Source organism: Bacillus sp. FJAT-26390 (assembly GCF_001682865.1).
GTDB lineage: Bacteria > Bacillota > Bacilli > Paenibacillales > Paenibacillaceae > Pristimantibacillus.
Genome location: NZ_MAQX01000002.1, coordinates 1 through 57,671, shown reverse-complemented (window position 1 = coordinate 57,671; position 57,671 = coordinate 1). Strand labels below are relative to the sequence as shown.

The following is a 57,671-nucleotide window of genomic DNA, read 5'->3' as shown; positions in this document are numbered from 1 at the left end:
GGTTAAAGTGAGTTTATATAACATGAAAATGACCTTGATGGTGATTTTAGCAGGCTGAATGAAAGAAGACAATGGTCTTGATGGACTATGAATATTTGTTTGAAAAAGGAATTTGCCCATTTTTATGCAGGATGAACTGACTATAAATACTTTTTTTATTGATACGTCAAAATATATAAAGAATATTTATGTTAGTTTTTCTTACATAATAATAGAGTGGGCTCTGTAGTCCGTGTTATCTTTTCGTTGTGAGATTTACAAAGCCGACGAATGGAGTGAGCGGAATGGAGTCGACGAAAACGCCTAGCGAGATGTCCAGGCGGCAGTTTCTGAGCACAGTGGGGAAGATAGGCGGAGGAGCAGCCGTATTTAGCGTAATGGGTACGCTTGGGCTGCTATCTCCGGAGACGCTAAAGGCAGCAGACTTTGAGCCGCCGGACGGGAACGAGCTGTCGATGAGTAAAAAAGGCGGCAAAAAGATTATAATTCTAGGCGCTGGTATTGCAGGGATGACTGCCGCTTACGAGCTTAGCCAAGCCGGCTACGATTGTACGATTCTGGAGGCGCGCGCCCGTTCGGGAGGACGCATCTGGTCTGTGCGGCGCGGAACGACGATAGCTGAAATAGGGACATCCAAGCAAGTGGCGCGATTCGCGGACGGCTTATATTTGAATGGCGGTCCTATGCGTATTCCGCAGTTCCATGTCACGATGGAGTATATCCGTAAGTTCGGCATTCCTATTGAACCATTCAACAATGTGAATGATCACGCTTATTACTATAACGAGGAAGTTGGCGAGCTTTCCGGCAAAAAAGTCAGAAAGCGCGAAGCAAAAGCGGATGTTCGCGGATACGTTAACGAATTAATGGCCAAAGCGGTTAACCAAAATGCGCTCGATCTGCCGATTACTGCCGAAGAGAAGGAAAAGCTGGTTGCCTACCTGCGCTCGGAAGGCGGCTTGGATGCCGATTTGTTCTACAAGGCTTCCTCGCGCGGCGGTTATAAGGACGAGCCGGGCGCAAGGCTTGATGCCGGCGTCATTCGGGATCCGTTCAGCATGAAGGCTATTTTGAATTCAGGCTTCGGCAATTATTTCAGCAGCGAATACGGCTATGATCAGCAAATGATGATGTTCCATCCGGTTGGCGGCATGGACGCGATCTCTAATGCTTTCGAGAAAAGGCTAAAAGGTAAAATTAAGTTCCACTCCGAGGTCATTGAAATCAAGCAAAGCGGCAGTGGCGTAACCGTCCTTTATAAAGATCTTGCTTCAGGTGAGGAGCGTAAGATCGAAGGCGAATATTGCATATGCACGATTCCTCTATCTGTGCTGAAATCGGTCAAAGCCGACTTCTCTCCGGAGATGAAAAAGGCGATTGATAGTATCAGCTACGCGTCAGCAGGCAAGATCGGCTTGCAATTCAAGCGCCGATTCTGGGAAGAGGATGAGCAAATTTACGGTGGCAATACGCTGACCAACATGGATATCTCATCGATCTATTACCCGCCGACAGGGTATATGCAGAAGAAAGGGCTGCTGCTCGGCTATTACGCGTTCGGCGGAAGCGCGGATAAGCTAGGCGAGATGTCGTATATTCAGAGGGAAGCGCATGCGCTTCAGCAGGGCGCGAAGATACATCCACAATATCATAAAGAGTTCGAGGCCTCATTCTCTATAGACTGGAAGCGAATCAAGTACAATCTTGGCGGCTGGGTATCTTACACAGGCGACCAGCGTACGACCGTTTATCCGACGTTGTGCAAGCCGGACCGCAGAGTCTATCTTGCGGGTGAGCATATGAGCTATATTACGGCATGGATGGCAGGCGGCATCGAATCTGCACGCGCAGTCGTAACCGATATTCATCAGCGCGTGATGAAAGAGTAGCAAGCTGATTCATGCCGGTTCATGAAACTTTAGGAGGAATGCTAAAGATGGAGATAAAGTTGAAGCGCAACGCGAAAATCGCAGTCGGAGCAGCCATATTGTCATGCTTCCTGGGTGCATCCGCCTATGCAAGCGCATTATTGCCTAATAAATTGCCGTTAACGCCGGTAAACGAGCCTGAATTTTACGGAAGCCCAACCTCGTCAATTGCCAGCGCGGTGGCTTTGCCTTCCGGAGCAGCGACGTTCTCGACGAGCGGTACGGTTCCGCCGCTTCTGAACAAGGATGGCAAGACGGTGTATGAGCGTTACGGAGACACGGAAAAGCAAGGGGAAGGTATCCTTTTGAACATCGAAAAGCAGCTTAAGGAACAAGGCCTTAGCATGAAGGATGTAATTTATCTCAGGGTATACGTGACGGCTGACGAAGCGAAGAAGGGCGAATTCGATTATCAAGGCTGGTTCAATGCCTATGCGAAGTTCTTCAATACGAAGGAGAACCCTACCAAAGTGGCACGCTCAACAGTAGGCGTAGCGGGCTTAGTCAACAAGGATTGGCTAATTGAGATCGAAGCAGTGGCTGCTTATCCGATCGCTCACAACCAAAATTAATAGCAGTAGCTTAGTCCTATATAAAGAAGAAATGGAGATGATGGTTGATGCTGCAAAGTATTGGTTTGCCGGGACTTATTATGATTCTTGTAGTGGTATTGATCATATTTGGGCCATCCAAGCTGCCGGAACTGGGCAGAGCGGTAGGAAGAACGCTTCATGAGTTTAAGTCTTCCGCGAAGGAGCTTGTCGCGGAGACGAAGGACGATGTCATTGAGAAGCAGGAAGCAGCCAAATAAGGTTGGCCTAATCAAACAAAGAGTTGCCTCGATTGCAGTGCATTTGCAATCAAGGCAACTCTTTGTTTCTATGATGGCTGAGCGTATTAAATAGTATGCCTTACGAAAACCTAAGCTTTATCGCCAAGCTTGCGTCCGATCCATTGCTCATAGGCTTGAGCTACGCTGCACATATCAAGCTCGCCAAGTCCCATGGTGTCTCCGATCTGGAATTGGTTCTTCGCTGCTTCGAGCAATGGCGTTGGCACTTTCAAGCCGTCCGATAGGACGGAGCTCAGCTTCAAGTCCTTCAGCATCAGCTCAAGCGAGAATTGCACGTCATAATTGCCTTCCAGCAGCTTGGCGCCCTTGAGCTCCGCTGCCTTGCTTGCTGCGCCGCCCGATTGGACGAGCTCGATGAACGAAGCGCCGTCGATGCCGCCGCTTGCGGCAATCGCCATGCCTTCGGCCAATGCGACAACATTGATGCCAACGATCGTGTTATGCGCAAGCTTCGCCACGGAGCCGCTGCCGTTAGCGCCCATCGGAATGACCTTGCGGCCCATTGCAAGCAAAACATCAGTGGCTCCGCTAAGCGTGTCTGTAGAACCTCCTACCATGAATACAAGCGTACCGCCTTCTGCTGCCGGCTTGCTGCCAGTCACCGGAGCGTCGAGGAACGAGGCGCCAAGATCCGCCGCCGCCGCCGCAAGCTCCTTCGCCAAAGTCGGCGAGATTGTGCTGCTGTCAATGAGCGTATGACCGCTGCGTGTTCCAGCAAAGATGCCGTTCTCTCCCCAATAAACCTCGCGAATTGCGGAATCGTTGCTAATCATCGTAATAACAATTTCCGATTCTTGCGCTACGGCAGAGGGGCTGTCCAATTCTTTTGCGCCAAGGGCGGTAAGGGAGTCTGCTTTGCCTGGCGTGCGGTTATATACCGTCACCTCGAAGCCTTTGTTTAGTAAATTCGTTGCCATTCCAAGTCCCATAACGCCTAACCCGATAAATCCGATCTTTTTCATGAAGATTTCCTCCGCTCTTAATCTTTTTTTAATTAAGTATACCGCTAATTCATCAATTATTCATTGTTTGTTGCTTGTTTTTATTAGGTAAATCCGATATTGTAGATGCTAAGTTGAAAAGCATTATCAGGGTTGTATATCGAGAAATTTTTAGGAGGCATACATTAACATGAGCAAAACAGTTCAGTTTGACTACAGCAAAGCGCTGACTTTTGTCGGCAAGCATGAAATTGATTACTTGGCAGAATCCGTTCGCCTTGCGCATGAGCAATTACATAACGGAACGGGAGCAGGCTCGGACTATTTGGGCTGGATCGACCTTCCGACTAATTATGATAAAGAAGAGTTCGCTCGCATTCAGAAGGCTGCTGAGAAGATCAAATCGGACTCAGAAGTGCTGATCGTAATCGGCATCGGCGGTTCCTATTTGGGAGCACGCGCGGCAATCGAAGCGCTGTCGCACTCTTTCTATAATATTTTGCCAAAAGAGCAGCGCAAAACGCCGCAAGTTTTGTTCGCTGGCAACAACATCAGCTCGACTTACGTTACTCACCTTCTGCAATTGGTTGAAGGCCGCGACTGGTCGATCAACGTTATCTCGAAATCCGGCACGACGACTGAGCCTGCCATCGCATTCCGCGTATTCCGCGCAGCGCTTGAGAAGAAATACGGCAAAGAAGAAGCCCGCAAACGCATTTACGCGACAACGGACAGCGAGAAGGGCGCGCTTAAAAAGCTTTCTTCGGAAGAAGGCTACGAGTCGTTCATCATTCCTGACGATGTTGGCGGACGCTACTCCGTGCTTACAGCGGTAGGCTTGCTTCCAATCGCTGCTGCCGGAATCAACATCGAATCGATCATGCAGGGCGCAGCGGATGCATCCAAAGAATACAGCAACCCTAACCTTGCTGAGAACGAGGCTTACCAATATGCGGCAGCACGCAACGCGCTATACCGCAAAGGCAAAGCGACTGAAATTCTCGTGAACTACGAGCCGTCGCTGCACTTCGTATCCGAGTGGTGGAAACAGCTCTTCGGCGAAAGCGAAGGCAAAGACTATAAAGGTATTTTCCCGGCAGCCGTTGACTTCTCGACTGACCTTCACTCGATGGGGCAATTTATCCAAGAGGGCAACCGGAACATTTTCGAAACGGTTATTCAAGTGAATGAAGTATCTGAGCATATTACAATCGAGCATGATGCAGCGGATCTTGACGGCTTGAACTTCTTGACTGGCAAGACGATGGATTTCGTTAACAAAAAAGCGTTCGAAGGCACGCTTCTTGCGCATACGGATGGACAAGTTCCAAACCTAATCGTTAACATTGCGGACATGACGCCTTACACGTTTGGTTACCTTGTGTATTTCTTTGAAAAAGCATGCGGAATCAGCGGTTACCTGCTTGGCGTTAATCCATTCGACCAACCGGGCGTTGAAGCTTACAAAAAGAACATGTTCGCATTGCTCGGCAAACCGGGCTTCGAGAAGGAAAAAGCCGAGCTGGAAGCAAGGCTGTAATCAACCGGCTTGATCGGTATACGGGAGTTTTAGCCTATGCTCGAGAAGTATAAGACGGTCAGGCAGCAGGCCAGCGCTGAGATCGTCATCAAGAAGTCCCGTTTCATCGGTTATGCGAAGCCTGTGGAGACGGAAGAGGAAGCCGTTGCTTTCATTAATGAGATCAAGCAGCTGCACAAGCAGGCGACGCATAACTGCTCGGCTTATATGGTGGGGGAGCGGGATCAGTTCCAAAAGGCTTCCGACGATGGCGAGCCAAGCGGTACGGCGGGCAAGCCGATTCTTGAAGTCATCAAGCATAAGGGTCTGAAAAATGTCGCCGTCGTCGTGACGCGCTACTTTGGCGGCATTATGCTTGGCGCAGGCGGGCTCGTCAGAGCCTACACGGACGGTGCTGTTGCCGGCATCGAAGCGGCAGAAGAGATCGTAAATGTGCTTCACCGCGAAGTGTTCGTTGACGTGGACTATACGTGGTACGGCAAGCTGGAGAATGAGCTGCACGGCAAGGGAACGCGGGTAGGCGGAACGGATTTTACGGACCGCGTTATCGTACGCTGCCTGCCGGAAGTGCCTGAGGCAGAGGCGTTTATCGCTTGGATAACCGATCTGACGCAAGGGCAAGCGGCCATAACTGAAGGCGAAAATGTTTATTATATTGAAGGCGAATAGGATGAAGAGGAGTATCGGCATATGCTGATCTCCTCTTTTTTTTGTTCTTGGGAATGCTTGTCTTTGAATCAGCCATAAGAAAAGGCTATAAAAGCGATTAGATTTCTAAATTTATTATTGACTTAATCCCAGTTTGGATGCTACATTATCAATACCTAGTAAATTAATAGGAATTATGTTTTTACTTGTTATGCTACACCTACGGCACGAGCCGATGGTCTGGAGGTAAAGTCACAGTGAATGCTATGTTTCGTGGGAAAGGGTGGAGCTTCGGCTTTCGAAGCGCCATATTGCTTTATTTTGTCATCCTAATCGTTCTACCAATCGTCGGCATTTACACGCAATCGTTTTCGCTTGGATGGACCCCTTTCTGGGAAAGCATTTCTGATCCATTAGCTTGGAAAGCTGTGCTGCTTACGGTAAAATTGGCGGTCGTCGCAACGGTTCTTAACATGTTTCTTGGTACGATGATCGGCTGGGTGCTTATTCGTTATCGCTTTCCCGGACGGCGCTTGCTCAACAGTCTCGTTGACTTGCCATTCGCACTGCCTACGGCGGTCGGCGGCCTTATGATTTTGCTGCTGCTTGGACCTAATAGTCTAGTAGGAGGCTTGGCTGAGAAGATCGGGATCGAGATCGTATTCCATGAGCCAGCGATTATTGTAGCGATGCTGTTCGTTACGTTTCCTTTCGTCATTCGGGCTATTCAGCCGCTGCTGGAGGAAATGGACAAATCAGAGGAGGAAGCGGCTTATACGCTGGGTGCTACGCGCACAAAGACGTTTTTTAGCGTTATTTTGCCAACGATGCTTCCAGGAATATTAAGCGGTGCCATGCTGGCCTTCTCGCGCGGAATTGCCGAGTTTGGCGCAGTCGTGCTCGTAGCCGGCAATATCCCGGGCAAAACGTTGATCGCATCGGTTTATATTTTCGGAGAAATTGAAAGCAGTAATCCGCAGGGAGCGGCCGCCGTATCGGTGCTGCTGCTCACGCTATCGTTCCTCATCCTTTGGACGGTTAACCTCATTCAAGGCAGGAGGAGCGGACAATGATGAGAAGATTATGGATTACGCTAACTTATATCGTTTTTGGTTTATTGCTTATCGCGCCGTTGGTCAAGATTTTTACAGGCTCATGGGCTGATGGCTGGAGCGGCTTCGTAGAGGGGATTACGAGACCTCAGTCGCTGCATGCGCTAATGATGACAGGAATTATTGTCGTAGTTGTAACCGCTTTGAATACGGTGTTTGGCATTATGCTCGCGATGTATCTCGTGCGCGCCGAATGGATCGGACGGCGGGTGAAGCGGCTGCTCAATAGCTTGGTCGACTTGCCATTCGCGGTGTCGCCGGTAATAGGCGGTTTGATGATCGTCCTTATACTCGGCCCGAATACGATTATCGGCACCATGTTCGAGGACGCGGGCTTTAAAATCGTATACGCGCTGCCTGGGATGATTCTCGCGACCTTGTTCGTGACGTTTCCGCTCATGGTGCGCGAGGTGATGCCCGTGCTTCAGGAGATCGGAGCGCAGCAGGAGGAAGCGGCGTCTACGCTTGGCGCATACTCCTGGTACACGTTCTGGAAGGTAACGTGGCCTTCGATCCGTTGGGGCGTCATCTACGGCGTAGTGTTGACGGTAGCGCGGTCGCTTGGTGAATTCGGGGCGGTGCTCGTTGTATCAGGCAATATTATGAATAAGACGCAAACGGCGACAACGCTCGTATATCAGGATGTCGAAAATTTTAACGTAGTTGCCGCCAATGGCGTTGCACTGGTTCTAGCGGCATTTTCCGTCGGACTGCTGCTGCTCATGGAATGGGCGAAAAAACGAAAGGAAGTGCATTAAGCCATGCATATTGAAGTACGGAACTTAAACAAGAGCTTTGGCGATTTTCATGCAGTGAAGGATGTCAGCTTTGAAATCGAAAAAGGCCATTTGATCGGCTTGCTCGGACCGAGCGGCGGCGGTAAAACGTCCATACTTCGTATGCTGGCGGGACTTGAGTCTCCTTCCTCGGGCGATATCATTTTCCACGGAAAACGGGTCAACGACCTGCCGCCTCAAGAGCGCGGAATCGGCTTCGTGTTCCAAAACTACGCGTTGTTCAAGCATATGACCGTATATGACAACATCGCTTTTGGCCTCAAGGTGAAGAAGCAGTCGAAGGAGCAAATTCGCGAGCGCGTCATGTACTTGGTGGAGCTGACCGGCCTGAAAGGGTTCGAGCATCGTTATGCGCATCAGCTATCCGGCGGCCAACGCCAGCGCGTTGCCTTCGCAAGGGCACTGGCGCCAGAGCCGCAGCTGCTTCTGCTGGATGAGCCGTTTGCTGCGATCGACGCGAAGATTCGCACGGAGCTTCGGACATGGCTGAAGGAAATGATCGAGCGTGTCGGCATTACATCCATCTTCGTAACGCATGACCAAGAGGAAGCGATCGAAGTAGCCGATGAGATTATGATTATAAGCAAGGGCAAGCTAGAGCAAAAGGGCAGCCCGTGGGATATTTATAAAAATCCGGAAACGCCTTTTGTCGCGAGCTTTATCGGCGAATCCACGATTGTGGACAATATCGCGCAGCTCAAAGGTTTTGAGGATGCGGCAAGCCGTCCCGGCACCAAAGCACTTATTCGTCCGGAATATATCGAAATCGGCAAGCCCGGAGAAATCAAGCTGGCTTCCGCTACGCTCTCTGGCAAGGTGAAGCATTTGCATTTCCGCGGCAGCGAGTGGATGGTCGAGCTGCTCGTCGGAGATACGAAGCTTATCACATACCGTTCGCTGGAGAAGGAAGTGCTGCATCCTGGCGATCAAGTCAGCGTGCTTGTGCACCGTGCCTATTTGTTCAATGATAACGACAGCTGGATTGCGGAAAATAAATTGAAGGTTGATCCGATGCCTATTCATATTTAACCAATAAGCGATGTAGAAAGAGTTGTATGCGAACATGAAAATCAATCGAGCAACAAGTCAGCGCATGTTCGTGCTGCTCCTTGCTGCGGTTATGCTGCTCGTTGCAGCAGGCTGCGGCAAGGAAGAGCAGACGAGCGATCATGCGGCTGGGTCTACCGTACAAGACGGCGATGTAACACTTGTAATCGGTGCATATTCCGTAGTGAAGGACGCTTTCGCGGACATTTTGCCTGCATTCCAAGCCTATTGGCTGAAGGAGACCGGGCAGAAGGTAGCTTTTCAGGAATCCTATGAGGCTTCAGGCACGCAAGCACGCGCGATAGCCGGCGGCTTCGAGGCGGATGTCGCGATTCTCGCGATGGAAGGCGATCTGGACAAGATCGCTGATGCCGGCTTCATCACGCATGACTGGAAGGCTCAGAGCAATGGCGGAATGATTACGAACTCCATTGTCGTATTGGGAACAAGAGCCGGCAACCCGCTAGGAATCAAGGACTGGAATGATTTGACGAACGAGGGCGTTAAGGTGCTGTATCCGAATCCGAAAACCTCCGGCGGTGCGCAGTGGGACATCAACGCTATTTATGGCGCTGGACTGAAGCAATCCGAGGAGAAGAACGGCAAGAAGGATGCGGATTATGCGAAAAGCTTTCTAAAAGCGGTTCACGCTAACGTAGAATCGCTCGACAAGAGCGGACGCGCATCAATGGCGGCCTTCGAATACGGCGTTGGCGATGTGATCGTAACCTACGAGAACGAGCTGCTCGCTCGGATAAAGAAGGGCGTCGAATATGACATTGTCGTTCCGGAAAGCACGATTCTTATCGAGAATCCGGCAGCGGTAGTCGATAAGAATACAGATAAGCATGGCACCCGCAAGGTAGCCGAAGCTTTTATCGCCTATCTGCATAGCGAGGAAGCGCAGCGTCTATTCGTAGACAACGGCTTCCGCGCGGTCGATGAGAAGGTAGCCGCTGACACGAAGGATCGTTATACCGTGCCGGATGAGCTGTTTGATATTTCGTACTTGGGCGGCTGGTCTGAGGTCAGGAAAAACCTTTATTCGAAGAAGGGCGTCTGGTATCAGGTTTTGGCAGATATCTAATTGCACCGCATAGGCTATTGAAACGAAACGAAGCGAGATCCTCTGATCCACGCAGCTCGAAAATCGAGTGCGTTTGAATCAGAGGTTTTTTTATGCGTAGAATAAGAAATGTGAGGTTGATTTTCACCGGATCAATAGAAATAATGTATGTTGTTATTTAAATCTTGTATAATGGTTATGCTCCATGCTATTTTTTTTAATGTTAATTAACTTTCGAATGACGAAGGAGAGCTGCAAAACTTATGTCTAAACAAAACGATTTCATTTCGGGATGGTTAAACCACCGAAGCGTGCTGCTTGCATTGCTGGATACGGTTCGTGATGAGCATCTTCAGTACAAGCCTTGGGAAAAAGCGATGTCGTTGTCTGGCCTAGTTCTCCATATGAACGGTGCGATGGGGATGTTCGCGAATACGGTGAAAAACGGGGAATTTACGCCTCCTTCAGCACCAAAGCCATTTGAGACGATTGAAGAGCTGAGAGCCATTATACAAGCTGATACAGAGGCTACAAAAGCCGTGCTGGAGGGTCTCTCCGATGAGCAATTAGAAAGCGTTGTTGATTTTAAAGGCATGAAAATGGCTGGGATTGCTTTGCTTGAAAATGCCAAAGATCATGAGATTCACCATAAAGGCCAATTGTTCACTTATCTTCGTTTGCTCGGAATTGAAGAGCTGCCGTTTTTCGTAAGCCGCTCTTAGGCTGTAGATCAATTATAGAATTGGAATGAAGCGATGATGGAAAAAATAAATAAAATCAAGCTGGACGCGGCATTTCAAGCTTTTCTCGCGCAAGAGGTCTTCATGCATAGTGAAGCGACCTCCTTCGTTTTTGTCCGGAATTTTAAGGTTAACCTGACGGATGCGTTATCTGCTGGAGATGGTCCATACCGGGTCGCTCTCCACTTTGACGGCATTGGCTGGCTGCGAATGGAAGGGCTTACCCATTTTGAAGCGATGGAGGATGGGAAGCTTCTGCTTGCCGGTTTTGACGATAGAGGCAGGATGAACGTAGCTCTGCATTTAGGAAAGGAGCCGTTTCCGGAATGAGTAAAGAAGCTGTGAAGGCAAAGCGTAAGCTTCTAGCCGTGTTTGCACACCCGGATGATGAATCGTTTATTTGCGGCGGAACGCTGGCAAAGTATGCGAGCATGGACGTTGAAATTACGCTCGTAAGTGCGACGCGTGGCGAGATGGGGCGCCGGATGGGCAACCCGCCTTATGTGAACAGAGAAACTATGCCGGACATTCGGGAGCAAGAGCTTCGGAAGGCATGTGAAGCACTCGGCATTAAACGGCTGATCTTCTTTGATATTCGAGATAAAATGGTCGAATTTTTTGATTCGGAGCAGTTAATTGAAAAAATAGCCGTTCTCATGGAAGAGATACAGCCTGATGTCGTTCTTACTTTTCATGAAATATTTGGCGGGCACCCCGACCATTGCGCGATCGGGAAAGCAACGGACGAAGCTTTCCATCGGACGCGCCAGCAGGGCTCTCTCTATTTCATCAGCTTTGGCGATACGATGGAGAGCCCCGAGCGGTATGGCTATACGAAGAAAGAAGTCGTCAAAATCGATGTTCGCCATCATTTGGAAGCCAAGCTTGCTGCTTTCCGTGCGCATCGCTGTCAAACGGAAATGGACGAGTGGGTGTGGAAAACCGATCGTGAAGCTTTGGCTAGGCTTGGAGCCCATGAATATTTTTTAGCGGGCAGCCGATTTAATAAGCCGGTTGTGCATCATGATTTGTTTCAACCGCCACGCACGCTTTAAAACATCAGCGCTGTTCGTTCAAAGCAGCCGCTGCGAGTGTATTCAGCACCGTATTGTCCATCGGCGGGTTGTGAAGGCCCGCCCTTACATCGCGGTAATACCGCTCCAGCGGCAAGGTTTTGGATAAGCTCGCTCCCCCCACGATCCGCATCGCAATATCCACCACTTTGATCGCGTTATTCACGGCTACGTATTTGGCTAACCCAAGCTCAGGCCTCAAAGAGGGCCGGTTCTCGGTTTCTTGATCCCAGCGGCCGGCTGCCTCGTACAGCAGGCTGCGGGCAGTGCGGAGCTCAACCTCCATTTGCCCAATGGACTGCTGCACGATGGGTAGCTCAGCGATCGGACCTTGAAGATGGTTGGGACGGTAAGTCCGGGCAAAATTAACGGCAAAATCACGTGCGGCTAGTGCAATGCCTATGTAGCAAGCAGGAATATGGAGCATCCAGCCGCCGCCGTCATCTATTCCTTTGCCGGTGATCCGGGAGTCATCGGAGGCGAAGACGTTGTCCAATACGACATCATGGCTGCCGGTACCTCGCATGCCAATTGTATCCCAGGTTTCAATGATGCTTACCTGCTCGTTTTTGTATACTAGAAAATCAGTGGTCGTCTCTTCTTCAGGAAGATAAGCTGTTACAACAAAACGATCGAGAATCGGAGATAACGTACTGAACGTTTTGCGCCCTGTTATCAGCCAGCCTCCGTCTACGCGAGCGGCAGTGGTTTCGGGCTTGCCGCCGCGACTTGGACTTCCGGAGGTCGCTTCGCTGGCGAAAGTATTGATCATAGCGCCATCGGCAACGATCGCTTGGCACAGCTCGCCAAACAAGCGGTCCGGCCATTTGCGAGTCGTTCGAAGATGCAGCACTTGTCCGATATGCCAGCCGACAGCCAGTGCAGTCGAGCCGTCTCCGTAAGCCAATCGTTCCTGCAGCGTAACTAATTCGTGCAAAGATACCTCATCGCCACCAAATTCACTCGGCACCGTAACCTTTAAGTAACCGGCTTCATGGAGGTCAGCAAAGTTTTCATGCGGAAAGGACCCTTCCCGGTCGTGCGCAGCCGCTCTTTCGGCAAAACGCGCAGCAAGCGCCTCTACCTTATCGGCACGTTCTCTCTCCTGTTCGCTTCGTATATATTGATCGATTATCCGCCCCAATGATTATGCACTCCTTCGATAAAAACGTAATTCCCTTATCCGATTTTACCATAACCTTGAATGCGGAATCATTTAAAATGTCCGCTCAGCTGATCTTCATTCCGCCAAACATAGAGCTAGAATCTAGATTTCTTCCTAGAAAACCTACCTCATTTTCGGAAATTAGGCTTTTCGAAAAAAACAAAAATAGGACGGACAGTGAATCGCACACTGCTTCGTCCTATTTTTTGATAACAAGCTGATCCTTCACTCTCGATTTACGATTAAAACATCGGGAATACGTATCGTACCAAGAAGTACAATGCTCCAAAGAAAATGATGATGTAGGCGGCATATTTGATGAACGTAGAAGCAACCAAGCTTGAGTCTGATTTTTTCTCTACATGGCGTTCTTCGATTTCTAAGTTTCGTTGTCCGGTTGACATTTGAACCACTCCTTAGTGTGATTTGGTTAATCTCCAATACCCTGAAAAATGAATGATGAAACACCATGATCTATGCATGGGAGCAAGTTTCGAGCTCTTTCGATTATTGCTCGGGAAATAGTCGAACTTATGTCAGGCCGTTATCTTTGCATGATTAACCCTTACGGGGATAGGGTAAAAGATAGTCAGATGATCGAGCAAATGAGGTGGAATTACAACTAGCGAGGAGGAGATGGGATTATGGTGAAATTAGCAATCGTCTATTACAGTGCAACAGGTACAAATTATAAAATGGCAAAGGCTGCCGAGGAGGCTGCCACAAATCAGGACGTGGAGGTTCGGCTGCTGCGGGTTGCAGAGCTGGCTCCGGAAAAAGTGATTGCTTCCAATACGGCATGGAATGATCATGTTGAAGCAACAAAGGATGTTAAAGTTGCGACAACAGATGATTTGGAATGGGCGGATGCCATCTTATTCGGTGCTCCGACAAGGTATGGCAATGCAGCATCGCCACTTCGGCAGTTCATAGATACAACGGGAAAATCGTGGGCAGAAGGGAAGCTGGCGAATAAGGCTGTATCTGCCTTCACTTCTGCTCAAAATGCTCATGGAGGCCAGGAAGCGACGATTCTCTCCCTGTATACGACCTTTTACCATTGGGGAGCGATCGTAGTCGCGCCAGGATACACCGATCCCATTTTGTTCAAGGCTGGCGGCAATCCTTACGGCGCAAGCGCAACCGTTGGTGAGAATGGAGATTTTGACCCCATTGTACTAGATGCGGTTAAGGTTCAAACCAAACGATTGTTAGATATTGCGGCACGTTTGACGAAGTAGAAACTTAGAGTCATTGAGAGAGCTCCGCAGCAATGCGGGGCTTTTTTTATATGTAAAAGGCGGAGTTGGACCGTTGATGTTATTCATGCTGTATAATACTGGTAGAGATAATTGCTTAGCGGAAACAGTGGAATATATTACTTTTATGATAGGTGCATGAGTAAGAGGGGAGGAGCGCTCAAATGAAAATGTACGCTAATAAAAGAATTCAAACAGCATTTACTCTTCTATATCCAGTAATCATCTTTTGGTTATTAAGCATAGGGCATGCATTGAATTCATGGCTCATTCCGGCTATTGTTACCCTCTTATTTTGTTTCCTTTGGGGTAATTTGCGCTACTTATTCTTCTCAAACATGTTAATGTGGTTCATAGCGGTACCGGTATGGTGGATTATCGAGAGTGGGAAGGAAGGACAGGGAGCTGCTATCTTTGCGGCGTCCTTGCCTTTTATTGTTTTGGTATTTGTGGTCATTGTTTTATTGCCGGAAATATTAATTGTCGTGATTAGAAATGAAATTGTAAAAAAATTTCGGTAACGGTTCAGTAGAGCTGCTGTGCACGATTAACGGCAGGCTTTACGCCATTAAGAAAGGACGGATACATAGCGATGAGTGTAGAGCAAATGGTTACGGAGAGGCTGCTTTTAGTGCCTTTTACATATGTGGTTGCTTCATCCCTATTGGAAGGCCGTTATGATGTCGTGCTTCATAAAGGCTTCTTTTTAGGAGAAGGATGGCATAATCGTACGATTATCGGCGACACGGGGTTTAAAGGCAGGCCAAACGCTGACGGGGAAGTAGATATAGGTTATGCGATCATGGAGAAGGAGCGCAAACAGGGCTACGGCGTTGAAGCGGCAAAAGGGCTGGCGAAATGGGCTTTGTCTGAGCCGGATGTGAGCCGGATGTAAAAGCCATTACAGCCAAGTGCTTGTTAAACAATATAGATTCTGCAAAGGTTTTAGTGAAAATGGGCTTCAAAGAGATAGGGAGAGACGATGAGCATATAAGCTGGTCCATAGTAAAATGATTCATTCATATACCATAACCCAATATTTTTCTTCGGGACTGCCTTCTTCAACGGCTTTTTTCCAACCATGTTTCTCATAAAATTGCATCGCGATTTGATTTTGAGAAACACATTTTAGCGTCATTGGTTTATTCATTTTTGCAATGGCGGCTTGAAGCAGCTTACTGCCAGCGCCCTTACGTGCAAACTGGGGATGAACGAATAAATGGTGAATAAAATTTTCAGGCAAGTACAAAGAAGCAAAGCCGAGCATGTGACCATCTTCTTCTGCTAAAATAATATACTCTTCAATAGTCTGCCTATCAAAGTCTTCTAAAGCCATTTCTTTATTATTCGCCCATACAAAGCTCTTGCGGCGTGATTCAAGAAAGATGTGCCTTAATGCAGGATAGTCGGTTTCAGTTGCTGCTCTAATTTTCAAATTTCTACACTCTCTTTCTCAAGCTGAAGCTTATCATCTTCTATTTTAATTGACATGGATTAAGAATGCCAATGCAATAATTTGCTTACTAAAGTTGAGAAACCATAAAAAAATGAGTAAACTATAGGTAATGAAGGGGGAGAGTTGAAATGACCGATTTGGCAACTAAGATGGAGATAGGAATCAGTACGTTTTTGGAGACTACGCCGGACCCGGTAACGGGCGAGGTCATCAGCCATGCTGAACGGCTGCGGCATGCGGTGGAAGAGATCGTACTTGCCGATCAGGCAGGTTTGGATGTTTATGGCATTGGGGAGCATCATCGAGCGGATTATGCAGGCACCTCGCCTGCTGTTGTGCTGGCAGCTGCGGCTGCCATGACGAAGCGGATTCGGCTTACGAGCGCCGTCACCGTGCTGTCTTCAGATGATCCGGTTCGCGTATATCAGGCTTTCTCTACGCTTGACGGCATCTCTAACGGACGAGCTGAAATTATGGCGGGCAGAGGTTCGTTTATTGAATCCTTTCCGCTCTTCGGATATAGCCTAGATGATTATGAAGAGTTATTTGACGAAAAGCTGGAGCTGCTCCTTGCGATTAGAGCATCGGAGAAAGTAACTTGGCGCGGCGGACACCGTCCGGCAATCGATAACCTTGCGGTTTATCCAAGGTCCGTTCAAAGCCCGCTGCCGGTCTGGATCGCAAGCGGCGGGAATGCGCAGTCCGCAGTACGGGCAGGTATGCTGGGACTTCCTATCGCGTTCGCGATTATTGGCGGAATGCCTGAGAGCTTCGCTCCGTTAGTTGATCTCTATAAGGAAGCTGCAATACGTGCCGGACATGATCCTAGCAAGCTGGAAATCGCGACGCATTCGCACGGATTTGTTGGCGAAACAACGGAACGGGCTGCCGATCTATTTTTCCCGCCAACGCAGGCCCAGATGAATGTCATCGGGCGCGAGCGCGGCTGGAGACAGCATTATGACCGTGCTGCTTTTGATTCCGCTCGCAGCCTTCGGGGCGCTCTATATGTCGGAGATCCTGAATATGTCGCGGAAAAAATTTTATTGCTGCGCAAAAACTTAGGCATAACGCGGTTCTTCCTGCATGTGAATGTCGGCACGATGCCGCATCGTGAGGTGCTCCGCGCAATTGAGCTGCTCGGTACCAAGGTAGCGCCAATCGTACGTAAGGAGCTTGCCCGAAATTCTCAATAGTTGAATAAGAAAAGTGCAGCCGCATGTGAACAGCACCCCGTCAAGTAGACAGTACAAATAATAAAAACAGTTAAGCGGCCTTACTCCTGAATTCCATAGGACTGAGGCCGTTTAATTTTGCTTGTAATCGTTCGTTATTGTAAAAATAGATGTAGGCTTCGATGTCTCTCTTAAGGTCCGCAAAGGTTTCGTACGTGTGTAAATAATACTTCTCACATTTTAGAGTTCCCCAGAAAGATTCCATTGGTCCGTTATCGATGCAACGACCAACTCGGGACATGCTCTGAGACAACTCGTTTTGGTCCAATAACTTCTTGAAGTCCAGTGAGGTGTATTGAAATCCACGATCGCTGTGAAGCATGGGTTTGCTTCCTGGAGCTGCTTGTAGGGCTTGCTTTAAAGTCTGGAATACTAGCGGATTGTTATTTGAATGCCCCAATACATAGGAGACGACGGCTTTATCATGGAGATCTAGAATAGCGCTCAAATACGCTTTCTGACCATGTCCATATTTGAATTCGGTCACATCCGTCACCCACTTCTCATTTGGTTCAGTGGCTTGAAATTCACGGTTTAACAGGTTTTCAGCCACTTGCTGTGGAGTGGAGCGTACATATTTCGTTTTCTTCCTGCGGATGACGGACTGCATACCTTTTAGTTTCATTAGCCGGTATATACGCTTATGGTTGAGCTTTTTCCCAGTTTGTTTACGCACATGTAAGGTTAATTGACGGTATCCAAAGGTACGTTCTACTTTCTCATAGATGTTTATCATCAACGATATCAACTGTTCATTCTCTAATTCACGAGAACTAGGTGTGCGATTTAACCACTTGTAATAGCTTGAGCGTGCAATTCCAGCAACTTCACAGAGAAGCTGAATACACATTGATGCCTCCTGTTGAAGCGCTTGAATAGCAAGGTAGGTTGTCTCCTGTCTTACTTGACTTAGCGTCGCCTTCTTTCGAGTTCCTCTAACTTTTTTAAGAATGCATTTTCCGCCCGAAGGCGCTCCATTTCGTACTCCATCTGCTTCATCTTAAGTTTCTGTTGTTCGGCTTCCGTTAGCTCTTCCGGGGCTTTCTTTCTTCCACGGCCATCTTTTAATGCATCCTGACCGCGATCCTCGAACTTCTTCACCCATTGGTATACTTGCTGGTAGGAGACCTGAAATTGTCCCGCTGTCTTTTGGTAGTCATGCTGATTAGTCATACAATATTGGACAATTTCTATCCGTTCCTGCCACGTCGTAGAGCGACCCTTTGTCATAGCTTTTGTTTCCCCTTTATAGGCTTTTAAGCTGCTATGACTATTATACTTCTTAATCCAGTTGGAGAGCTGGGTTGTACTTGCAATCTTATATTTATCGATGATCTGGTACTTAGACCATACACCCTCAAGGTAATCTTTCACCGCTTGGAGCTTAAGTTCTGCACTATAACTTCGATTATGTGTACGGTGCTCCAGTCCTTCATAGCCATACAGCTTGTAGCGACGCTGCCATTTCATCAACGTTGTTTTGTTGATCTCATACTTCTTAGTCGCAGCTAAAAAACCAATTTCCCCATTTGACACTTCTTCGAGAATCGTAAGTTTCTCTAGTGCATTATATTTTCCTTTAGCCATGAAAAAGCTCCCCTTACAGTAATCAGGTTTTATTATTTCACCTGTCTACTGTAGGGGGAGCATATCAATGCGGGCTGCGCTTTTTTTTTTGGTTACTTTCGATGATAATATAGAAAGATGAATATTATTTTGAAACAAGCGGTTAGATATTAGACTTCAATGGCATCTCACATAGATGAAAGTAAAAACACCAACATTGATAGGGAGCGATGTAGCAATCATGATCATTGAAACAAAAATCATTGAAAAACCTGCCTTTACCGTCGTTGGCGTTACGGAAACGATCCATTTTGATTCGTCTTTGCCTGCATCGGAGAATAAGATTGCCAAGCTGTGGGGCGAATTCGGCAAGCGCATTCCAGAAGTTCAAGGCCAGCTCGGCTGGCGCAGCTTTGGGCTTATGCTGCAAAATCCGGACAACCCGCCCGGAGCGCCTTTTGATTACACAGCGGCTGTGCAAATCCATCAAGACGGCGAGGTCCCGGAAGGCATGCTGCGTATCGAAGTACCCGCTGCACGTTATATCGTGCTGACTCTTCGTGGTCCGCTTGACGGCATAAGCGATGGCTTCAAACATTTCTGGGGAGAATGGCTGCCAAGCAGCTCCTTTGAATACGACGGAGGCACCCATACCGGCAAATATGAATTTGAGTTTTATGACCAGCGTTACACGGAGCCAAATGATCCGAATTCCGAGATTGATTTGTATTTCCCCATTCGCGCAAAAGCTTAAAACGATCTGTTGAGTTGAAGGGAGCCTCCTATCATGCAAGAGACGATTACGATTGAAGTCGTTCATATTGCGCCATTTAAGGCGCTGGCGGTGCGGACATGCATGACGCCAGACAAAAGCGGAACGCGTGTGGCGTGGAGCAAGCTGACGGAGCAGCTTCCGCTTGATGACGCAAGGCTGCTTGCGGGGCCGCATGTCTATGTGTTCATTCCGCAGGAGCAGTGGGGCAAGGAAGTGGATACGCTATGGGTCGGGCTAGCGGTTAGCGAGTTTGGCGATGTGCCAGATGGGTTGGAGACGCTTGAGTCAAGCGGTGGCCTATGCGCGAGCGCACGCGTATATGGAGATGAAAATCATATGTGGAGCGTATATGAAGCGATGTTCGGATGGCTGGAGCAGTCTCAGGATTACGAGCTGGATGCCAGCGCTCTCGGTATGGAGACCGTTCCGCTGGAGCCAATCAACGCGCTGACGATCCCATATGGAGACATCGAGACATTCAATTTCACGATGCTATATCCAGTACGCAAGAAAGCGGGAGGCTGACGCCAGCAGCTTGCAGCGATAAGTCATTCATTTTCATGCTCAGTACAAGGCTGTCGGTTCTACTGACAGCCTTGCTTGCGTTGGTATAGGTCTGGCTGAAGCATCCATTTTCCGAAAGTGGAGGTTCTATTTATTGGTGTCCTGAATATAGTAGTTAACGAAGCCCTATTTTTGCATGTCTGCCATAATGATTGCAAAACAATAGAATAGGGCAGCAGGAGGCAGATGAGTTGAACGAGGCATGGACGCAAATGCAGATGAACGAAGAGAAAAGCTATAGCAGCAGGGACGTATTGTATGAGATTGAGCAAACGATCGAGGAACTGGAAATTTATTTGGAGACGAATCCGGATGATGAGATCGCGCAGGTGCAGTATCAGCAGTTTTTAAACAAACGGGAGGATTTTACGCTTTTTTTGTCGGAAGCCGAAGAGGGACTTTATCATTCCGAAATGCAGGCATAACCATATAGCGTGGATGTTTACGATTCACCAAATAGGTCTAAAAGATGCTGGGGAGCAGGCGACTGTTTCCTGGCATTTTTTTGCGCATCTAAGCAGTTAATGAGTCCAACGTACTAAAAACGGAGTCCACTTACGAATGTTGTAGGCAGCAAGAAGCAAGAGCATGGGGGAGAATGAATGAAGAACAAGCAGGCTTTCCGTATCAAAAAGATAAAGATTAAACAAGTGCTGCTCATCATGGCAGCTTTGCTCGTTATCGCCATTGTTGGGAGCTGGGCGGCTTTTCGGTATTTTGTCAGCGTGCAGGATATTGGACAGCTTGAGGTGCCGCTGCCGGCGGCTACGATTTTGTATGATCAGAATGGAGCGGAGGCTACCCGGATTTCCTTCAATAAAATAGACGAAATCGGGTACTCGGATATTCCCAAATCGATGGTGGATGCCGTTGTTGCCGTAGAAGACAGGCGATATTTTGAACACGAGGGCATGGACCTGCGGGCGATCGGGCGTGCTTTTTGGACGAATATGGCGTCAGGCGGTACGGTGCAAGGCGGCAGTACGATTACGCAGCAGCTCGCCAAAAACGTCTTTTTGTCGCAAGAGCGGACCTGGTCACGGAAGTGGAACGAGGTGCTTCTCGCCAAGAAAATCGAGGAGAATTACAGCAAAGAGGAAATTATAGCGATGTACCTGAACCAGATTTATTATGGGGAAGGCGCTTGGGGAATCGATCGGGCGGCGAATACGTATTTCGGCAAGGAGCCGGGACAGCTTACAGTAGCGGAGGCTGCTCTGCTTGCCGGTCTTATAAAGGCGCCCTCCGCCCTAACGCCGTATAAGCATAAGGATAAGGCGCTTGAGCGAAGGAATGTCGTTCTTCAGCTCATGAAGGAGCAAGGGTTGATTAGCGAGGATAGTTACAGCAAATCGGTTCAAGAGCCTATCCAATTATTAAGCTCGAAGCCTAACCGCGTAGATGACATCAGCTATCCTTATTACGTCGATCAGATCATTCGCGAGGCGATGGCGAAATATGGATTGTCGGAAAATGAAGTACTGCAAGGCGGGCTGCGAATCTATACGGAATTGGATACAAAAATGCAGCAGTCGGCGGAGAAGGTATATGCGAATGAGTCGCTGTTTCCAGCCAGTGCGGCAGACCAGCTGATTCAAAGCGGCACGGTTCTCGTTGATCCGCGCAATGGCGGCATTCGGGCGCTGGTAGGCGGAAGAGGGGAGCAGCCGTTTCGCGGCTTCAACCGGGCTACGCAGCTAAAGCGCCAGCCGGGCTCAACGATCAAGCCAGTAGCGGTTTACACGCCTGCGCTAGAGCTTGGCTATAAGCCAAGCGACGAGCTGGTCGATGAGCCGATTAACATTAACGGCTACGAGCCTAAGAACGCAGACGGCTCCTTCCATGGGAAAGTATCGCTTTATGAAGCGTTGATCCATTCGTATAATATACCGGCTGTGAAGCTGCTGAACGAGATCGGAATTGCCAAGGGCACCGATGCCGCAGCGCGCTTCGGCATTCCATTAACGGAGCAGGACCGTACGCTGGGGCTTGCGCTTGGCGGCCTGCATGACGGTGTATCGCCGCTGCAAATGGCCGAAGCCTTCGGCGTATTCGCAAATGACGGCATTCGCCAGCATGCGCATGCCATTACGCGCATCGAATCGGCAGGCGGCGAAGTGCTGGCTTCATTCGAGCAAAGCACGGGCAGCGAGAAGGTAACGGACTCTGCCGTTGCACGAACGATGACAGCAATGCTGGAAGGCGTTATTAAGGAAGGGACGGGAGTTGCAGCGGAGCTCCAAAACCGACCGCTTGCGGGCAAGTCAGGCACGACTCAAATGCTCGGTACGACGGGTTATGGGGCCAAGGATAACTGGTTTGTCGGATACACGCCCCAGCTAGTAGGCGCGGTATGGTTGGGCTACGATCAGAGCGATAGCAGCCATTATTTATCGACAAGCTCGAAGGCTGCGGCCGTTGTATTCCAAGCGGTTTTCGCAGCGGCATTAAAGGATGAACCGGTCATTCCGTTCCCTAAGGCTCCCGATATTCTGCCTAAAAAGAAGGATAAGGACAAAGACAAGGAAGATAAATCGAAATCGGAATGGAATAAAGATGGTGATCGAAAAACAGAAAAGGAAGACAAGAAGGAACGGAAAAAACGGGAAAAGGAGCGGAAGGAAAGGGAAAAGGATCGAAAGAAGGATAAAGACAAAGATAGAGAGAATAGGCGTGACAACAGGGACAACAATAGAAATGGCAACGATTAAAAACCGATCCTGTTTTTAAAAAAGGGGAACAAGGGGGTTAAGCTTCAAATGGCTAAGATGAGCCATTCGGAGCTTAACCTCTCTTGTTATAACCCTCCGCGCAGCACTATTTCCCTTTGGCTACAACAAACCCGATTAGAACGATGGCAAGGCCTGCCCACGTGCGCCAGCTTGGCGATTCCCGCAGGAAGATAAACCCCATAAGCAGCGAAATGAACATTTCGAGCCCCTTCGAAGCAAGCAGCACATACCCCAAGCTTCCAACTGCTTTATACCCGAGTTTGATTCCATAGCCAATGCAAAGATTCGCCGTAAGGAACAAAGGCAAGGCAAGCAGCTGAAATTTTAGCGTAGACCAGAAATGCGGGTCGATGTGCTTGCTTTGATAAGAGAACACAGCATTTACAAGGAACAGGCCAGTTAAAAGCAGTGAAGAGCTGTAAATATAGTACAAGGCGACCTCCCGCTTATTTTGTCCTCTACAAATAATGTTTCCATCAGCCAACACTTTTATGAAAAAAAACAGCTGGCTCGGAAGCGCCGATCGCCGCTTTATTGACGGGAGGCATCTCCATTTTCTATGATAGGCTATAATGATTGAGGGAAAGTGAAGGGAGCATTTGGAGACAAGCCTATGGAGAAAATCAAAATTTTAATTATAGAAGACGAAGTGGCCATTGCTGATTTGCTCGCCTATGGACTGAGTAATGAGGGCTTTGAGACAGTTAAGGCGCATACGGGGGAAGACGGGCTTAGAGAAGTTGGGCGCTTCAAGCCGGATTTGCTACTGCTAGACTGGATGCTGCCTGATCAAAGCGGACTTGATATATGCAAGAAGGTAACGGCTACCCACAATATTCCGATTCTGATGCTTACTGCGAAATCCGATATTAAGGATAAAATTTTAGGGCTGGAATTTGGAGCGGACGATTATATTACGAAGCCCTTTGACCTTCGTGAGGTCATTGCCAGAATTCGGACGATTCTTCGGCGTCTTATGCAAGCCAGCCGGCAGGTGGATGAGACCTTGGAGGATGTCATTCGTTTCAAGGACATTGAAGTGGCAAAAAGCGAGAGGCAAGTCAAGAAAAACAAACAAATGGTCGAGCTGACGCCAAAGGAATTTGATCTCTTGATGACGCTGTACAGCTATAGGGGCAAAATATTCACCCGGGAGGAGCTGCTGGACTTCGTATGGGGCTATGATTATTTTGGCGATACAAGAACCATTGATACGCACATCCAGCGCTTGCGAAAGAAGCTGGATCTTAACGATATGATCACGACCGTGTTCGGCATTGGCTACAAATTCGAGAGACAGGCGGACCTCTAAAATGATCCGGACGATTAGAGCCAAATTTATTGTTGGCTTTTTCTTTATCTTTTGCATCTCCTTTCTGCTGCTTAATCAGCTGGTCTCGCAAAGCATCGAAACGAGCAATAAAAAAATTGTTGCAGAGGATTTGATCGGGCTTAAAAAAAACAGCAGCATCTATGTTCGCCAGGCTTTTTTGATCAACCATTTTACGAATGACCAGCTTTATTTCGGGCAAATGGCGGAGGAAATGGTGCAGGATCTGCGTCACTCCACCAGCAGCAGCGTAAGCGCGTATACGGTCGATGGGAAAATGCTATATGCATCCGATAAGCTGCCCTTCTCGGGCGCAGACGAGGATTTGAAGCAAGCGCTGCTTGGCAAAACGGCTTATACGATTTCGTATTCGTCGGGCAATACTTCTGTTCTTTATTCTTATCCGGTTGTCATTGACGGAACGAAGGTAGGCATTTTGCGTTTTGCCAAAGACTTCTCCCTGCTGTATGAGCAAAGCGACCATACGCTGGCGATTATCTTTTATATTGCGCTGGCGATCTTTGCGGTCGCTTTCCTATTCTCATACATTCTCTCCAGACATATTACGATTCCTCTAATCCAGCTCACCAAAGCTTCTACCGAGGTGATGAACGGGAATCTGGATATCCGAATCGGCTTTCGAAGAAGGGATGAGATCGGAAAGCTGGCTGCCAATTTCAGCAGCATGATCGAGAAGATTAAAGCTCAAATTACTAGAATCGAGAAGGATAGAGATCGGCTGGAGGAAGTAAATGTGGAGCGGAAGCAGTTTTACGACAACGTTACGCATGAGCTGAAAACGCCGCTCACAACCATTCTTGGTTATGCGGAGATGATTCGCGAGATAGGCGAGCGGGACGAGTCGTTGTTCAACAAAGGGATGGATCATATCGTCGATGAGAGCAAGCGTCTGCATGGGATGGTGCTTGCGCTGCTCGAGATGTCGAAGCAAACGATGAATAGGGACGATTTTGAACAAGTTGAAGCCGGACAAATTGTTCGGGATGTATGCGAAGCCATGCAGGTAAAAGCCAAACGCTACAGCAAAAAAATAGACTGCCATGCCGAGGACGGGCTCTTTGTCAACGGGGATGGAGATAAGCTGAGGCAGCTTTTTATTAATCTGATCGATAACGCCATTAAGTACAGCTTTGCCCATTCCGATATCCATGTCGAAGCGAAGCGGGAGGAGCAGCTTGTTCGGTTTGCTTTCATCAACAAAGGGGAGACGATCTCTGAGGCGTATTTGTCGCGGATTTTCGAGCCGTTCTACCGGGCTGACAATAAGCAGCATGAGGCAGAGAGCGTCGGACTGGGCCTAGGCATTTGCAAAAATATCGTTAATGAGCATCACGGCGTTATTCGGATTGAGAGCGAGCATCAGCAAACGACTGTATTTATCGATATGCCTTACGCGCAGGAAAGGAGGGAGCCGCTATGAGCAAACGTCCCGTTGCGCTGCTTATTTTGCTTGTTTTATTAGGCGCCCTCTTATCTGGCTGCATGACAAAACCCCGCTCGGAAACGATCATTATTCCTGATTTTGAAGAGAATATCGCGTCCGATCCTAAAAATGAAGCGATAGCGGTTAAAACGATCTACCGATTGCCTGTTCATGAAGCGGATAAAGGCAATTGGCTCGGCTGGATGGGCATTGATGCCGTCCTTGGCGTCTACGGCGGAGCAGGCGACCGTTCCAAAGGCTTTGAAAAAGTGGATTATCCATATAATGAGAGGACCAAGCTTTGGGATTTTGATAAAACGGCCGCTATCGACAGCTTATCGCCAGATGGCAGCTACGCTTCATTCGTTCAGGAAGGAGATGAGGCCGCTTCCCTGTCGCTCGTTTCAATTTCCGATCGAAAGCAAATCATGATCGAGCAGCTCGCTCCTCATTTGCATCTAAACAGCAGCACCACTTGGTCAAGCAACAGCCGCTACCTTTCGTATGTCACTCAACATACGCAAGATGCAAAGGTAACGATCAACGTGTACGATGCAATCGAGAAAAGCTTAAAGCAGTATGCTATCCCAAACTGGCAGAGAACGGACTATATCTCGTATGTGAAAATAGCGGATGACGGCCTTGGCGCATTGGTCGTCAAAACAAACGAGATGCAATCGGATGTTTTATTTGGCTCTCTAAAGGACAGCGAGTTTGCCACCCATTACATACATGCCATAAGCTATGATGGTGCAGTGGACTGGTTGACTAACGACCAAATCGCTTTTGTCGCCCCGGATGGATCCCTATTTGCATATGACCGGCGTAATGGGGCAGCCTCGACATTGCTGAAGCAGGTCGGCAGCTTCCAAGTTTCTCAGGATAGAAGGTATATTGCTTACTCGAAGGGCGATATGATTTATGCCGGCAAGCTGCAAGGCAATAATATTCTCTACGTGAAGTCTATTTATCAAGGGCTTGTACCTGCTCAAATGGCATGGAGTCCGGACAGCAGCAAGCTTTTGATCGACGGCTGGAAGCCATATGCACAGCAGTCAAGACCGGCAGTACGTCCTGCAAACAATCAGCCGTTTGTCATTACATTCAAATAACGAAGCGGGATATTAACCCGAAAGCTGTGCCTTGAAGAAGGCGACATGCTTTCGGTTTTTTTTATTGGAAGGGCTGCTCAACACAAACGGAAAGATTTGGAGACATTTTGTACACAAGTTAGTCAACTGGTCGTGACATCCCTGCAATACATTTAATGAGCCGGTTCTGAATGACGGCCATTGAAGAAAGGTGAGTGAATATGAAAATAAAAGGTTTATGGATAGCGTGCAGCCTGATCCTGCTGTTTCTTTCTGCCTGCAGCAGCCAGGGGACAAGCAATGCGCCGCAGGAGCAAACATCAACGAATGGCGGGTCGGTGACGGGGGAAGAGAAGGGCGATAATGAAGCTGCGACCGGGACGGGCGGTAAAAAGACAATCGTATTTTCGACTTTTTGGCCGGACGAGCGGTTTAAGGAAGCGAAGAAGAAATATGAAGCCAAGCATCCGAATATCGAGATCAAGCTTGAATATATCGAGACCGATGACCAAAATTTAGAAGCTGCCCTCGAGAAATTCGTCACCACTACGAATACGGCTATGTTAGCCGGAAAGGGAGCCGATCTGATTGAAATGGATTTGCTGCCCATCGACAAGTATGTAAACAATAATCTGCTTGTTGATCTGAATAAGATGATGGAACAGGATTCATCGTTCCGTAAGGATGATTTTTTCGTAAATGTTCTGAATCATGCAACGACTGGCGAAGGGCTTTACGGGATGCCGCTCTCGTTCTTCCTTTTTGGGCTCTTGGGGGATGAGGATGCCATTGGAAAAGCGGGCGTAAAAGTAGACGACAGCAGCTGGACATGGAATGAATTTGCCGAGACTGCAAAGGAATTAGCCAAAAAAGGCGAATATAAGCACGCATTCACCTCCCAAGCGGAGTATCTATTAGATCAAATGGTTACGGACAACTACTCTCTGTTCGTGGATGAGGCAAGCCGAAAGGCAAAGTTTGATACGAAGGCCTTTACCGATCTCATGCAGCAGGTGAAAAAGATGTTCGACGAAGAAGTGATTTCAGACGATGGCCGCGAGAAAGCCTATTTCATGCAAAGCCAAATTAATTCATCATGGGATTACTTAGTTGCACTTCGGGAATTTGCCGAGCATGCCAAGCTGTATGCGAAGCCGAATGCGTTGTCTACCGAGCCCGGGGGCTATTTCCGAACCTATAAAACGATAGGCCTTAATGCAAAATCAACGGTTAAAGCGGAAGCTTGGGATTTTATTAAATTTCTCACTTCGGAAGAGCTGCAGCACCCTCCTGAGTCAGCAGGCATTCCGATCCGTAAAAGCATCTTTGAAAAGCAGGTCAAGCAGCTGCAAGCGGCGGGAGAAGTTCAAGCCTATAAAGAAGGGCCTTTGCAGGGCATGACGTTTAAGGTCGACAATGAAATCCTTCAGCAGCTTGAAGCTTACGTAAACGGCGCGGTCCATGCTGTCGCGTTCAAAACAACGAAGCTTAATGAGATTATAACCAAAGAGTCGCAAGCGTTCTTTAGCGGCCAAAAATCGGCGGAGGAGGTCGCGAAGCTGGTTCAAAATAAAGCAACGACCTATCTCAATGAGTAGAAATCGTTTCGCTTTCTTGCTGCGCAAGGAGTGGATCGCCGCACTGCTGTTTTTGCTGCCCAGCTTAATTGGTTTTATGCTCTTTTATTTGCTTCCGTTTGGCATGGGAGTGTTTTATTCCTTTACGGATCGAACCCTTGGCGGCGCCTTCGTTGGCTTCGACAATTACAAGGAGCTGCTTGGCAGCAGCTCCTTCCGTAAAGCGGCGTCGAATACGCTGCTTTTTACGCTCATTAGCGTGCCGCTGCTTATCGCCATTTCCTTAAGCCTCGCTCTTTTGCTGAATCAGCGTTTATTTTTTCGCAGCTGGCTGCAAACCGCTTTTGTTTTGCCGCTCGTCATTCCCGTCGCCTCTATCGTCATGATTTGGCAAATTTTCATGGACTGGAATGGCAGCTTGAACGCGTGGCTGAATGGCTTGGGCGGCGGCAGAATCGATTGGCTGCAATCGGAATGGTCAATGGGCATGCTTGTCATGATGTACATTTGGAAGAACATGGGGTACAACATGATTTTATTTCTGGCGGGACTGCAATCGATACCGCAATCCTATTACGAGACGGCACGAATCGAAGGAGCGGGCAAGGTACGCCAGCTTTTTCATGTCACGCTTGTGTATTTAACGTCTACGATGTTTTTTGTCATTCTGATTTCGATCGTAAATTCGTTTAAAGTATTCCGGGAGTCCTATTTGCTGGCCGGAGATTATCCGTATGACCGTATCTACATGATGCAGCACTATATGAATAATATGTTTTTTTCGCTTGATATGCAGAAGCTGACATCAGCGGCAACGCTTATGGTCGGCTGCATCGTTATTTTGGTCATGCTGCTGTTTGCGGTAGAGCGCCGGTTTCGATCATTTTTGGAATAAACGCTTTGGAGGAAATGATGGAGAAGTCTGGACGGGTATCAAGGCTGGCAATAACACTCATCTTAGTGATGTTGGCGGCCATAGCTGTATTGCCGATTGTGCTTACGTTTACGAACTCGATCATGACGGAGAGCGAGATCGGCTTGAATTATCATTTAATTGGAAAAATGACGGATGCCGCTGCGGGAGAGAAGGCTGCTTTTGTTAACCTGAAGCTGCTTCCGGATTGGTTTTCGTTTGATCAATATGCACAGGTGCTGTATAAAAATCCGATGTTTCTGAAGCTATTTTGGAATTCGGCGGGATTGGTCGTACCGATCATCGCGGGGCAGGCGCTCGTGGCGGCTCTAGCGGCGTATGCATTTGCCAAACTGCGCTTTAAAGGCCGTGATAAGCTGTTTCTCATCTATTTGATGACGATGCTCATGCCCTTTCAAGTGACGCTTGTCCCGAATTATATGATCGTAGAGAAGCTTGGTTTAATGAATACGGCATCTGCTATTATTTTGCCGGGCATCTTCAGTGCATTCGGGGTGTTTATGCTGCGGCAATTCATGGCGCATATTCCTTATTCCTATATGGAAGCCGCGCAAATGGACGGTGCCGGACATGCTGTTATTTTTACGCGGATTATTATGCCGCTCGTTAAGCCGGGCCTAGCTTCATTGATGGTGCTGTTGTTCGTCGATTACTGGAATATGGTAGAGCAGCCGCTTATTTTTCTGCAGGATCCGTTCAAGCAGCCGTTATCGCTTTATTTGGCTTATATTAATCAAGAGGCGCGCGGCGTTGGTTTTGCTGCCTCTGTGCTTTATATGACGCCGATGGTGCTGCTGTTTTTGTACGCGGAATCTTATTTTGTAGCAGGGATCCAGCAATCGGGGATCAAGGGGTAGGAGTGATTGTTTTGGAAGTGGAAACGATGGAACATAACATAAGCGCCCGCAAGCGGAAGCTCAGACTTATAGGCGGCTTGTTTACGCTCATTCTTGTTGCTTTTACGTTGTTAGGCAACACGCTGTTTGCGCTAACGCTGCCTAAAGTGATAACGGGGGAGGCTGCCAAAGGGTCGCTGGATTATTTCTATAAAGGAAGTGCGGTAATCAAGCCCGTGCAAGAGGTGGAGCTAACTAACCCTGCTGGCTGGAAGGTCACGAAGGTGCTTGTGGGCAAAGGGGAAAATGTGCAAAAAGGCCAGTCGCTTATTACGTACGACAGCACCGAAGCGAAGCAGCAGATTGAAGACGAGCAGGCGGCGCTCCAGAAGCTGGAGCTGTCGATGAGCCTGCTCGAGAATGAATATATCGAAGCGGCTCACAAAGAGGACTACGCCGCGCTTCTTCAAGCTAAAGCCGCCTTGGAAGCTGCCAAAATCGATCGGGACATCCAAAAGAAGCATATTCAAGCGGCACAAAAAAAGCTATTGTCCAATCAGGAGCTCGTCGCCCCCTTTGCTGGCATCATAACGGATATCAAGGCGATGGAGGGAATGGCCGCAGGGGGAGCGGATATTCGCCTGTCCAACAGCAGCAAGGGGTATCAATTCGAGCTGAAAATTGCTGCAAGCATCGCTGCTATGTTTACGATTGGCGAGGGGATGGAGGCACAATTGCTGGAGAAAAAAAACCGTGTTATTCAAGGCAATATTTCTTTAATGGAAGACAGCGATCCGGGGAATTCCGGCAGCCTGTTACCGCAAGGGACAGCGGGCACAGATGAGCCTGCAACACGCATCGTCGTTACCGTTCAAGATAAGACGGTTAAAGGGGGCGAGAGCGTGCGGGTGAATATAGCCAAAAAAGGGAGCGAGGATACGCTGCTAATCGCTAGCACGGCTATTCGCAAGGATCATACAGGCACCTATGTTTATACGATAGAAACCAGGCAAGGACCGCTTGGCAATGCTTTTTATGCCGTTCGCAGGCCGATTACGATTTTGAATGCGAATGAGCATACAACGGCAGTGAGCGAAGGTTTGTTCGACAAGGAGCAGGTGATCACAGAAAGCAGCGAACCGCTTATGGATGGAGAGCGGATTCGGCAGTGATCTAGACCGTTCTAGGTGAATCGCGTATAGAAACAAGCCCGGATGCGGCTTGTTTTTTTTGCTGTATAATTTAGAAAAGGGTTTGATGAGTTCATTACGGGATCGCTTATGGTGTTTTTTTGGCAATTCGTATATGCTAGATTTAAACGAAGGGGTTGTTCCTATGATTCTAGAGGTTGCTGTCTTACAGGTTAAAGCAGGATTAGCAGACGAGTTCGAACGTAATTTCAAGAAAGCACAGGCGATCATTTCCAGCATGAACGGTTATATCAGCCATGAGCTTCAGAAATGTATAGAAGAAGATCAGAAATACATATTGTTAGTGAAATGGGAGACGCTCCAGGCTCATACGGAAGGTTTCCGGGGATCAGATGCGTATTTGGAGTGGAAAAGCCTGCTTCACCATTTCTACGATCCGTTCCCTACCGTAGAGCACTACGAGGCCGTGGATCTGAGCTAGCAAGCTCCAAACATGTAATTGAAACTAGTCATAGAGGGTGAATAGCATTCAAGATTTTATACCATTGCATCTCTGCTTCGATGGTGTTGGTCGTGAGGTTGAAGTATTAGATGTCATTCAATTGGATGAACATATTTATAGAATAGAAGAAAACCCTGTTTTTACGGAGAAGGTCGCATACGGCGATGTTATTCGTGTAAAAACAAACAACGATGTCTCCATTTATATGGAAACGATTGAAAAATCCAAGTTTACCAGACATAACTGGCTCTTAAGCAAAGAAGTGATTTACTCCTTGGAGCTGAAAATATTAAAAAATAAGATCCGGGATTGGGAAGGCAAAAGCCAGCAAGTGTTCGGAGGCATCTTTATCGTAAACCTGCCAACGAATACGAAAGTCGATATTAACGACGAGGTGCAGAGGGTTATAAAGATGGTTCAAAAATAAGCAAACGAGCGAAGCGGAGGCGAAGAATAAGATGGAGCTAGGGGTAAAAGGCAAGGTAGCGGTCATTACGGGCGGAAGCAAAGGGATTGGACTGGCAACGGCATTGCTGCTGGCCGCGGAAGGCGCTGAAGTAGCGATTGTCGCTAGGGAGATCGAATCGCTGCGCGTGGCAGCGGAGCAAATCAAGGAACAAACAGGCAAAGAAGCGTTAGTGATTAGCGCCGATGTATCAAAGCCGGAAGATGCAGATCGAGCGGTTGCTTTGACGGCAGCGCACTTTGGACGCGTCAACATTCTCGTTAACAATGCAGGAACGTCGGCAGCCCGTCCATTCGAGCAGGTAGGGGCTGAGGCTTGGACGGCAGATCTTGATTTGAAGCTGCTTGGCGCTGCTCAATTCTCACGCGCTGTGCTGCCTCATATGCGGGAATCAGGCGGCGGAGCTATCGTTAACGTAACGGCAATCGGAGGGAAAACGCCAGGCGCTTCCTCGCTGCCGACGTCTGTTAGCCGTGCAGCAGGTCTAGCGCTTACCAAGGCGATGAGCAAGGATTTGGCTGCTGACCGGATACGCGTTAATGCGGTATGCATCGGCCTAATCCGCAGCGCTCAGATCGAGCGCATGTGGCAGGCTAAGGCGCCGGAGCTAAGCTGGGATGAGTTCGCAAGCGACAAGCGCCATGGCATACCGCTTGGACGGATCGGCGATGCCAAGGAAGCGGCTAACGTTATTGGCTTCCTCGTATCCGATGCGGCATCCTTCGTGACAGGCACATCCGTTAATATTGACGGAGGCCTATCAGCCGTACTGTAAGCCGCTGAATAGTTAGGCAAGAAAAGCTCCTGGCAGCATGCCGTGTCATACACGGTAATCTGTCAGGAGCTTTTGCGGCTATTGGCTTACTTCTTCTGTTGAATACGCTGGTTAAAGCGGTCAACGCGTCCGCCTTTGTCCGTATTGCGTTGTTTGCCCGTATAGAACGGATGCGATGCGGAGCTTGTATCTACGCGGATCACGGGATAGCTGTTGCCATCCTCCCATTCCATTTTCTCATTGGACGACTTGGTGGAGCCTGTTAGAAATTTGTAGCCGCTGCTCACATCAAAAAACAAAACCTGATGGTATACCGGATGTATTCCGTCCTTCATTATATTCACCTGTCCTTTATTAGTAATACTTACGAAAAACTGTAGGCTAAGCATATCGATAATCGTTATCAATGTCAAGGCGCCTAATGAAATGTCGTATTAAAATATGGTATTTGCTAATTTCGAAAAAGTATACTACCATTAAATTATAATCATTCTAAAAGTAAGCCCTTGCATAATTGAAATGCTCTTTATATGCAGGCTTTTTAATAAAAGGAGGTATCCCTGCATGATAAACATCAAGGCAGAAATGGACCGAATCAATCGGCATTTGATGGCGAACGGATACAAACTGACTACGCAGCGTGAGATCATACTACGAGTCCTGCTTGAGAACGAAATGGATCATCTGAGCGCAGAAGGCGTCTTCATGCTCGTAAAGCAAACCTACTCCGAAATTGGTTTAGCTACGGTTTATCGGACGCTTGAGCTGCTTGCTGAGCTGCATGTCGTTGAGAAAATGAATTTTGGAGATGGCGTAGCCCGTTATGACCTTCGTGAAGAAGGGCATGAGCATATGCATCATCATCTTATATGCGAGGAATGCGGCTCGCTCAAGGAAATTAAAGAAGATTGGCTGCTTGAGATCGAGCAGCGGATTGAACGGGAGTTTGGCTTTAAGGTAACGGACCATCGGCTCGATTTTACAGGGACATACAAAACATGCGATAAAGGCGAGTGCAAACGGACACGAAAAGCCGTTTCATAATAGCTGCGTCGATGTGTAAACATGAGGAGTCTTTCCACTGCTGCGGAGAGGCTCTTTTCTTATTGATGATGATAGTTAAGGCTGGTGTTTGCAAAGCGGAAATGTTCTGTTATACTCAAATCGTAATTATTACGTTTAAACGACAAGCGAACCAAACGAGCAATAACCTTCTTTCACAGGGAAAAAGTTCGCTAATGGCTAGCGATTTGCGGGCATAATCAATATTCGCTTGCGGAATATAGTCCACATTTGAACGCGGACGTTTAGTTAGTTTATTCGAGTACATGCACGCCGTTCGTTAATCGTAATGATTACATACTAAGGAACTGATGGCAGACCCACCAATACAAATGGAGTAAAGAGGTGCATACTGAAATGGCAAACCAAACAGCGGATGCAAAAATACCGGTCACGGTATTAAGCGGTTATCTGGGAGCGGGCAAAACGACGATTTTGAACCATGTATTGAACAATCGAGAAGGACTTAGAGTGGCCGTTATTGTCAATGATTTAGGAGAGGTGAACATTGACGCGGATCTTATCCGTGACGGAGGCGGTCTTAGCCAGACGGAAGAGAAGCTCGTGGAGATGTCCAACGGCTGCATTTGCTGTACGCTGCGGGATGATTTGCTGCAAGAGGTAGAGCGTCTGGCGCTGGAGAAGCGCTTTGATTATATATTAATTGAGTCAACGGGGATCGGCGAGCCGATTCCGGTTGCTCAAACCTTTACCTACGTGGATGAGGAGCAGGCAATCGATTTATCCAGGCTGACTAGGCTTGATACGATGGTGACCGTCGTTGACGCGCTTAATTTCTGGAGCGATTACCATACGAGGGAAACGCTGCTTGATCGATCGCAGGAGGCGGGAGAAGGAGATACGCGGGGCGTGGTTCATCTTATGATCGAGCAGGTGGAATTTTGCGACGTGCTCGTTATGAACAAATGCGACTTGGTTAGCGGAGAAGAGCTGGAGAAGCTTGAAAGGACGCTGCGCGGACTCCAGCCAAGAGCGCGGATCGTAAGAGCTAGCAATGGCGGCGTGAAAGCTAGCGATATTTTGAACACGCATCTATTTGATTTTGAAGAGGCAAGCCAATCGGCAGGATGGATAAAGGAGCTTCAGAAGGAGGAGCATACGCCGGAAACCGAGGAATATGGCATCGCTTCTTTTGTCTATAAGCGGAAAATGCCTTTTCATCCAGAACGTTTGTTGAAATGGATGGCGAAGTGGCCCAAAACAATCGTTCGCTCGAAGGGGCTGATGTGGATCGCAACGCGCAATAATATGGCGGTCACGTTCAGCCAAGCGGGCGTATCGAGGCAGCTTTCGCCAGCGGGCTTATGGGTAGCCGCATTGTCCGAGGAAGAACGGTTTGCGTATTTTGGCGGCGAATATGAGAAAACGGCGGATTGGGACGACAAGTGGGGAGATCGCGTAACGAAGCTTGTATTTATCGGTGTCGATATGGACAGGGATGAAATAATGCGCTCGCTCGATTCGGCGCTGCTTACGCCAGAGGAAATGGCGGGCAATTGGCGTGAGCTGAATGATCCGATTCCGGACTTTTCTTAAGGGCGCAGAAGGGATGAAGACGATGCAAAGTTTCACGGCAAACGAGGATCAGGAGCTAGTGCTCAGCAGACAGGCGGATTCGCTATGGAAGCGGAGGACACTGGAGCTGAACGATTGGGCTGAGCGGGATAAGCGGAAAAAGCGGGACAAGGCTACTTTGATGCTTGGATCGAATGCGGTTGATGCTGAATTGTATCCTGCGCTGGCGAAGCTGAGCCTCTTGGATATCCCGACAGAGTTTTCATGCGCTGGAGTAAGCATGCTGGATGATCCGCTTGAACATTCTTTATATGCTTATATTACGTTCCAGGCATCGGAGCAGTTGGAGCCATTTGTTCATTTTGCGATTAAGTTCATGAGGCATCGCCTTTTGGTTATTTTTGAGCCGGCGCGCGGACGGTATGATCTTTCCTCGTTTTTTATCGGCCATAACCGGTCGTTTTGCTTCCTGATGCAGCGCTGCGCAGAAGCTTTTGAAGAGCAACATAGAGTCTGATTCATATAAAAAGAGCTGCCCTAGGCCGAAAACCTTGGAGCAGCTCTTTTTTATTGCGGAAACCGCTTATAAAACTAAACTATAACATATATTTTTCAAATTAATTTCAAAACAATCATGTATAATGGAAGAATGCTCTGACTTATAGTCATTTTACATAGAATAGAGGGGATGAAATGGAGCATATTCACGGTTCGTACGATAGTATATTAGTATTTTTCTCATATATTATTGCGGTGATGGCTTCGTATACGGCACTTGATTTAGCTGGAAGAGTTAGCACCTCCAAGGGGAAAACGCGACTCGGCTGGCTGTTTTTTGGTGCGGTAGCGATGGGGATGGGAATTTGGTCGATGCATTTTGTCGGCATGCTTGCCTTTAACCTGCCCATAGTTATCAAATATGATTTGATCATCGTGCTGTTATCCGTCATTGCGGCTATCGTTGCTTCATTTATTGCACTGTACGTCGTCGGCGGCAGAGAGCTGACCGGCATTCAACTGCTAGGCGGCGGCTTATTGCTTGCTACCGGCATTTCGATCATGCATTATGTCGGAATGGCGGCCATACTCATCCATATTACATATAATCCGGTTATTTTTGTTTTATCTATACTTATTGCATTTGGCGCCTCTGTTGCCGCATTATGGCTGGCGTTTTATTTCCGCAAAGGCGGGCAGCGCGGGGAGTTTTGGATGAAGCTCGGCAGCGGAGCGATAATGGGCGCTGCGATTGTCGGTATGCATTATACAGGCATGGCAGCGGCGAATTTTCACAACAGCAGCAAGTCTGCTCTTTTTTACGGCGTCATTTTGGATCAAAAATGGCTCGCGTATTTTATTGCAGTCGGCATATTTTTAACGCTTGGCTTATCATTGTTCGGCATCTATATTTCAAAGCGGATTGCCATCAAGGATCTTGAGATCGAGCAAAACGAAAAATGGTACAAGTCCTTATATGAAAACAGTCAGGACGGCATCGTTTCCGTCGATTTGCAGCAGCGCGTCATCGGTTTTAACTCTGTTGCCTTGGAAATAACGGGCTACAGCGCCAAAGAGGTCAATCAGCAATTCATATCTTCACTGAGCTCCATTATTGTCAGCGAAGATCAGGAACAGGTAAAGCAGATGTTCCACAAAGCCTTCCAAGGCGAAACGACAAGCCACGAGACTGCCATTATCCGAAGGAGCGGCGTCAGGGTTGAGCTAAGCGTCTCGAATGTTCCCGTAGTAGTGGATGGCACCGTAGTCGGAAGCTACATTATTTTTAAAGATATAACGGAAGAAATAAAAGCGAAGCAGAAAATAAGGCATTTGGCATTCCACGACGAGCTTACGGGCTTGCCGAATCGGCGCATGTTCAATCAAGCCATTGCTCAAGCGATGGAAGTAAGCAGCATAAGCAAATCACCGTTTGCCGTTATGGTGCTTGATATCGACCGTTTCAAAATGATCAACGATTCGTTAGGCCACACCATCGGCGATCAGTTTCTGAAAGAAGTCAGCATGCGGATTCAGCAATCGGCAGCAGGGCATAACGTCGTCCTCGCACGTATGGGCGGCGATGAGTTTACGCTGCTATGCCGCGATTACGACTCGCAGGAGACGATCAAGTCGCTCGCGAATCAAATTATCAGCTTCATTCAAGCTCCTTATAGACTGAAGGACAGCGATTTTTATGTATCAGCGAGCATAGGCATTGCACTTTTTCCGGGCGATGGACAAGATGCCGTGCAGCTGCTGAAAAATGCCGATACGGCGATGTATGAGGTTAAAAAAAGAGGGAAAAACGGCTATCAGTTTTTCACTAACGAGCTTGATCAAATTTTGCAGGAAAAAATCGAATTGGAAAGCGATCTGAGAAAAGCGATCGAACGCGGCGAGCTGCTGCTTCATTACCAGCCGCAAATTCGGACAGAGGATCATGCGATGATCGGAATTGAGGCGCTTGCGCGCTGGATGCACCCAACAAAAGGGTTGCTGTCTCCGGCCATCTTTATCCCGCTTGCGGAGGAAACGGGGCTCATTTACGAGATGGGAACGTGGGTACTGCGCGAGGCTTGCATGCAGATGCGCAAATGGCATGAAGAGGGAGGGCCGCTCATTCCGATTTCGGTGAACTTATCCTCGCAGCAGTTCCATCAGCCAAAGCTCGCGGAGTATATTATGGCTATTTTAGAGGAGACGGGTTTGGAGCCGCAATATTTGGAGCTGGAAATAACGGAGAGCATGATGATGGACGCCACTGTTTCAAGCTCAATTTTGAACCAGTTAAACGAATATGGCATAAAGATCAGCTTGGATGATTTTGGTACAGGATACAGCTCCCTAAGCTACTTGAAAATGTTCCCGATTCATAAGGTGAAAATTGATCGCTCCTTTATCCGGGATATTACCGAGAACAATGATGATAAAGCGATTGTAGCGACGATTATTGCGATGGCGCAGCATTTGAATATGGAAGTCATTGCGGAGGGCATTGAGACGAAGGACCAGCTTGATATTTTAACGGATAATGAATGCGGAAAGATTCAGGGCTATTATTTCAGCAAGCCTTTGCCCGCAAATGATGTGGAGGAAGCCTTTTTTGTACCCCGGCGAACTGTAAATGTTTAATCCTATAGTAGATAGAGATGAAATAGAAGTTTAAAAGAGAGCATTCACATTTGAATGTTCTTTTTTTTGTTAGACAGAAAGTCTGATGTAAATATATACATTTTATGTTAATGTATTTTTTGTAAGAGAGTTATCCATAGTTTTGAATAGCAGTCTGTTATATTAAATCATTTTTTTGCTATATGTGATAGATTGCTAAATTTGTATATTCCGCAAAGAAAAGAGGAAACGACATTGAAGAAGTATGTAGCCATGGTATTAATATCATCGCTGGTCATTATGCTGCTGCAGCAAGTATCGCTTACAGCCGTCAGCGCTGATGCGCCGCAGCCGCCCATTTATCCGTCCAAGGACAAATTTTACGATGGGAATATGGTTTTTAATGGAGAAAATGGCCTTAATTATGTAGGGTATGATGCTGCTTATGGGGAGCACAAGACTTACCTGCATTATTCGTTAACGGGCATTAATGCCAATAAAACGCTAGAATCGGTTAAGCTTGTTATTCCTATTTTGAATGGGTATGTTTCGCGCGCGCAATCTAACGTAGACCCTTATATTAATGTATATGGATCCTCCAGCGACAATTGGAGCGAGGCCGGAATATCCATTAGCGATCTGCCGGCTTACAATGCCGGAATTGATTTTTTAGGAAAAAAATCGTTTGATTTTGCAGGCTCAAGCAGCGGGCTTTTGCTGGACTATGATGTCACCGCGTTTATAAAAAATCAGCTTGCAGATTCGGATCGGCAGGCTTCTTTCGTATTGACAGGACCAACTGCCGGGGATGCTTTGCCTGGCGCAACAGGCATTGTGCAAAATATTATTATGCTGAATGAACGTGAGAGCGGCAATATAGGCGTTCCCTATTTAGAGTATGTCTATAAGGCAAATGAGCCGCCGACAGGCACTATAGCGATTAATAATGGGGACTTATATACGAAAAATACTAGCGTCACGCTATCTTTAACGTTTTCAGATCCAGAGAGTGACGCTGTTGAGGCTCAATTTTCGAATGATAATGCGACTTGGAGCGCTAAAGCGCCGATTAGCGCTGCCCAGTCTTGGCTGCTCTCTGCTGGAGACGGGATAAAGACGGTATATATGAAGCTGAGCGATCAAGCAGGCAATATATCCACTTTTAGCGATACGATTATATTGGATGCTACAGCTCCTGTTATTGGCGGAGTGAGCCATCTGCAGAAAACGAATCAATCGGTTATCATCACGATTACAGACGCCAATTTGCAATCCTCGACCTTGAACGGTGGTTCAATTGGCAGCGGGCCGCTCCTTGTTAGTGCCGCAGGCGACTACTCGGTTGTGGCAACCGATAAAGCTGGAAACAGTACGACCGTGAGCTTCAGCATTGACAAGACGGCGCCAACGATTTCAGGCATAACAAACGGCTCGTTCTATAGTCAAAATGTGGTTGCTACGTTCAGTGACTCTAATCCTAGCGCAGTGCTGTCAGCAACGCTAAATGGATCCTCATATACGAGCGGGTCAACGATTACAGCAGAGGGCAGTTACACCTTGATCGTAAACGATGGGTACGGAAATGTGACGACGCTAGACTTCACCGTAGATAAAACTCCGCCAAGCGGCAGCCTCTCGATCGAGAATGGCAAGAGCGCTATCAATCGTAAAGCTGTAGCTTTAACGATTACTTCATCGGATAGCAATGCCGTCCAGATGCGTTTCTCGAACGATGGAACGGATTGGAACGAAGCGGACTGGATTGCAGCAGCTGCAAGCAAGAGCTGGTCTTTAACGGATGGGGATGGCGAGAAAACGGTTTACATGCAGCTAAAGGATGCAGCAGGAAACACGGCTGGGTACACGGACACTATTGTTCTAGATACGGTGCCGCCGGTTATAGCCGGCGTGAGCGATGGCGATAAGCTTAACCGGACGGCGACGATAACGTTCACTGAAGGCACGGCGACGCTGAATGGCTCAGCCTTTGCTAGCGGGAGCAGCGTAAGCGCGGAAGGCGATTACACGCTTGTCGTAACGGATGCCGCGGGTNGCGATAAGCTTAACCGGACGGCGACGATAACGTTCACTGAAGGCACGGCGACGCTGAATGGCTCAGCCTTTGCTAGCGGGAGCAGCGTAAGCGCGGAAGGCGATTACACGCTTGTCGTAACGGATGCCGCGGGTAATGTGGCAACCGTAAGCTTCAGCATCGACAAGACGTTGCCGGCAGTGAGCGGGGTAACGGACGGCGCTTTTTATAAAACGGATGTTCAGCCTGCCTTCTCAGATAACCATACAGGCGTGTCGGCTAAGCTGAACGGCAATGATTATACAAGCGGCAGCAGCCTATCAGCGGAAGGCGCCTATTCACTCGTTGTGACGGATGCGTACGGCAACAGCGTGACGGTCGCTTTTACAATCGATAAAACGCCGCCAAGCGGAAGCGTTGTAATTGCGGGTGGCGCAGCTGAAACGGCCTCAGCGTCAGTCACGCTGGCTGTAACGGGAACCGATTTGCATGGGCTGACGATCGCTTTTTCGAATGATAATGCCACTTGGAGCACGGCTGAAGCTTTGGCAAGCAGCAAAGCTTGGACGCTGAGCAGCGGCGATGGAATCAAAACCGTGTATGTGAAGCTGACGGACGAGGCCGGAAATGCTGCCGTCTTTAGCGACACGATCGTGCTGGACACAACGGCTCCTGTTGTAACCGGCATTGCGAACGGGGATTTGGTTAATACGAATGTTACGCTGACCTTTAACAAAGGCACGGCTACGTTAAACGGGAATGCTTTTGCAAGCGGTTCTGTGATCAGCGCGGAAGGTACATACGTGCTGGTCGTAACGGATGCGCTGGGACATGTCACAACGGTTGCTTTTACAATCGATAAGGCAGCGCCTATCGTAACCGGCGTGAGCAACGGAGATAAGCTTAACCGGACGGCGACCCTAACGTTTAATGAAGGCACGGCGACGCTGAATGGCTCAGCCTTTGCTAGCGGAAGCAGCGTAAGCGCGGAAGGCGATTACACGCTTATCGTAACGGATGCGGCGGGCAATGTGGCAACCGTAAGCTTCAGCATCGATAAGACGTTGCCGGCAGTGAGCGGGGTAACGGACGGCGCTTTTTATAAAACGGATGTTCAGCCAGTCTTCTCAGATAACCATACAGGCGTGTCGGCTAAGCTGAACGGCAATAGCTATACAAGCGGCAGCAGCCTATCAGCGGAAGGCGCCTATTCACTCGTTGTGACGGATGCGTACGGCAACAGCGTGACGGTCGCTTTTACAATCGATAAAACGCCGCCAAGCGGAAGCATCATGATCAATAACGGAGATGCAGAAACTACGCATGGACTTGTAACGCTGACGATTACCAGCACAGATGCGAATGAGTATACAGCGCGGCTGTCCAACGACGCAGCGGTGTGGAAGGCCGTGTCTTTAGCGGATTGGGCGCTCTCGAACGGCTACGGAGAGAAGAAGGTTTACTTGGAGCTAGTGGACGCGGCTGGCAATAAGACGATCGTTTCGGATACGATCATGTATCGCTCATCTCCCGTCCTGCTTGAAAGCAGCGTAAACGGTTCGGAGGATACGGCGCTCCATTTCAGCGGAGATGACTTCTTATATAGCAATGCAGACGGCTCTTTGCTTGATGAAATCACGATTGATACGCTTCCGGCTAACGGCAAGCTGCAGCTTGACGGTTCCGACGTAGCGGCAAATGACAAGCTTGCGGCTGCAAGCCTTGCTAAGCTTACCTTTCTTCCGGCTTTGAATTGGTTCGGCCAAACGAGCTTTGAATGGAGCGGTTCTGCACAAGCGATTCAAGCTGAGCGTTCAGCTCAAATGATAATCGCGGTTGCTGCCGTAAATGATGCGCCAACTGTCGCCAATGCGACCCACTCCACTACAGGCAGCGCGAAGATTGAGGGGCAGCTTGCGGCGGTGGATGTAGATGGGGATGCGATTGCTTTTGCCGTTGTTGGACAGCCATCGAAGGGCAAGCTAACGCTTGATGCGGCTACCGGCAAATTCAGCTTTGAGCCTGAAGCGGGTTATTACGAGAATGTGACCTTTACCTATAAAGCGAATGACGGTAAAGCGGATTCCAACACAGCTACGGTCACTATCGTAAATAATCAACCTGCTAGCAGCGGAAGCGGAAGCGGAGGTTCAACGACACCTCTGGTTACGATAGAAGGAGCTGGCAATCTGCCGGGCGTTAAAGTGGAAGTTGTGCTGAAAGACGGGAAACAAGTGCTTGTTGTGTCGCTAGATGGCAAGCAGCTAACGGAATTAATTAGAAATGTAAAAGATAATGAGTTGACGATTGACGTGGGAGCTACGAGCCATAATGTTGAATTAGCAGTGGATGCAGCGTTACTTAAACAACTTAATGAAAGCGGGAAAACGATAAAGCTAGTACAAGGCGGAACAGGCTACGGGTTATCTTCATCCGCGATCCGGGATGTCTTAACGGATTGGGCTGATGCTGGCGCTCAGCTGAAGATTGAAATTAAAAAAGCGGACGAGGCTGATGGAGCAAAAATAGAAAAACTCGCGAAGGATAAGGGCTATTCCTTATTAGTAACGCCTATGAGCTACCAGCTCTACTTCCAAAATGGAAATGCCCGCATAATCTTGTCTTCGGTAAAAGGTTATATCACGATCTCTTATGGACAGGAAGAGCTAAAAGGCAAACAGCCCAAAACAGCTGTTCTTCTTCTGCCAAATGGAAAGCTGGTGCATGTTCCAACGAAGATCAGCCATAATGCCGGCAAGTTTGAAATTAAGGTGAACAGCTTCGCGAATGGCATCTTTACTCTTATCGATTACAAGAAGACATTCGGGGATGTTGGCGGCTGGTCCAAGCCGTATATTGAAGAATTAGCAGGGCGTCTAATTATACAAGGGACCGGCGATGAGACGTTTGAGCCGAGCCGCAGCGTTACCCGCGCCGAATTTGCGGCGATTATTACTGGAGCACTTGGTCTATACAAGGAAGCTGGAGTAAAATCCTTTTCAGATGTAAGCGAGGATAGCTGGTATGCCGCTTCCTTGGCCGCTGCCACGGAGTATGGCTTAATTAGCGGTTATGCTGACGGTTCATTCCGTCCAAACGAAAAAATTTCACGCGAGGAAGCAATGGTCATTTTGGCTCGATCATTTAGCCTGATGGAGCTGAAGCCTGGGTTCACTCAAGCGGAGCTGGATCAAGGGCTTGCCTCCTTTGGGGATAAGGATGAGCTGAAGAGCTGGTCGCAAGCGTCTGTTAGACTTACGGTGCTTCTCGGAATCGTGAACGGAAGCAACGATCAACTGCTGCCAGCCGAACCGATGACTAGAGAACAGCTAGCTGCGGTAATCGTTAAGCTGCTGCAAGCTGGCCAATTTATTTAAGGAGATGGCTATGCGTTTTACATTGGAGGAGGCATTGGCGGACGAGCCGGTATTGTTCGAGCTTTTTGCCCAGAACCGCGGTGAGGAAGTGGCAGCTTGGGGCTGGGGGGAAGCGGAGCTGCAAACGTTTCTCGCCATGCAGTTCCGATTTCAGCAGCAATCCTATCGGATGCAGTTTCCAGTAAGTCATATTCAGCTTATTAAAGTGGAAGATCAGACTGTCGGCATGCTTCGCACAGCTGCTACAGAATCAGATCGGGTGCTGGTAGATATCATTTTAACTGCTTCATATCGAAATAAGGGGATAGGCACGGAGCTTATTCTGATGCTTCAGGAGGAGGCCCGGGCTGCTGGGCTTCCCCTGAAATTAACCGTGCTGCGTGATAACCTTGCCAAACGGTTATATAAAAGGCTGGGCTTCACCGTTTTCTTGGAGGACGAGCTTTATGAGCATATGCGCTGGCAAGGATAGGCATCCATAACGAAGTTGTCGGTTGTGCTTTTGACCGATTTCTTATAGATCCATTACTTCAAGAAGGGCGAGGGGATACGATAATGGTACCTTATTTAGGGGAAATTCGAATGTTCGCAGGTAATTTTGCTCCGCAGGGCTGGGCTCTTTGCAACGGTGGGATGCTTTCGATTGCTGAAAACGATGCTTTGTACATGTTGCTGGGAACAACGTACGGCGGCGACGGAGTAACGACTTTTGCCCTGCCGAATTTGGCAAGCCGGATACCGGTTGGCACAGGCAGGGATTCACAATCAGGAAAGACTTATATTTTGGGTGAAGCAGGGGGAACGGAGAGCGTGACATTAACGGCAAACCAGCTTCCCGTTCATACGCACCCCGTTAACGGCTCGGATGCCGCAGGCAACCAAACCTCGCCGAGTGACGGCGTATGGGCTGCTCAAATGTCTAAAAACATGTATTCAAGCGCAGCATCCGAAGGCGTGATGGATCCGCAATCGATTACTCCTACCGGAGGAAATCAACCGCATAATAATATGATGCCGTTTTTGGCGGTTAATTTTATCATCTCGCTTGCAGGCGTATTCCCACAACAGAACTAAGGAGGCATTTGAATGGCAGAGTCATTTATTGGCGATATCAGATTATTTGGTTTTGGATTTACTCCAAAAAATTGGGCGGCTTGCGAAGGCCAGCTTTTGCCGATTAACCAAAACCAAGCTTTATTTTCGATCTTGGGGACGACCTATGGGGGAAATGGCACGACGACTTTCGCATTGCCTGATTTAAGAGGAAGAGCGCCTGTCCACATTGGAAATGGCATTAATTTGGGGGGGAAGGCGGGAGAAGCGGCACATACGCTAACGTATAGTGAGATGCCGGCCCATAACCATATTGCGCAAGGAACGGAGAAGACAGCCTCCGAATATTCGCCTATCGGTCATGCTTGGGCTGTACCGGGTGTTAACAGCGGGTCATATGCTACTACACCGAATACGACGATGAGTCCAAATGCGCTCTCAACGGCGGGAGGAAGCCAGCCGCACTCTAATATGCAGCCGTATTTAGCCATGAATTATTGCATTTGCACAAACGGAATATTTCCATCACGTAACTAGAAACGGTTAGGAGGAATAATAATGGCTGATCCCTATGTAGGTGAAATTCGCATTTTTGCAGGAAACTTTGCTCCTAAGGGCTGGGCATTATGTGACGGGCAATTGCTGCCGTTATCACAAAATACAGCTTTATTTTCAATACTGGGCACGATGTACGGCGGAGACGGTAAAACAAACTTTGCCCTTCCTGATCTAAGAGGCAGGGCGCCTATGCAGCAGGGACAAGGTCCTGGGCTAACAGAGCGTACGCAAGGAGAAGCGGACGGTGACCCGAATGTCACATTGTTGACGAATGAAATACCGAGCCACTCTCATGCTCCTGCCGCAGTAGCCGTTAGCAATGCGAATTTACCTGCCGATGCACTATGGGCGGGCTTAGCACAGGGCCGGGGGGTGCCTGCTTTGTACGGCAATTCCCCTGCTCAGCCAATGAGTCCGCTGGCAATCGGAATAGCTGGACAAAGCTTGCCTCATAATAACATGCAGCCTTATTTAGGATTAAACTTTATCATCGCCTTAACGGGCATATTTCCTCCTAGGTCTTAGTCTGATTCTGATGGGCCATTGCACATGACTTGCAAATGCAGGCTTTATTGCGATCGGCTTCCGGAACCTGTTGAAGAAGAGACTTAGGGAAATTTTCGCGAAAGCACCAGCAATCCGCTGCTTCTTCTTGCACAGCTTTGATCCCGCACTCATTCGGCTTACCGCATATCGGACAATTCATGGTGAGATGCTCCCTTCTTAAAGAAACAGCCCTTTCGCTTCTGGCGAAGGGGCTGTTTCGCATATTGAGCCAATCGTGTGCCTACACAGCGGATGATTGGAGGACGAACTTCTCGATGACGTGACGCACGCCTTCCTCATTGTTCGATAGCGTGACATAATCCGCGATATCCTTAAGGGATTGAATCGCGTTGCCCATCGCTACGCCAAGGCCTGCAGCAATAATCATTTCATTGTCGTTCCACGCGTCGCCGAGGGCAATCGTTTGGTCCATCGTGCAGCCTAAGTGCTCAGCCATAAACCGCAGGGCATGTCCCTTCGTGCCTTCCTTATGCATAAACTCCAGATAGTGCGCTTTCGATTTTGTAATGTGCACGCGATCGCCAATAAGCAGCTTTAGCTCCTCGGCAATTATATCGAGACGAGCGGGATCGTCGATGATCAGCATTTTGTTCATCGGAAAATCAATCAGTTTATTGAAGTCAGGCTCTATTTTGTAAGGGATGTTGGAGAGCTTGGAATAAGCCTTTATTTTATCGTTATCTTCTGTTGCGTACAGTTCGTCATCCACATAAAGCTGCAGGTGAAGGCCATTTGCTTCGACGTAGGCATGCAGCTCCTTGGCCGCATCGATAGGCACGTTGCGCTCATATAACACTTGCCCGTCGAGCAGAGTTTTGACGAGGGCTCCCTGATAAGTAATAATAGGAACATTGAGTTCAATTTGCTTGGCAATCTTTTGAGCGGAAGCAAACATGCGGCCTGTTGCGAGCGTAACCGTCACACCCTGCGCAATGGCAGCCTCCATCGCACGCTTCGTGCCTTCCGTTACGGTTAGGTCATCCGTCAATAAGGTGTCGTCAACATCAATTGCAATAAGTTTATACATACTAGCAGTGAAGCTCCTCTCCAGCTCTCTAAATTTTAGATTAGGTTGATTGTAGCTAAAATGATCCACACATACAAGACTTTGCGTATGCTTACGAAGTAGTTTTACTTCGTAAAACTTTAGAGGAGATGAACAGATGAACAATTTTACTTCAGCGGCGTCAAAACAACGATTTCTGACTCTCTGCGTGCTGGGCGCTATTTTGTTTACAGCCGTAGGCTTCGCGCTTGGGCTGCTATGGACGGGCAATCGATATCCGATGCTGAAGGAGCCGGTATTCAAGCAATTTACAGTGTCCTACAACAAAATTATAAATGATTATTTAAACGGAGCTGAGCCGAAGAAGCTCATTAACGGAGCGGTTGCCGGCATGGTCGCTTCCCTTGAGGATCCTTACTCCCGGTATTTAGCAGAGGAGAAGGGCAATGCGTATACCGAATCGTATGAAGGCCAAATATACGGGATTGGCGCTGAAATCCGCGAGGAGGAAGGCCAGTTCGTCATAAGCGGGCTGACGAAGGGCGCTCCTGCCGAGCGCGGCGGCTTGCTGCCGGGCGATATCATCATCTCGGTAGATAATCAGAAACTGAGCGGGAAGACGTTTGAGGAGCTTCTGAGCGTCATTAGAGGCAAGGAAGGCACGTCGGTCTCCCTCAAGGTGCAGAGGCCGAATCAGGTCGAGCAGATTGCGCTGACGCTGAAGCGGGAAGCTATTCCGGTCCATACGGTTACCTCCGAGATGCTGGAGGGCGGGATTGGCCATGTGACGATCAGCCGCTTTGCCGAGAAAACAGCGGATGAATTCGAGGCAGCACTTAAAGAGCTGCAGGCGAAGCAGCCGCTTAAAGGTTTGCTGCTTGATATGCGCTCGAATCCGGGAGGCTTGCTGCAGCCGACCATCAAAATTGCGAGCACGCTAATTCCGAAGGATAAAGTGATTTTGAACGTCGTATACAAAAATGAGCGCCAGACGATCACTTACAAATCCAAGCAAGAGAAGGAATGGACGGTGCCGATTGCGGTGCTCGTAAATGGGCAATCCGCGAGCGCCAGCGAGGTGCTGACAGCCGCATTGAAGGAATCGGCGGGAGCTACCGTCATTGGAGAAAAAACGTATGGCAAAGGCGTCGTGCAAGCCTTTAATCAATTTAAGGACGGCTCGGTTTTAAGCTTAACGGAGGCGCAGTGGAAGACGCCTGGCGGAACCTGGATCAACAAAACAGGCGTTTCGCCGGATTTCGCGGTCAATCTTCCCGAGTATACGAAGCTGAGACCACTTGCCATCGGCTCAGATATGAAAGTGGGAAGCTACGGCGAGGATGTGAAGACGCTGCAGCTGATGCTGAAGGAGCTAGGCTACGGTCCTACGGGGCAGGTGGGTATGTTCGACAAGCAGACTGCTGAAGCGATGCGCAAGTTCCAAGCCGCTGAGAAGCTGGAGGCTACAGGCAGCTTTAACGACAAGACGGGCTATCAGCTGCTGGAGCGGCTGCGCGAGAAGCTTGGACGCGAGGACAGCCAGCTGCTTAAAGGATTAGAGGTTCTAAAAAAATCGTAGTTGACAACGGGGATGATAATCATTATCATCAAGTAGGAAGCAAATCCTTCGTTGCGCTGCGGGGTGAATCGGATGAAGAAGATCAAATATTGCAAACGGAATTTAAGGAATGGATCAGAGCCGATTTATAAGGCGATGAAAAGCCGATATCCGGATATCAAGCAGAAGAAAAGCGATTGCCTCGGCGATTGCAAAACCTGCAAGCTAGAGTGCTTCGTCGTCATTAAGTCGAAGACGGTAAGCGCGCCGTCTCCAGAGAAGCTCTACAAACGATTGAAAAAAATGATCGGATAACCAATAAAAATGGATACATTTACAAGAACGGCATTTGCCGTTCTTTATTTTTATGTTAGAATAAGTACAATCTAGGAAAGCTGAGGTGCACGAGCATGAATGATGGATTAGCAGAAGCTTTAAATGAACAGATGAATTTTGAATTTTATTCTGCGCATGTGTATCTTGCAATGGCAGCGTATTGTTCGGGCGAGAGCTTGGACGGTTTCGCAAACTTCTTCATTGTACAAGCTGAGGAAGAACGGTTTCATGCTATGAAAATATACAAATTTCTAAACGACCGTGGCCGCCGTGCTACACTTTCGGCTCTTGGAGAGCCAAATAACGATTACGCGTCCATCCTGGACACATTCGAGCAAGGCTATGGACACGAGCAGCAAAATACGAAACGCTTCTACAATCTGTCTGATCTTGCGATCAGCGATCGTGAGCATGCGACAATTAACTTCCTCAAATGGTTTATCGACGAGCAGGTTGAAGAAGAGGCGCTGTTTGATAATATCATTCATAAGCTGAAGCGGATCGACAAAGACAGCAACGCTTTCTATATGCTCGATGCTGAGTTTGCAACTCGTTCTTTCACGCCTCCGGCGCTATAAGGAAAACAAGCTTGCGTTTAGCGAATAACGAAGAGGCCGTCCTTTTCGGGTAGAAAACTCTACCTGAGAAAGACGGTCTCTTTTATATTTGTAGTTAGTGAACGGAAGGAGCGCTGTTTGTTTTTTTGCTCTTCTGGAAGGAAATGATTGCAGCAATGAAAGCCATAAACAGTGCAGCACTTGCCATCCACGGGTTATATAAAACAGTTTCATTCCATGTGACGGCTATCCCTCCGACTCCTGCGCCTATCGCAAGTCCGATTTGGGTCACGGAAGTGTTCAGGCTGATGACAAGGTTAGAGGACAGCGGCGCTTTCTCGATGAAGTAGGTTTGTGTAGCAGGGCCCATAATGAACATGGACATGACCCACAGGGATAAAAGGGTTATCGCAACAGGGAATGAGCGGATCGCAAGCGGCAGCAGGCCAAGCGTGATGACATGGGAAACCATGCTGATGACCATTATGCGTACGCTCCCCCATTTGTCTACGGCAGAACCGCCTAGACGGGAGCCGATTGCGCCGGCTATTCCGAATGCCAGCATGATGAACATGGTGGAGGATACGCTCCTATGCAGGATCGAATCGAGAAAAGAAGTCAAATACGTGAACATAATAGAGTTCCCGGCTTCTCTGAATAGGACGAGCAGCAGCGCGGTCAGAATAACTGGATTTGCGAGGACGGTGAATTGTTTGCGGAAGGGAACAGGGGCGTCTCCTTCTATTTTCGGCAGCAAGAGCGCCATGCCGATCAGAATAACGATGCTGCCTACGGCTAGTAAGAGGAAGATCACTCGCCAGCTGAACATATCGGTAAGGGCGATGCCGATTGGTATTCCCAAAATCATAGCCGTGCTGAAGCCGAGAATAACGGTTCCGATTGCGCTGCCGATCTTCTCAGGCGTGGCCAGCTTCGCGGCAGCGCTGAAAGCGGCTACCAGCAGGACGCCGGAGCTTACGCCCAGTATCAGCCGTGAAATAAGCAGCAGCGTAAAGCCAAAGCTGAAGAATGAAGTGAGATTGCCGGCAATGAAGACAAGCATAGCAAGTAAAAGAAGCTCTTTGCGACCTATTCGCGCCGTTAACGATACGACGATTGGTGTGCCAAGCGCGAACGCGAGCGAGTAAGCGGTAATGAGCTGGCCAGCCAGAGCGACGGATACTTGCATTTGGCTTGCCAGTGTATTTAAAATGCCGGCAACGACTAGCTCCGATGTAGCGGTCAAGAAGACTGCTATCGTTAAAATATAAATGACGATACGGTTCATATGGGTTAATCCTCTCTACTTGTATTCAGGCAGCTAACCGCGTCCGGTGTAATGCTTATTTGAATTATAATCAAGTTACTTTACATAAGTAAGAACGCAAAATGGTTGGACATCATCCATTTATATGGATTAACTAACTTTAAGTAAGCTGCTGAACCGATTTCCATGAAAAAACCGCCAGAGGATCAAATCCCCTGACGGCCCCATATGCAAAGCATTTAAGATAACTTCTCAGCAGGTGAAGCGGTTTGCACGGTATTGCCCCACTTTTGTACCCATTTTTCCATTTCCATCAACGCGGTTTGGAAATCGTGGCCCTTCTCCGTAAGCGAGTATTCCACCGTAACAGGCACAGTTGGAAAAACCTCGCGCAATACGAGTCCGTTTTTTTCCAAATGGCGAAGGGTATCCGTAAGGGATTGGGTCTTGACGATGGCTACATTCCGCTGGAGCTGATTGAACCGCTGCGGTCCCCTTAGCAGCTCTTCAAGAACGAGGAACGCCCATTTGGCGCCCAAAATCTGCAGCACTTCGCAGATGCTGGAGCCGGCGTTTTCCTTGCAGTCGCCAGGCAGGCTGGCTTGATCGGCCATGAGATGTCCTCCTCATTCATAATTATCCAAGCTAGAGTAGAGCAGGATAGGTAACATTATTTTATGCTACCATTATGATACTGCGCTTTTGAACATGTCAATCGTTCGAGCAACTTTTCCACCCTAGGCACGTCTATCTGGGTAGAAATGGTTATGGTACAATTTTATACGAGCTTGAGGCATTTACGTGAAGATAAATAATAAGCTCATTCGGGATCTATCGATCTTAGATGGGGAATAGAAGCGGAGAATCGATGCGAAGAACGGTAATAGCGCCATGGACAGAAAAGTGGAATGAGCTGTACATTTTAGAAGCGGCTGAAATGAAGCGTATCCTGCATCCGGAGCAGATAGACATTTTTCATATTGGAAGTACGGCAGTTCCAGCGATTGGGTATGCTAAACCGACGATCGACCTATTGGTTGTCGTCAAGGAAATCGGCAGAGTGGATTTATATGAGCAAGAAATGGCTGAGCTAGGCTATTCCGCCAGGGGGGAGCAAGGCATTGCCGGGAGGCGGTATTTTACAAAAGGGGGAAACAGCAGAACCCATCATGTACATATATTTGAAGCAGGAAATATAAACATTAAAACGCATCTAGACTTTAAAGCGTACATGCTCGCCCATCCCGAGGAAGCTGTGCGATATGGCGAGCTGAAATTAGAATTAGCGGAAAAGTTTCCAGATGATATTCATAAATATCAAGCAGGCAAAGAAGCATTTGTTCAAGCTTTAGTGGATAAGTCGATCATCTACGCTTCGGAACAACAAAATACCGATTAAAAGGGAGAAGGACATGTGCAGAAATATTAAAACGTTATTTAACTTTGATCCGCCGGCGACAGAGGAAGAGATCCACTCGGCTTCGCTCCAATTCGTTAGGAAGCTCTCCGGCTTCAACAAGCCGTCACAGGCGAATGAGGAAGCCTTTCATCGTGCCGTTGAGGAGGTTGCCGCAGCCGCCCGCACGCTGCTGGATTCCCTTGTAACTAACGCGGAATCTCGCAACCGCGAGGTCGAGATCGAGCGCGCCCGCGCCAGAAATGCACAACGTTTCGGAACGAGTACGGAGTAGCTCCAAAGCGAGTTTATTGCGTTCGGATAAGGAGAATCAGCAAATGGATATTCGTATATTGGATAAATCCGATGCTCCATTGTACCAGCAATTGCGGTTAAGCTCGCTCAAGGTCAATCCAGAAGCTTTTGGGTCAACCTTTGAAAGAGAAGCGGGATTTACGCTTGAAACGGTGGAAGAACGAATAAAACCGACTAAGGACAAATTTGTGTTGGGTGTTTTTGATGCAAAAGGGATGTTAGTTGGAATGGTCGCTTTTATGCGCGAAAGCGGCATGAAAACGGCCCATAAAGGCAATGTCTACGGGATGTATGTAGCACCAGAAATGCGAGGCAAGGGGCTTGGGAAGCTCCTCATGCTTGAACTAATCATAAGGGCAAAAGCTTGTGATGGCTTGGAGCAAGTGAACTTAACCGTTGTATCTACTAACGGCGCCGCTAAGAAGCTTTATGAGTCCGTGGGGTTTGAGGTTTATGGCGTGGAGCGGAACGCCTTGAAGTTCAACGGGCAATATTTTGATGAGGAAATGATGGCATTAAAGCTTTAATTTAATCGCGAATGAAGGGTTTAAATGAACGGCAGGCCAGGGCATTGCTTTCAGGCTCTAACCTGCCGTTGCTTTTATATGTTCATTTAACTAATGCATTTGTTATTTCTGCTGGTCTGTCCGCACTTCTCCGTCGATAGGCATGATCATGACATCCGCTAAATCTTTGTTCGAGCTGTAGTCGGTAAAGCCAAGCTCGGTGCTTTTGCCTTGACTATCGATCGTTCCGTACACGTTTTTATCAAGCATCAAATGTTTAGTGAAATAGACGGATTCGCCAAAAGCCTCATGCCGTGTGCCCACTTCCCCATTACTTCCGTATGAATCATTTTGCCATTTTACGACTGCAATGCCATCCTGATTTATTTCGGTATAATTGATCAGCCCTTTATATTGATACTCAAAACGCAGTGCTTCTCCCTTTGGAAAAGTATAAGCGAATGTATATCCTTCTCCCGAAGCTTGAATTTCTTTACCCGCATACGTTTTTGGATAATGAATGGCAATTTCGCGGGCTTTTGCTAAATCTCCGTGCATAAGGATGTTAAAGCGTTCCTCGCCGGACGGAGTGCGCACAATTACGCTTTTATCCGTAGTGCTATACTTCAATACTCCTCCCAGCGTTTCTGAAATAAAGCGAAGGGGAAGATAGGTTCTGCCGTCTTTGATCGTGACAGGGGCATCCAGTTTGACGCTTTTGCCGTTAACTTCAGCCGTTGTGGCTCCGCTTTTCAGGCGCACGGTTGTTTTATTTGTTTTATTGACGATGACGATCGTCTTGGTGGCTTGTTCATAAGAATAGGTTAGGTTAGCCGGATCGTTAAAAGCTTTTAGCTGCACCATCGTTCTTTGCTTTACGGTTAATACATCCTTTTGCAGCTCGCCGTCAATGTAGACTTGTGTTGGTTTCTGGGGCGCGGCGGAGACGGCTGCTCCGGCAGCCAGCATTCCCATGATCGAAAGCGAAGCGGCTGTTGCTTGTATCCATTTTTTCAAAAGTGAAGCCTCCTTATTTATTCTAATAGTTCCCAGTTTCAATAACGCATTTTTTTGTAAAAAGTTGCAAGATGAGTCTCTCATGTGGAAAAATGCAAATGTGATGAACATGCCAGGTTTTGCCTACACACTAAAATGGCATGGAAAACCTACGGCTTATGAAATTATCTTTGAACGGTTAATAAAATAGAGCTGTGAAGATAGAACAGAGGAAATGGCAGCAAGGGGGAAGAACATTCATGCTGGACAAAAGAATACTGGAAGATGGGCTTTCAGTCATTTCAACCTGTAAAAAAGAAACCGGCGACATCTGGCATGCCCATTTTGGTGCTGCAGCTATCGCTAGTTATTTTTTTGTAAAAGACAATAATTTGGGTGTGGAGCTTGGGCAAAACGTATTTTCTCAATCCAGAGCTATGATCGCAAATAATGGTGCAACGAGTAAATATAACCGTCTTAGAAGCAATGTTGAAGAAGCAGAAACCGTCATACTTGGGGCTCTTGATCACACAATCGATCAACTCCACTGGGTAGGTCATAACGTCATTTATAGCGCCTTAAGTTTATTGGCCATTCATGAGCTTAATGGCTGGGGGTCTGATGATGATCTTTCAGGAATATCCGAACTCATTCGCTCATTTGAAAAAACCATTCCAGGACGATCATGGATTGGCTATTCGGCTTCCGAAGTAAAAAGATTGGAAATCACAGAGGAGGATAACTTTCCAAGGATTGACGATGCCAATGCTCTCTCGCTTTTTGTGCTGGAGCAATTATCCGATTTTAAAGTCATATACCGGGCGGAATCGCATCATGATTTAATGGGCCATATGCTCACTTTTTCTCATGCATTGAACATTTTATATGGTCTTGGCCATGTTTCATATTTCAAGAGGGGTTTGCCGCCGCTTCTCAAAATGATAAAAGTTTTGCGCAGCAGCCGCCATGTAAATCCGGGAGATGAAGTAAAGCTGGTTTCACCTGTCGATCAGCTGCCGTTGCAACTATCAGCAAGGGCGGAGTTTCTGCCGGACGAGCAAAAGTTTTGGACGAAGGATCATAGCGAGAGCAATTGGGATTTTGGCCATGTTTTTAAATTTTCTTTTAGTTTTTATGATCATGCAAGGCGAGTGGAAAGCGGTCGGACTTCATATTTTGAAAGTTTTCGGTATATCATCAGCCAAGGCTAAAATAGGAAGCAGCTGAGCGGAGAGGCTAACTCTGCTCAGCTGTTTTTCCTACAGGCGTTTTTTTCTGCTTCTGGGCTAGCGGTAGGTCAACTTACTCGAATAAGCATCCATCTTTGGGCACCGTTACCGAGATCATCCCATATTTGAACGTTGGAACCATTGGCCGTACCGGAGCCGGCAACATCAAGCGCTTTGTTGCTACCTCCATCCATTACTTTCATATAACCGCTGCCTGTATCGATAAGCTTCCAATGTTGATTAGCGCTGCCTGCATAATCCCAGATTTGGACGTTGGAGCCGTTCGCTGTTCCTAAGCTGCTGACATCAAGCGCTTTTCCACTATGCACGTTAATGAGCTTGTACGCTCCGCCGCCGACATGCGTAATTTGCCAAAGTTGATTCGCTTGGCTGCTCCCCTCCGTCCAGATTTGAACGTTAGCGCCATTTGTGGTTCCCCATCCGTCTACCTCGAGCGCTTTGCCGCTGTTTGTATTCACGAGCTTATAAACTCCGCCTGAGACGATCCCGTTATAGCTGTCGTTTCGAACAAATTCAACCCGGTCAATGTCAACCCATTGGTTTGCATTCGTATTGGATACAAAAAAACCAATGGTTGCTTGCCCGTTCGTAACGGCAAGGTTTGGGAGTGAAATTGGCGTCCATGCCGTTGTAACCGGGCAGTTTTCTTGGCGCATCGTTCCCCCAAAATCTTTAGCTTCTACGACACATGTGCTTTGCCCTCCACTGCTTCGCATATACGCGCGAAGCGAATAGCTGCCGTTATCAAGGCCGCTAATGGTTTGTCCGACGTAGGCGGTTGCAGGCCCGCTTATTCCGGCTAATCCGATAAAATAATTGCCATGAGCGGCGGGCACGCCGACACCATCGTTCGTGCCATGTACTTTAATGCGCGCGGGATAATCATCGCCATATGTCGTCCAGCCGCTTGCATTAGCCGTTTCAAAGCTCCAATTCGTCAGCAGATTGGTGTTTGATGGCGTGATTGCATGGCCGAAGCGAACATAGACGCCGCTGCTTGGATAATCGGAGCTTGTAGCAGCAAGCACATGAGTAGAGTCAACTGGCAGCAAGGCGTTCCAATTAGAGTTAGTGGAGTCGCTGACTGGAAAAATATTGGAGCGGTATTGCCACGTTGCTCCATTATCTGAACTAATCATGGTATACATGGACGAGTATGAATCGCCCGTATTTGTACTGTCATTATCGGTTTGGAAAGAGGCGAGCAGCCGCCCATCCCCCAGCTTTACGACAAATGGCGCGCCGGCTTTCTTGCCAAGCTTGGATGGAACATACATCGTCTGCCGGGGTACATTCCAGTTGTAGCCGTCGGATGAAATTTTGTATTTGATGACAAAAGGATGACCCGCGACATCTGTTGCTTCGAAGACAAGAATATATCTGCCGTCTGCCATCTGAGCAATGACCGGCATACCGTCTCTTGAGCCCGCGGCAACGCCATCGCTGACTACCGTTTCTGCGCTCCAGCCATTACCTGACCATGTTTTCATGATGAGCTTTTGAAGGCCTGTAGTACCGGCAGCCACAGGGCCGTCATCTGCGTAATAAACAGCTATCGTATTCCCAAGCAATTGAAGATGCGGCTCCCAAAGTCCTTTGAAGGAATTTGCGGTGGTCGATCCTATTTGACCGTTAGCCAGTACCGACCATGTATTGCCGCCGTCCGTGCTTTTGCTAGTTCTAAGGTAAGTGATGAAGGTGGAGCCAGATTGGACGACAAGGCGATAAGCGAGCCAAATGTCACCGTTAGACAGCTGGAGCATTTGGCCGTTCCCCACGTCGCCGCTCGGATCTGCTGCAGCTTGTGCAGCGGGGGACCAGCTATGGCCGCCGTCTGTGCTCCGTGAAATCATAATCCGTGTTTTACCGCCGCCAACATTCGTATCAAAAGAAGCGAGAATATCGTTATTGCTCAGCTTGAGCAACCGAGGATACCATACGCCGCCAGTAGCAGGAGTGAACACAGCTGCGGTATTGGATGGCCAAGCAAGTCCTGCTGCTGCAAAAGCTTGAAAAGCAGGCAGCAGGATGCTGATGATAAGAAGCAAGCCTAGCGAGAATGCGGTTAAACGTATCTTCTTCTGTAAGAACATATTGTACCGACTCCTTCATATGAGGCTGAATGTCATTCAAAAAATGAATTACACGTAAGTTTGATCAACTCCTCCAACACTAATGTAAGCGCTTCGAAATGGATTATAGATTATGTTAGTATTTAAATATATATTGAAATTAGTATAATATCGAAGGAATGAGGCTTGAAACGTTCGGGAAATAAGTAGAAAGTGTGTTTTTATATAAAAAGCGAAGGGATAATATGCTTCTATTTGAGATGACGTGCACAAGGAAAGGAGATTTTTTGTTTTTTTATACTAAATATAGTATTTATAATTATAACAATATAATCTAGAATGAGGTTCATCAGGGAAGCGCTTGCAAATCTGAGTAGGTTATGCAGGCTTTGCTCATTAACGGGCAAGATGTATCCATCTCAGACCTGATAAGCAGTGTGGTATCACGCAGTAAATACAAGGAGGCGTCATCGTAATGAAGAAAAAAATATCGGTAAAGCTTGGACTCGTACT

59 protein-coding genes and 1 pseudogene are annotated in these 57,671 nt (G+C 48.1%); 47 read left to right on the top strand and 13 right to left on the bottom strand.

The genetic code is table 11. The features are described from left to right. Positions 1-284: 284 nt before the first annotated feature. The 3 genes from A7975_RS08660 to A7975_RS08650 are packed head-to-tail and all read left to right on the top strand — an operon-like array spanning position 285 to position 2,739. The gene (locus tag A7975_RS08660; protein WP_065384917.1) at positions 285-1,889 is read left to right on the top strand and encodes a flavin monoamine oxidase family protein; all 1,605 of its coding nucleotides are present in this window, start codon (positions 285-287) and stop codon (positions 1,887-1,889) included. Between the two features lie 47 nt (positions 1,890-1,936). Beyond that, positions 1,937-2,500, top strand: coding sequence for a RidA family protein (locus A7975_RS08655; RefSeq protein WP_065384916.1), 564 nt, complete (start codon positions 1,937-1,939; stop codon positions 2,498-2,500). 47 nt (positions 2,501-2,547) lie between these two features. After that, positions 2,548-2,739 carry a twin-arginine translocase TatA/TatE family subunit gene (locus A7975_RS08650; RefSeq protein WP_053374451.1) on the top strand — a complete coding sequence of 64 codons (192 nt, stop codon included), beginning with the start codon at positions 2,548-2,550 and terminating at the stop codon, positions 2,737-2,739. Between the two features lie 110 nt (positions 2,740-2,849). Here A7975_RS08650 and A7975_RS08645 read toward each other — a convergent pair whose 3' ends face one another. Next, positions 2,850-3,776: an NAD(P)-dependent oxidoreductase gene (locus A7975_RS08645; protein ID WP_255314235.1), complete on the bottom strand. Its 927-nt coding sequence runs from the start codon at positions 3,774-3,776 to the stop codon at positions 2,850-2,852. Between the two features lie 136 nt (positions 3,777-3,912). On the opposite strand from A7975_RS08645, the gene A7975_RS08640 reads away from it, so the two are divergent. From A7975_RS08640 to A7975_RS08600, 9 genes are all read left to right on the top strand, one after another. Beyond that, on the top strand, positions 3,913-5,262 hold the full coding sequence (locus A7975_RS08640) for a glucose-6-phosphate isomerase (RefSeq protein WP_065384914.1): 1,350 nt from the start codon (positions 3,913-3,915) through the stop codon (positions 5,260-5,262). Positions 5,263-5,298: 36 nt separating this feature from the next. Further along, a complete protein-coding gene (locus A7975_RS08635; protein ID WP_053374454.1) occupies positions 5,299-5,931 on the top strand; it encodes a YigZ family protein in 633 nt (210 codons plus the stop codon). Between the two features lie 245 nt (positions 5,932-6,176). Beyond that, positions 6,177-6,983: a sulfate ABC transporter permease subunit CysT gene (gene cysT / locus A7975_RS08630; RefSeq protein ID WP_053377643.1), complete on the top strand. Its 807-nt coding sequence runs from the start codon at positions 6,177-6,179 to the stop codon at positions 6,981-6,983. Continuing rightward, positions 6,983-7,780 carry a sulfate ABC transporter permease gene (locus A7975_RS08625; protein WP_053377644.1) on the top strand — a complete coding sequence of 266 codons (798 nt, stop codon included), beginning with the start codon at positions 6,983-6,985 and terminating at the stop codon, positions 7,778-7,780. Before cysT ends, A7975_RS08625 begins: the two co-directional genes overlap by 1 nt. A gap of 3 nt (positions 7,781-7,783) precedes the next feature. Then, positions 7,784-8,848: a sulfate/molybdate ABC transporter ATP-binding protein gene (locus A7975_RS08620; protein WP_053374455.1), complete on the top strand. Its 1,065-nt coding sequence runs from the start codon at positions 7,784-7,786 to the stop codon at positions 8,846-8,848. Positions 8,849-8,882: 34 nt separating this feature from the next. Next, a complete protein-coding gene (locus A7975_RS08615; protein ID WP_065384913.1) occupies positions 8,883-9,953 on the top strand; it encodes a sulfate ABC transporter substrate-binding protein in 1,071 nt (356 codons plus the stop codon). 242 nt (positions 9,954-10,195) lie between these two features. Then, on the top strand, positions 10,196-10,654 hold the full coding sequence (locus tag A7975_RS08610) for a DinB family protein (RefSeq protein WP_065384912.1): 459 nt from the start codon (positions 10,196-10,198) through the stop codon (positions 10,652-10,654). Between the two features lie 33 nt (positions 10,655-10,687). Next, the gene (locus tag A7975_RS08605; RefSeq protein WP_255314223.1) at positions 10,688-11,002 is read left to right on the top strand and encodes a DUF1806 family protein; all 315 of its coding nucleotides are present in this window, start codon (positions 10,688-10,690) and stop codon (positions 11,000-11,002) included. After that, positions 10,999-11,727 (top strand): PIG-L family deacetylase, encoded by a 729-nt coding sequence (locus tag A7975_RS08600; protein ID WP_053374459.1) that lies wholly within the window; start codon positions 10,999-11,001, stop codon positions 11,725-11,727. Before A7975_RS08605 ends, A7975_RS08600 begins: the two co-directional genes overlap by 4 nt. A gap of 4 nt (positions 11,728-11,731) precedes the next feature. On the opposite strand, the gene A7975_RS08595 is transcribed toward A7975_RS08600, so the two are convergent. Further along, on the bottom strand, positions 11,732-12,889 hold the full coding sequence (locus A7975_RS08595) for an acyl-CoA dehydrogenase family protein (protein WP_065384910.1): 1,158 nt from the start codon (positions 12,887-12,889) through the stop codon (positions 11,732-11,734). Between the two features lie 263 nt (positions 12,890-13,152). After that, positions 13,153-13,314 carry a hypothetical protein gene (locus A7975_RS34055; RefSeq protein WP_176707698.1) on the bottom strand — a complete coding sequence of 54 codons (162 nt, stop codon included), beginning with the start codon at positions 13,312-13,314 and terminating at the stop codon, positions 13,153-13,155. A gap of 240 nt (positions 13,315-13,554) precedes the next feature. On the opposite strand from A7975_RS34055, the gene wrbA reads away from it, so the two are divergent. From wrbA to A7975_RS08580, 3 genes are all read left to right on the top strand, one after another. Beyond that, a complete protein-coding gene (gene wrbA, locus A7975_RS08590) occupies positions 13,555-14,151 on the top strand; it encodes an NAD(P)H:quinone oxidoreductase (protein ID WP_065384909.1) in 597 nt (198 codons plus the stop codon). 182 nt (positions 14,152-14,333) lie between these two features. Then, on the top strand, positions 14,334-14,690 hold the full coding sequence (locus A7975_RS08585) for a hypothetical protein (protein WP_065384908.1): 357 nt from the start codon (positions 14,334-14,336) through the stop codon (positions 14,688-14,690). A gap of 71 nt (positions 14,691-14,761) precedes the next feature. Further along, positions 14,762-15,064, top strand: coding sequence for a GNAT family N-acetyltransferase (locus tag A7975_RS08580; RefSeq protein WP_255314222.1), 303 nt, complete (start codon positions 14,762-14,764; stop codon positions 15,062-15,064). A 120-nt stretch (positions 15,065-15,184) separates the two neighbouring features. Here the strand turns inward: A7975_RS08580 and A7975_RS08575 are convergent, their stop codons facing one another. Beyond that, a complete protein-coding gene (locus tag A7975_RS08575) occupies positions 15,185-15,604 on the bottom strand; it encodes a GNAT family N-acetyltransferase (protein WP_065384907.1) in 420 nt (139 codons plus the stop codon). A gap of 149 nt (positions 15,605-15,753) precedes the next feature. Between A7975_RS08575 and A7975_RS08570 the strand changes: the two genes are divergently transcribed. Next, positions 15,754-16,821, top strand: a complete 1,068-nt coding sequence (locus A7975_RS08570; protein WP_255314221.1) for an LLM class flavin-dependent oxidoreductase — start codon at positions 15,754-15,756, stop codon at positions 16,819-16,821. 70 nt (positions 16,822-16,891) lie between these two features. Here the strand turns inward: A7975_RS08570 and A7975_RS32925 are convergent. Next, a protein-coding gene (locus A7975_RS32925; protein WP_141680177.1) for an IS3 family transposase occupies positions 16,892-18,447 on the bottom strand; the annotation gives its coding sequence in 2 pieces (ribosomal slippage) (positions 16,892-17,817 and positions 17,817-18,447; 1,557 coding nt in all). Between the two features lie 220 nt (positions 18,448-18,667). On the opposite strand from A7975_RS32925, the gene A7975_RS08555 reads away from it, so the two are divergent. The 4 genes from A7975_RS08555 (at position 18,668) to A7975_RS08540 (ending at position 22,476) form a co-directional block, all read left to right on the top strand. Further along, positions 18,668-19,180 (top strand): GyrI-like domain-containing protein, encoded by a 513-nt coding sequence (locus A7975_RS08555; RefSeq protein WP_065384906.1) that lies wholly within the window; start codon positions 18,668-18,670, stop codon positions 19,178-19,180. A gap of 33 nt (positions 19,181-19,213) precedes the next feature. After that, positions 19,214-19,726: a GyrI-like domain-containing protein gene (locus A7975_RS08550; RefSeq protein WP_065384905.1), complete on the top strand. Its 513-nt coding sequence runs from the start codon at positions 19,214-19,216 to the stop codon at positions 19,724-19,726. Between the two features lie 230 nt (positions 19,727-19,956). Next, a complete protein-coding gene (locus A7975_RS08545) occupies positions 19,957-20,190 on the top strand; it encodes a hypothetical protein (protein ID WP_053374467.1) in 234 nt (77 codons plus the stop codon). A 177-nt stretch (positions 20,191-20,367) separates the two neighbouring features. After that, entirely contained in the window at positions 20,368-22,476 is a 2,109-nt protein-coding gene (locus A7975_RS08540) for a transglycosylase domain-containing protein (RefSeq protein WP_065384904.1), read from the top strand. A 106-nt stretch (positions 22,477-22,582) separates the two neighbouring features. On the opposite strand, the gene A7975_RS08535 is transcribed toward A7975_RS08540, so the two are convergent. Next, positions 22,583-22,930, bottom strand: coding sequence for a hypothetical protein (locus A7975_RS08535; protein WP_053374469.1), 348 nt, complete (start codon positions 22,928-22,930; stop codon positions 22,583-22,585). A 180-nt stretch (positions 22,931-23,110) separates the two neighbouring features. Here A7975_RS08535 and A7975_RS08530 point away from each other — a divergent pair, with 180 nt between their 5' ends. The 10 genes from A7975_RS08530 to A7975_RS08485 all read left to right on the top strand — a co-directional run bounded on the left by A7975_RS08530 (position 23,111) and on the right by A7975_RS08485 (position 32,603). Then, positions 23,111-23,809 carry a response regulator transcription factor gene (locus tag A7975_RS08530; protein WP_065384903.1) on the top strand — a complete coding sequence of 233 codons (699 nt, stop codon included), beginning with the start codon at positions 23,111-23,113 and terminating at the stop codon, positions 23,807-23,809. Position 23,810: 1 nt separating this feature from the next. After that, positions 23,811-25,268 carry a sensor histidine kinase gene (locus A7975_RS08525; protein WP_065384902.1) on the top strand — a complete coding sequence of 486 codons (1,458 nt, stop codon included), beginning with the start codon at positions 23,811-23,813 and terminating at the stop codon, positions 25,266-25,268. Next, positions 25,265-26,383, top strand: a complete 1,119-nt coding sequence (locus A7975_RS08520) for a hypothetical protein (RefSeq protein ID WP_065384901.1) — start codon at positions 25,265-25,267, stop codon at positions 26,381-26,383. Before A7975_RS08525 ends, A7975_RS08520 begins: the two co-directional genes overlap by 4 nt. Before the next feature lie 200 nt (positions 26,384-26,583). Then, positions 26,584-27,960: an ABC transporter substrate-binding protein gene (locus tag A7975_RS08515; RefSeq protein ID WP_065384900.1), complete on the top strand. Its 1,377-nt coding sequence runs from the start codon at positions 26,584-26,586 to the stop codon at positions 27,958-27,960. Next, positions 27,953-28,834, top strand: a complete 882-nt coding sequence (locus A7975_RS08510) for a carbohydrate ABC transporter permease (RefSeq protein WP_065384899.1) — start codon at positions 27,953-27,955, stop codon at positions 28,832-28,834. The genes A7975_RS08515 and A7975_RS08510 overlap by 8 nt, the downstream gene beginning before the upstream one ends. 17 nt (positions 28,835-28,851) lie before the next feature. After that, positions 28,852-29,730, top strand: a complete 879-nt coding sequence (locus A7975_RS08505; RefSeq protein ID WP_065384898.1) for a carbohydrate ABC transporter permease — start codon at positions 28,852-28,854, stop codon at positions 29,728-29,730. A 17-nt stretch (positions 29,731-29,747) separates the two neighbouring features. Next, complete coding sequence (locus A7975_RS08500; RefSeq protein ID WP_255314234.1) at positions 29,748-30,881, top strand: efflux RND transporter periplasmic adaptor subunit; 1,134 nt, start codon at positions 29,748-29,750, stop codon at positions 30,879-30,881. A gap of 163 nt (positions 30,882-31,044) precedes the next feature. Continuing rightward, a complete protein-coding gene (locus tag A7975_RS08495) occupies positions 31,045-31,341 on the top strand; it encodes an antibiotic biosynthesis monooxygenase family protein (RefSeq protein WP_065384896.1) in 297 nt (98 codons plus the stop codon). Positions 31,342-31,378: 37 nt separating this feature from the next. After that, entirely contained in the window at positions 31,379-31,789 is a 411-nt protein-coding gene (locus A7975_RS08490; protein ID WP_053374477.1) for a DUF4265 domain-containing protein, read from the top strand. Positions 31,790-31,820: 31 nt separating this feature from the next. Further along, positions 31,821-32,603: an SDR family NAD(P)-dependent oxidoreductase gene (locus tag A7975_RS08485; protein WP_065384895.1), complete on the top strand. Its 783-nt coding sequence runs from the start codon at positions 31,821-31,823 to the stop codon at positions 32,601-32,603. Between the two features lie 86 nt (positions 32,604-32,689). Here A7975_RS08485 and A7975_RS08480 read toward each other — a convergent pair whose 3' ends face one another. Then, a complete protein-coding gene (locus A7975_RS08480; protein WP_053377646.1) occupies positions 32,690-32,938 on the bottom strand; it encodes a type B 50S ribosomal protein L31 in 249 nt (82 codons plus the stop codon). A gap of 229 nt (positions 32,939-33,167) precedes the next feature. Here A7975_RS08480 and fur point away from each other — a divergent pair, with 229 nt between their 5' ends. From fur to A7975_RS08435, 10 genes and pseudogenes are all read left to right on the top strand, one after another. Further along, positions 33,168-33,647, top strand: a complete 480-nt coding sequence (gene fur / locus A7975_RS08475) for a ferric iron uptake transcriptional regulator (protein ID WP_053374479.1) — start codon at positions 33,168-33,170, stop codon at positions 33,645-33,647. A gap of 375 nt (positions 33,648-34,022) precedes the next feature. Next, positions 34,023-35,222 (top strand): GTP-binding protein, encoded by a 1,200-nt coding sequence (locus A7975_RS08470; RefSeq protein WP_065384894.1) that lies wholly within the window; start codon positions 34,023-34,025, stop codon positions 35,220-35,222. Positions 35,223-35,244: 22 nt separating this feature from the next. Beyond that, complete coding sequence (locus A7975_RS08465; RefSeq protein WP_065384893.1) at positions 35,245-35,718, top strand: hypothetical protein; 474 nt, start codon at positions 35,245-35,247, stop codon at positions 35,716-35,718. A 176-nt stretch (positions 35,719-35,894) separates the two neighbouring features. After that, a complete protein-coding gene (locus A7975_RS08460) occupies positions 35,895-38,333 on the top strand; it encodes a bifunctional diguanylate cyclase/phosphodiesterase (RefSeq protein ID WP_065384892.1) in 2,439 nt (812 codons plus the stop codon). A 252-nt stretch (positions 38,334-38,585) separates the two neighbouring features. Further along, positions 38,586-40,364: pseudogene (locus A7975_RS35360) on the top strand (CBM96 family carbohydrate-binding protein); the annotation flags it as partial. A gap of 1,272 nt (positions 40,365-41,636) precedes the next feature. Beyond that, positions 41,637-43,721, top strand: a complete 2,085-nt coding sequence (locus A7975_RS35355) for an S-layer homology domain-containing protein (RefSeq protein ID WP_369688912.1) — start codon at positions 41,637-41,639, stop codon at positions 43,719-43,721. 10 nt (positions 43,722-43,731) lie between these two features. Then, entirely contained in the window at positions 43,732-44,193 is a 462-nt protein-coding gene (locus A7975_RS08450) for a GNAT family N-acetyltransferase (protein WP_065384890.1), read from the top strand. A gap of 80 nt (positions 44,194-44,273) precedes the next feature. Next, complete coding sequence (locus tag A7975_RS08445; protein WP_141680249.1) at positions 44,274-44,795, top strand: phage tail protein; 522 nt, start codon at positions 44,274-44,276, stop codon at positions 44,793-44,795. Positions 44,796-44,807: 12 nt separating this feature from the next. Further along, a complete protein-coding gene (locus A7975_RS08440) occupies positions 44,808-45,311 on the top strand; it encodes a phage tail protein (protein ID WP_053374486.1) in 504 nt (167 codons plus the stop codon). Between the two features lie 21 nt (positions 45,312-45,332). Then, positions 45,333-45,857 carry a phage tail protein gene (locus A7975_RS08435; RefSeq protein WP_065384888.1) on the top strand — a complete coding sequence of 175 codons (525 nt, stop codon included), beginning with the start codon at positions 45,333-45,335 and terminating at the stop codon, positions 45,855-45,857. Here the strand turns inward: A7975_RS08435 and A7975_RS08430 are convergent. Together A7975_RS08430 and A7975_RS08425 are read right to left on the bottom strand one after the other, a co-directional pair. Continuing rightward, positions 45,847-46,038 carry a cysteine-rich CWC family protein gene (locus tag A7975_RS08430; protein WP_053374488.1) on the bottom strand — a complete coding sequence of 64 codons (192 nt, stop codon included), beginning with the start codon at positions 46,036-46,038 and terminating at the stop codon, positions 45,847-45,849. The genes A7975_RS08435 and A7975_RS08430 overlap by 11 nt on opposite strands. Positions 46,039-46,119: 81 nt before the next feature. Further along, positions 46,120-46,926, bottom strand: coding sequence for a Cof-type HAD-IIB family hydrolase (locus A7975_RS08425; RefSeq protein ID WP_053374489.1), 807 nt, complete (start codon positions 46,924-46,926; stop codon positions 46,120-46,122). 136 nt (positions 46,927-47,062) lie between these two features. Between A7975_RS08425 and A7975_RS08420 the strand changes: the two genes are divergently transcribed. The 3 genes from A7975_RS08420 to A7975_RS08410 all read left to right on the top strand — a co-directional run bounded on the left by A7975_RS08420 (position 47,063) and on the right by A7975_RS08410 (position 49,377). Beyond that, positions 47,063-48,484, top strand: a complete 1,422-nt coding sequence (locus A7975_RS08420) for a S41 family peptidase (RefSeq protein ID WP_053374490.1) — start codon at positions 47,063-47,065, stop codon at positions 48,482-48,484. 72 nt (positions 48,485-48,556) lie between these two features. Then, positions 48,557-48,778 carry a DUF1450 domain-containing protein gene (locus tag A7975_RS08415; protein ID WP_053374491.1) on the top strand — a complete coding sequence of 74 codons (222 nt, stop codon included), beginning with the start codon at positions 48,557-48,559 and terminating at the stop codon, positions 48,776-48,778. A 95-nt stretch (positions 48,779-48,873) separates the two neighbouring features. Continuing rightward, the gene (locus A7975_RS08410) at positions 48,874-49,377 is read left to right on the top strand and encodes a ferritin (RefSeq protein ID WP_053374492.1); all 504 of its coding nucleotides are present in this window, start codon (positions 48,874-48,876) and stop codon (positions 49,375-49,377) included. 94 nt (positions 49,378-49,471) lie between these two features. Here A7975_RS08410 and A7975_RS08405 read toward each other — a convergent pair whose 3' ends face one another. Further along, positions 49,472-50,644 carry an MFS transporter gene (locus A7975_RS08405; RefSeq protein ID WP_065384887.1) on the bottom strand — a complete coding sequence of 391 codons (1,173 nt, stop codon included), beginning with the start codon at positions 50,642-50,644 and terminating at the stop codon, positions 49,472-49,474. Positions 50,645-50,862: 218 nt separating this feature from the next. Continuing rightward, positions 50,863-51,237: a winged helix-turn-helix transcriptional regulator gene (locus A7975_RS08400; protein WP_065384886.1), complete on the bottom strand. Its 375-nt coding sequence runs from the start codon at positions 51,235-51,237 to the stop codon at positions 50,863-50,865. A gap of 254 nt (positions 51,238-51,491) precedes the next feature. On the opposite strand from A7975_RS08400, the gene A7975_RS08395 reads away from it, so the two are divergent. Genes A7975_RS08395 through A7975_RS08385 form a run of 3 tightly spaced genes read left to right on the top strand, consistent with a single transcriptional unit; the run spans position 51,492 to position 52,861 of the window. Then, positions 51,492-52,022 (top strand): GrpB family protein, encoded by a 531-nt coding sequence (locus A7975_RS08395; RefSeq protein WP_065384885.1) that lies wholly within the window; start codon positions 51,492-51,494, stop codon positions 52,020-52,022. 13 nt (positions 52,023-52,035) lie between these two features. Further along, on the top strand, positions 52,036-52,314 hold the full coding sequence (locus tag A7975_RS08390; protein WP_065384884.1) for a DUF2277 domain-containing protein: 279 nt from the start codon (positions 52,036-52,038) through the stop codon (positions 52,312-52,314). 43 nt (positions 52,315-52,357) lie between these two features. Continuing rightward, positions 52,358-52,861 carry a GNAT family N-acetyltransferase gene (locus A7975_RS08385; protein ID WP_065384883.1) on the top strand — a complete coding sequence of 168 codons (504 nt, stop codon included), beginning with the start codon at positions 52,358-52,360 and terminating at the stop codon, positions 52,859-52,861. Between the two features lie 102 nt (positions 52,862-52,963). On the opposite strand, the gene A7975_RS08380 is transcribed toward A7975_RS08385, so the two are convergent. Continuing rightward, positions 52,964-53,857 (bottom strand): copper amine oxidase N-terminal domain-containing protein, encoded by an 894-nt coding sequence (locus A7975_RS08380; protein WP_176707697.1) that lies wholly within the window; start codon positions 53,855-53,857, stop codon positions 52,964-52,966. Between the two features lie 239 nt (positions 53,858-54,096). Here A7975_RS08380 and A7975_RS08375 point away from each other — a divergent pair, with 239 nt between their 5' ends. Next, positions 54,097-55,047, top strand: coding sequence for a hypothetical protein (locus A7975_RS08375; RefSeq protein WP_065384882.1), 951 nt, complete (start codon positions 54,097-54,099; stop codon positions 55,045-55,047). Positions 55,048-55,133: 86 nt separating this feature from the next. On the opposite strand, the gene A7975_RS08370 is transcribed toward A7975_RS08375, so the two are convergent. Further along, the gene (locus A7975_RS08370) at positions 55,134-57,179 is read right to left on the bottom strand and encodes an RICIN domain-containing protein (RefSeq protein ID WP_065384881.1); all 2,046 of its coding nucleotides are present in this window, start codon (positions 57,177-57,179) and stop codon (positions 55,134-55,136) included. Between the last annotated feature and the right edge of the window lie 492 nt (positions 57,180-57,671).

Coding starts and splice junctions, on each gene's coding strand:
- A7975_RS08660 (WP_065384917.1), top strand. CDS start 285: ATGGAGTCGACGAAAACGCCTAGCGAGATGTCCAGGCGGCAGTTTCTG.
- A7975_RS08655 (WP_065384916.1), top strand. CDS start 1,937: ATGGAGATAAAGTTGAAGCGCAACGCGAAAATCGCAGTCGGAGCAGCC.
- A7975_RS08650 (WP_053374451.1), top strand. CDS start 2,548: ATGCTGCAAAGTATTGGTTTGCCGGGACTTATTATGATTCTTGTAGTG.
- A7975_RS08640 (WP_065384914.1), top strand. CDS start 3,913: ATGAGCAAAACAGTTCAGTTTGACTACAGCAAAGCGCTGACTTTTGTC.
- A7975_RS08635 (WP_053374454.1), top strand. CDS start 5,299: ATGCTCGAGAAGTATAAGACGGTCAGGCAGCAGGCCAGCGCTGAGATC.
- cysT (WP_053377643.1), top strand. CDS start 6,177: ATGTTTCGTGGGAAAGGGTGGAGCTTCGGCTTTCGAAGCGCCATATTG.
- A7975_RS08625 (WP_053377644.1), top strand. CDS start 6,983: ATGAGAAGATTATGGATTACGCTAACTTATATCGTTTTTGGTTTATTG.
- A7975_RS08620 (WP_053374455.1), top strand. CDS start 7,784: ATGCATATTGAAGTACGGAACTTAAACAAGAGCTTTGGCGATTTTCAT.
- A7975_RS08615 (WP_065384913.1), top strand. CDS start 8,883: ATGAAAATCAATCGAGCAACAAGTCAGCGCATGTTCGTGCTGCTCCTT.
- A7975_RS08610 (WP_065384912.1), top strand. CDS start 10,196: ATGTCTAAACAAAACGATTTCATTTCGGGATGGTTAAACCACCGAAGC.
- A7975_RS08605 (WP_255314223.1), top strand. CDS start 10,688: ATGATGGAAAAAATAAATAAAATCAAGCTGGACGCGGCATTTCAAGCT.
- A7975_RS08600 (WP_053374459.1), top strand. CDS start 10,999: ATGAGTAAAGAAGCTGTGAAGGCAAAGCGTAAGCTTCTAGCCGTGTTT.
- A7975_RS34055 (WP_176707698.1), bottom strand. CDS start 13,314: ATGTCAACCGGACAACGAAACTTAGAAATCGAAGAACGCCATGTAGAG.
- wrbA (WP_065384909.1), top strand. CDS start 13,555: ATGGTGAAATTAGCAATCGTCTATTACAGTGCAACAGGTACAAATTAT.
- A7975_RS08585 (WP_065384908.1), top strand. CDS start 14,334: ATGAAAATGTACGCTAATAAAAGAATTCAAACAGCATTTACTCTTCTA.
- A7975_RS08580 (WP_255314222.1), top strand. CDS start 14,762: ATGAGTGTAGAGCAAATGGTTACGGAGAGGCTGCTTTTAGTGCCTTTT.
- A7975_RS08570 (WP_255314221.1), top strand. CDS start 15,754: ATGACCGATTTGGCAACTAAGATGGAGATAGGAATCAGTACGTTTTTG.
- A7975_RS08555 (WP_065384906.1), top strand. CDS start 18,668: ATGATCATTGAAACAAAAATCATTGAAAAACCTGCCTTTACCGTCGTT.
- A7975_RS08550 (WP_065384905.1), top strand. CDS start 19,214: ATGCAAGAGACGATTACGATTGAAGTCGTTCATATTGCGCCATTTAAG.
- A7975_RS08540 (WP_065384904.1), top strand. CDS start 20,368: ATGAAGAACAAGCAGGCTTTCCGTATCAAAAAGATAAAGATTAAACAA.
- A7975_RS08530 (WP_065384903.1), top strand. CDS start 23,111: ATGGAGAAAATCAAAATTTTAATTATAGAAGACGAAGTGGCCATTGCT.
- A7975_RS08525 (WP_065384902.1), top strand. CDS start 23,811: ATGATCCGGACGATTAGAGCCAAATTTATTGTTGGCTTTTTCTTTATC.
- A7975_RS08520 (WP_065384901.1), top strand. CDS start 25,265: ATGAGCAAACGTCCCGTTGCGCTGCTTATTTTGCTTGTTTTATTAGGC.
- A7975_RS08515 (WP_065384900.1), top strand. CDS start 26,584: ATGAAAATAAAAGGTTTATGGATAGCGTGCAGCCTGATCCTGCTGTTT.
- A7975_RS08510 (WP_065384899.1), top strand. CDS start 27,953: ATGAGTAGAAATCGTTTCGCTTTCTTGCTGCGCAAGGAGTGGATCGCC.
- A7975_RS08505 (WP_065384898.1), top strand. CDS start 28,852: ATGGAGAAGTCTGGACGGGTATCAAGGCTGGCAATAACACTCATCTTA.
- A7975_RS08495 (WP_065384896.1), top strand. CDS start 31,045: ATGATTCTAGAGGTTGCTGTCTTACAGGTTAAAGCAGGATTAGCAGAC.
- A7975_RS08485 (WP_065384895.1), top strand. CDS start 31,821: ATGGAGCTAGGGGTAAAAGGCAAGGTAGCGGTCATTACGGGCGGAAGC.
- A7975_RS08480 (WP_053377646.1), bottom strand. CDS start 32,938: ATGAAGGACGGAATACATCCGGTATACCATCAGGTTTTGTTTTTTGAT.
- fur (WP_053374479.1), top strand. CDS start 33,168: ATGATAAACATCAAGGCAGAAATGGACCGAATCAATCGGCATTTGATG.
- A7975_RS08470 (WP_065384894.1), top strand. CDS start 34,023: ATGGCAAACCAAACAGCGGATGCAAAAATACCGGTCACGGTATTAAGC.
- A7975_RS08465 (WP_065384893.1), top strand. CDS start 35,245: ATGCAAAGTTTCACGGCAAACGAGGATCAGGAGCTAGTGCTCAGCAGA.
- A7975_RS08460 (WP_065384892.1), top strand. CDS start 35,895: ATGGAGCATATTCACGGTTCGTACGATAGTATATTAGTATTTTTCTCA.
- A7975_RS35355 (WP_369688912.1), top strand. CDS start 41,637: ATGATCAATAACGGAGATGCAGAAACTACGCATGGACTTGTAACGCTG.
- A7975_RS08450 (WP_065384890.1), top strand. CDS start 43,732: ATGCGTTTTACATTGGAGGAGGCATTGGCGGACGAGCCGGTATTGTTC.
- A7975_RS08440 (WP_053374486.1), top strand. CDS start 44,808: ATGGCAGAGTCATTTATTGGCGATATCAGATTATTTGGTTTTGGATTT.
- A7975_RS08435 (WP_065384888.1), top strand. CDS start 45,333: ATGGCTGATCCCTATGTAGGTGAAATTCGCATTTTTGCAGGAAACTTT.
- A7975_RS08430 (WP_053374488.1), bottom strand. CDS start 46,038: ATGAATTGTCCGATATGCGGTAAGCCGAATGAGTGCGGGATCAAAGCT.
- A7975_RS08425 (WP_053374489.1), bottom strand. CDS start 46,926: ATGTATAAACTTATTGCAATTGATGTTGACGACACCTTATTGACGGAT.
- A7975_RS08420 (WP_053374490.1), top strand. CDS start 47,063: ATGAACAATTTTACTTCAGCGGCGTCAAAACAACGATTTCTGACTCTC.
- A7975_RS08415 (WP_053374491.1), top strand. CDS start 48,557: ATGAAGAAGATCAAATATTGCAAACGGAATTTAAGGAATGGATCAGAG.
- A7975_RS08410 (WP_053374492.1), top strand. CDS start 48,874: ATGAATGATGGATTAGCAGAAGCTTTAAATGAACAGATGAATTTTGAA.
- A7975_RS08405 (WP_065384887.1), bottom strand. CDS start 50,644: ATGAACCGTATCGTCATTTATATTTTAACGATAGCAGTCTTCTTGACC.
- A7975_RS08400 (WP_065384886.1), bottom strand. CDS start 51,237: ATGGCCGATCAAGCCAGCCTGCCTGGCGACTGCAAGGAAAACGCCGGC.
- A7975_RS08395 (WP_065384885.1), top strand. CDS start 51,492: ATGCGAAGAACGGTAATAGCGCCATGGACAGAAAAGTGGAATGAGCTG.
- A7975_RS08390 (WP_065384884.1), top strand. CDS start 52,036: ATGTGCAGAAATATTAAAACGTTATTTAACTTTGATCCGCCGGCGACA.
- A7975_RS08385 (WP_065384883.1), top strand. CDS start 52,358: ATGGATATTCGTATATTGGATAAATCCGATGCTCCATTGTACCAGCAA.
- A7975_RS08375 (WP_065384882.1), top strand. CDS start 54,097: ATGCTGGACAAAAGAATACTGGAAGATGGGCTTTCAGTCATTTCAACC.
- A7975_RS08370 (WP_065384881.1), bottom strand. CDS start 57,179: ATGTTCTTACAGAAGAAGATACGTTTAACCGCATTCTCGCTAGGCTTG.